Origin of the sequence: Pandoraea sp. NPDC087047 (assembly GCF_044745225.1) — a bacterium.
Classification (GTDB): domain Bacteria; phylum Pseudomonadota; class Gammaproteobacteria; order Burkholderiales; family Burkholderiaceae; genus Pandoraea.
In genome coordinates this window covers 1-56,242 of the sequence record NZ_JBIUZU010000015.1, presented here as the reverse complement: position 1 = coordinate 56,242, position 56,242 = coordinate 1, and the positions used below count along the sequence as shown (strand labels likewise).

Genomic DNA, 56,242 nt, shown 5'->3' with positions numbered 1-56,242 from the left:
GTTCAAGGTCGGCATCCTGTCGTCGTCGGGTAAAGGCGAAGCGCTGGCGGCCGAGTTGGACGGCGTGGGCGTGACCGGCTCGAATCAGTCGAACGACGCACTCACGAAGCTGGTGGAATTGGCAGTGCAGCGCTGGGGGCGCATCGACGTGCTCGTCAACAGCGCAGGTCACGGCCCGCGCGCGCCGATCCTCGACATCAGCGACGAGGACTGGCACCGCGGCATGGACACGTATCTGATGAACGTCATCCGCCCGACGCGACTCGTCACGCCGATCATGCAGCAGCAACGCGCGGGCGTGATCGTCAATATTTCGACGGCGTGGGCCTTCGAGCCGAGCGATATGTTCCCGACATCGGCGGTATTCCGCGCGGGGCTGGCGTCGTTCACGAAGCTGTTCGCCGACAGGTACGCGCAGGACAACGTGCGTATGAACAACATCCTGCCGGGATGGATCGACAGCCTGCCGCAGCAGGAGACACGCCGCAAGAGCGTGCCGATGCAGCGCTACGGCAAAGCGGAGGAAATCGCCGCGACGGTGGCGTTTCTGGCGTCCGAAGGCGGCGGGTACATCACCGGTCAGAACATTCGTGTGGACGGCGGACTGACGCGCTCGGTCTGAGGCCCTCCAGGGACCGGCTGACGCCAAGTCACGTTCATCACATCGCGTCAGCCCGTCCGAAGTTTCAGCGCCCGCCCAGAAGGAAGGGCAGCACGTCGGCCAGCAAACGATCGGGCGCTTCTTCCGCGATGTAGTGACCGCAAGGCATCGGATGTCCGCGAACATCGGACGCCACACGCTGCCACTCGTCGAGCGGCTTGAAGCAACGGTGAACGACGCCCCGCTCGCCCCACAGCGCCAGCACCAAGAAGGTTGCGTACCCCAATTCGCGCATGGCCGCGAGCATGTCCGTCGCCATGACACGCTTGCTGTCGTTGGCGTGATCGGCGTCGCCGGCAGGCTTGGCGGAGTCGCCGTAACCTCGCAAGTCAGCCAGCACCAACGTGAAATGCTGCGCCAGCGCGGGCGCAACTTTGTGCCAGGTCGCGGATGTTTGCGGGTGCCCGTGCAACATCAGCAACGCGGGGCCGCTGCCGCGCAGCAAATGGGCATCACGCCGCCTGCGGTGAGTCGTCGGCTGGCGCAACTGGAGCATCGGCTGGGGGGGCGCCTGCTGCAGGCGTACGACACGACGCATCAGCCTCACGCCGGAAGGCGAGATGTATTTGCAAGACGGCGCACGAATTCTCGGCGAGCTCGAAGCGCTAGAGCACGCGGTGACCGGGGCGCAGACATCGCCTCGCGGCCTGCTCCGACTGGCGGCGACGCTCGGCTTCGGCCGCACCTATATTGCGCCGGCCCTTTCGGCATTCGCGCGGGCGTATCTCGAATCCGGCCAACTGCGCGCCGTCCTGCCTCAGTGGACGCTGCCCGCGGCCGACATCATGACGGGCAAGCCGGGGCTCACCATTGATAACCGATACCGGCCCCGCCGCCCGCATCGCCACGCGTGTTGGCATTTGCGTTGAGCTTGAAAATCAGATGCCCGTCGGCAGACATCCGCGAATACCCGATGGCCACCGCACTCTGTCCCCTGAATGCCCCCACGGCCGCCGACAGCATGTTCGCGCCAGGCGCGCTGGGCTGCGGAAGGTTGGCCGTTGCAAGCGCCCCCGCAATCCCGCCGAACGCGTCGTTTCGAAGGTCCTTCACCTCCCTGCTGAGCCGCGCCAGACCGTTAAACGCGTAGCGTTGGCTGCCTATCATGCTCTGCTTGAGTTGCTCGACGTTCACCGCATCCTTCGGATCCTGTCCCGCCGCCACATTCGAGATACGGGTTCCGTCGGGCGCATTTCCGTTGCCCAACGTCACGCGGCTATCGTCCACGGTGCCATTGGGCGCTTGCTCGTACTGAACCGACGCCCTTTGAGATGCCTTCAACTGCGCGACATTGACCGCATCTGACGCCCCCACCCCAGGCGCAAGGTTCGAGACGGAAACGGGGCCACGCCCTTTGTCCCCCAACGTGACGGTTTTGCCCCCCGATGGACTGGTAGTGGGGTCGTAATGCAAGAAGTCTCCATCGCGGACTGGCACCAGCGTATCGATCTGCTTCCCCAGCGTCTCAAGGGCAAAATTCGTGGCCGCGAGTTGCGAACCGTTGATGGCATCGGTGGAAGACTTGTCCACGCGCCCCGCGGCAACGTTCGTGATGCTTCGCTCATGCCCGGCTGTGCCAACGGAAACCGTGCCGCGTGCCAATGCTCCGGCCAATGCGTAGGTCGTGCTCCTGATGGCCGCCTGCGGTGTACTGACCGATTTCTCCGTCGTAGAGCCACTGCCGATGGCAACGTCCCCCTCATTGACCGCCACGGCATTAGCCCCCAATGCCACGCCGAAGTGGCCGAGGGCCGCCGCTTTCTCTCCCAACGATACCGATGCGACCCCACCCGCTCTTGCCGCATGGCCCATGGCCAGGGAACTCGCGCGCTCGGCTTTCGCTGTGGGGCCAATGGCAATGCTCTCGATACCGGTCGCCGAACCGCTGTCGAGCGACGAATTCACGCTAAGGAATTTGAGGTTGCCACCCGTCCCGAACTGATTGAACTGTGCCGTCAGGCGGGTCATATTCGTGTCGATGGCCCGGAAGGCATCGCCTACGTTGCCAACCACCTTGTTCGCGATCGTGTATTTCGGTCCGGTGAGCGAGCCATCCGAATTGATGCTGGCCCCGCCGCCGAGACTCGACACGACACCGTGGGCCAAGCGGGCCAATTGAGCACCGTTGACGGCATCTGTAGACGTGTTCGAGACATTGCCTGCGGCGAGATTGGTCAGCCTCTGCGCTTTGCCGGGATTCGCAGCACTCGCCCCTTGCGCCACCAGAACCGCCCCGTCCGGATTGCCAGTGCGCTGCACAACGCCCACCGTGCCTAGCGCGAGACCTCGACTCACGTCGCCGAGCTTGGTGTCGAGCGCCGTCATGCCCTTGTCGACTTTGACGTTGGTCTCGACAACCTTCGTGTCCAGTGCCGCCATGCCTTTGTCGACTTTGGTATTGGTCTCGACGACCCTCGTGTCCAATGCCGCCATGCCTTTGTCGACTTTGGCGTTCGTCTCGACGACCTTCGTGTCGAGCGCCGTCATGCCCTTGTCGACGGCACCCAGCGCTGAACCGACGTCCTGAAAGCTCGCTTGCTGGATCTTGTATTCCGGCGCGGCAAGCGTCCCGTCCGGGTTTACTTTGGCCCCACCGCCCAGCCCCTTGGCAACGCTGTCCGACACGCCATACAACTGTGTGCCGTTGACGGCATCCGTCGAAGCATTCGAGACGACGCCTGCGGCAAGATTGCTCAGCTTCTGCGCTTTGCCCGGCTTCGCTGCACTCGCCCCTTTCGCTACCAGGACAGCCTCGTCCGAATTTTCAGTGCGCTGCACAGCGCCCATAGCGCCTTTTGCGATGCCTTGATTCATTTCTCCGAGCTTGGTGTCCAACGCCGCCATACCCTTGTCGACCTTGGCGTTCGTTTCAACGACCTTCGTATCGAGCGCTGCGATGCCTTTGTCGATTTTGGTGTTCGTCTCGACGACCTTCGTATCGAGCGCCGCGATGCCTTTGTCGACCTTGGCGTTCGTTTCAACGACCTTCGTATCGAGCGCCGCGATGCCTTTGTCGACTTTGGTGTTCGTCTCGACGACCTTCGTATCGAGCGCCGCTATGCCTTTGTCGACCTTGGCGTTCGTTTCAACGACCTTCGTATCGAGCGCCGCTATGCCTTTGTCGACCTTGGTGTTCGTTTCAACGACCCTCGTATCGAGCGCCGCTATGCCTTTGTCGACCTTTGTGTTCGTTTCAACGACCTTCTTGTCGAGCGCCGCCATGCTCTTGTCGACTTTGGCGTTCGTTTCGCCGACCCTCGTGTCGAGTGCTGCGATGCCTTTGTCGACTTTGGCGTTCGTCTCGACGACCTTCGTGTCGAGCGCCGTCATGCCTTTGTCGACGGCACCCAGCGCTGAACCGACATCCTGGAAGCTCGCTTGCTGGATCTTGTATTCCGGCGCGTCGAGCGTGCCGTCCGGGTTCACTTTCGCGCCGCCACCCAACCCTTTGGCAACGCTGTCCGACACGCCATATAACTGCGCACCGTTGATGGCATCCGTCGAGGCATTCGAGACGACGCCTGCGGCAAGATTGCTCAGCTTCTGCGCTTTGCCCGGCTTGGTCGAACTGGCCCCTTGCGCCACCAGAACTGTTTCGTCTGAATTGCCATTGCGTTGTACGACGCCTACGGTCCCTTGTGCGACATTGTCATTCGTGTCGACGAGCCTCGTGTGCAGCATCGCCACACGCTTATCGACGGCGCCCAGCGCTGAACCGACATCCCGAAAACTCCCTTGCTGGACTTTGTATTCCGGCGCGTCGAGCGTGCCGTCCGGGTTCACTTTCGCGCCGCCGCCCAGCCCTTTGGCAACGCTGTCAGATACGCCATACAACTGCGAGCCGTTGATGGCATCCGTCGAGGTACTAGCGACACGGCCCACAGCGAGATTGATCAGCTTTTGCGCGTTACCGGGATTCGCAGAACTCCCTTCCCGCGCAACCATGACCATCTCGTCCAGATTCACAGTGCGTTGCACAACGCCTATGGCCCCTCGGGCGACGCCTCGATGCATATCTCCGAGCTTGGTATCGAGCGCCGTCATTTCCTGACCGACTTTGGTGTTCGTCTCGGCGACCTTTTGGTCCAGCGTCGTCACTCCCTTATCGATTGCGCTAAGCGCCGAACCGACATCCTGAAAACTCCCCTGCTGAATCTTGTATTCCGGCGCGGTAAGGGTGCCGTCCGGATTCACTTTGGCATCGCCTCCCAGCCCCTTGGCAACACTGTCCGATGCACCATACAACTGCGCGCCGTTGATAGCATCCGTCGACACGTTTGAGACAGCTCCCGCAGCGAGATTGGTGAGTTTTTGCGCATTACCCGGGTTCGCTGCGCTTGCCTCATGTGCCACCAGGACGGTCTCATGCGGATTATCCGTGCGTTGAACAACGCCGGCGGCCCCCTGTGCGATGTCGGTCTCGATGTCACCGAGCTTGTTGTCTATCCCCTCGACCTTGGTGTCCAGGTCCGCCATCCCTTTATCGACTCCGCCCAACGTAGAACCAATATTTTTGAGCGTGGCGTTAAGCGTTGTCATCCCCCCGTCGACGGCACCCAGCGCTGAGCCGACATCGTTAAAACGCTTGTTCTGGATCTTGTATTCCGGCGCAGTAAGCGTGCCGTTCGGGCTCACTTTGGCGCCGCCGCCCAGCCCCTTGGCAACACTGTCTGAAACACCGTACAACTGCGCGCCGTTGACGGCGTGCGTCGATGCGCTTGAAACGTTGCCCGCGGCGAGATTGATCAACTTTTGCGCGTTGCCGGGCTTCGCTGCACTCCCCCCTTGCGCCACCAGAGCTGTCTCGTCCGGATCGCCAGTGCGCTGCACAATGCCCATAGTGCCTTGCGCGATGCCTTGATTCATCTCGCCGAGCTTGGTGTCCAGCGCCGTGATGCCGTTGTCGACTTTGGCGTTGGTCTCAAGAACCTTCGTATCGAGCGCCGCCATGCCGATGTCGATTTTGGTGTTCGTGTCGACAACCTTCGTGTCCAACGCCGCCATATCTTTCTCGATTTCGGCGTACGTCTCGACAACCTTCGTGTCCAATGCCGCCATATCTTTCTCGACTTTGGCGTGCGTCTCGACAACCTTCGTGTCCAATGCCGCCAAGCCTTTGTCGACGGCATCCAGCGCCGAACCGACATCCTGAAAACTCCCCTGCTGGACCTTATATTCCGGCGCTGCGACTGTGCCGTCCGGGTTCACTGCGCCCCCACCGCCCAGCCCCTTTGCGACACTGTCGGCAACACCGTGCAGTTGCGCACCTGTCGTGGCATCTGTTGACGTCGAATCAACACGACCTCTCGCAACATTGACGATCCTTCGCTCAGCGGAAGTCGCGCCGACGCTCACGACATTGATCGTTTTCCCATCGGCATCGCTCATTGCGGAATCTGGCGTCACGGCACCGCTTCCCAATGCCACATCACCCGACCTGAACGCTTGGGAATTGGCACCAATTGCGACGCTCGACGCCTCCATGGCTTTCGCGGCGGCGCCAAAGGCAGACGCTGAATGTTTTTCAGCCACGGCGCCCTGGCCGACCGCCACCGCGCCTTCGTCTTTTGCGCTCGACGTCACACCCAGCGCAATAGACGCATTTGCACCTGCATTAGCATGATTTCCCAACTGGAGTCGGCCAGATTCCACCGAGAATGTCGACGCGTTATTCGAATCGACGGCGCTATCCCCGATCCGGACATTCGTGAGAAGCGATTGCGTATCTGTTTCGACAGCGAAGTAATTGCGCAGCGCAGCGCCGTCCCCCGCCCCTTGTAACTGGATACGCCGGCCCTTGAGAATGGCACCCTCCGACATGACTGACAATACGGACGAACCCAATGCGGCGCCGCCTGCCGGTCCTCCTCCATACCAAAGCCCGCTACTCAGCGTCCCGGCCCAAACACCTCCCGCGGCATCATACGCCGCCGACATATAGGAATATGAAGAGCCAATGCTGGCAAATCCCTCTCCCCAGGCGCTGCATTCCCTTAATTCGCTGTTTCCCGATGCAGCACTAAAACACCTCATGAATCTGTTGTTGTCGAGGCTGTACCCGATGAAAGGACTGCCGACAGGTTCTGCACCGCATATCTTGCTGACGCTCAACGCGCAGGACGACACTGCCGCGCACAAGATCAACTGCCGAAATCGAACCGTAATTCGGGTGACGCCAACGGGACTTTCAGCAGTGCCGGAATGGCACCCGTTATGAGGAGCGGCTGTCAATTGTCGTCGCGAATAACACCAGACCAGTCGGAAACTTCGCTTCATGGCATCGCTCCAGGAAAGCTGAACAGTCCACTGCGAAGCACAAACGTCTTGCACTGGAACACGGCGATTGTTGTTCCGACGGTTGTTTTTGGTATTGGAGATTCGCGCACGACGACTTGGCGATTCACGCACAACGCCTGGCATCTCTCCTAAAGTGTTGGCCGACCGATGGCTCCGGGCAGCGTCATCGATAAAAATCCCCTCAATCCCGCTTCTCCTCGCCGCTCTCCCGATATGCATTGATTAAAAATGGATAAACCTGACGATGGCGTACTGGTCGACGATCTCCGTTCCGGGAAACGAGCAATTCGCGTTATGGCGCGACATGCTTGCTCAATCGATCAACGTGTATACGGCGGCGACAGAACGCGGCGCCTGGAATGATGCCTTCCCATGTCATAACGAGACGATGGCCGTCGACGACATCTATGTCGCCCAAAACGTCCTGAGCCCACAGCAATTGATTCGTGGAAAGAAGGAGTTCTCGCAAGATAAATGCGAGATGATCATGGTGGTGCTGGGGGCCGATACGCATTACATCGAGTACGACCGGGGAGCGTATGAAGTTCGCAGCGGCGATCTGTTGCTGCTGGACAATCGCAAACCATTCACGATCTCGATCACGCATCCGGAGACAACGACACTCTCGGCACTCATTCCCCGACACCGGTTGCAGCCGCTCTTACGCGATCCGGATCGATGCATGCACGTGAACCTGACATGTGTGAATAATGGGCTCGGCCAGATGGCACGTGTCATGTTTCAGCAACTGTATACGAGCGCGAAGCAGCTCGATCTGGTGGGGCAGCGGCTGGTGGTAGATCACCTCATCGCATTGCTGGGGGCCGCCGCGAGCCGTGCCAGTTATCCGCAGGGAGATCGCGGGGAGTCGATGCATCAAGCACTGTTCGTTGCGATTTCCCAGCATATCGACGTATGCCTGACTGACTCGTCGATGAATGCCACGTCGGTGGCAAAGCGCTTCAACATCTCATCGCGTTATCTTCACAAGCTGTTTGAAGCGCAAGAACAATCCTTCGCTCAAACCGTTATCGACCGACGCCTGAGACGCTTTGCACATCTTCTGGTGCACGGTCAGTCGGAAACGACTATTGCCGAGACGGCATACCAATGCGGCTTCGGCGATCTCTCGCATTTCTGCCGCATATTTCGACGCGCGTTCGGCGTATCTCCCCGCGAGTATCGAAGCACCGCAATGTCCGAAAAGGAACCGTCGGAAAGGTAGCGACACATCGGTAACCCGGACACACGCAACCCTGGCCACGCAAAATCAAAAGGGCAAAAGCCCACGCTTGTCACGCTTGTCGCCTTTTCCGGCCGCCAGCCCCTTCCCTATGTTCTGAGCTTTCCACCGAATAACATGAATGTCTGCGTCTTCAGTCGCTGCCCGCACCGTTCGGCTTATCAAGCCGACTCCCGATTAGCACAGTCTCAAAAGACGTTTATCCCTCATTTAAAGACGTTCGACTTTATCTCCATATTTCCCTTAAAATAAGACACATCAGGGTTCTCGTTTGACTACCTCACCATGCATCGCATCGGATTTTTTGTTTGCCGTGGCCACGACGCGCTTGATCTTGCCGGACCACTTTCGGCTTTTAGTCAGGTCGCCACGGCTGCTGGCCATAGCCCCTACGATCTCCATGTCATCTCGCAGGCGGGAGGATCCCTTCTGGGCAACGCGGGCCTGCCGATCGAGACAAAGCCGATTGGAAGACGCCCATTTGACACGGTCATCTTCGTGGGTGGCGATATCGCCCCGATGCAGGAACCGGAAAACATCGCGGCTGCCAGGAAATTGAGTGCCAGAGCGGCGCGGGTGGCAAGCGTGTGTACCGGGGCATTTTTGCTTGCCGAAGCCGGACTGTTAGACGAAGTGAAAGCCACAACGCATTGGCGATACGCCGCTCAGTTGCAGTCACGCTTCCCTCGCGTCAAAGTCGAGGGCGACAGTATCTATATCGCGGACGGCCGCATCTGGACGTCGGCAGGTATCGCCTCCGGCATTGACCTGGCCCTCGCCATGATTGAAAAAGACATGGGCCCGGAAACGTCGCGCACCGTCTCCCGACTGCTGGTGGTTCCGTATCGCCGACCCGGAGGTCAGTCCCAATTCTCCGCAATGTCGCAGATGGACCCGGAATCGGATCGCATTCGCATCGCGCTGAACTTCGCCAGGGAACATTTGACCGAAGCACTGCCTGTCGAGCGACTCGCAGATGCGGCAAGGTTAAGTCCGCGACAATTCGGGCGAGCATTTCGCCGGGAAACGGGAGAGACACCTGCCAAGGCGGTCGAGCGTTTGCGAGTGGAAGCGGCGCGACTGCGCTTGCAAGACGGCAGCGAACCCATCGAACAGATTGCTCTCGCGGTAGGGTTCACCGATCCGGAGCGAATGCGCAGAGCCTTCGTCAAACTGTATGGACATCCCCCGCAATCGATTCGACGCGAGAGCAGACTCATCGGCAGCCGCTGATCGCACTATGGCAAGTCCGCAATGCGTCGTTACACAGAGTTCAGGCTCGACGCGCGTACTTGCGGGCGGTGGCCATGCGTTGCTCGGTGATTGCCTGCGCTCGCGCACGAACGGCGCTCAGGACATCGGCAGAGGCCTTTGCGGGTGAGCCCGAATCAAACGGCGGTTGCGGGTCGTAAGCCATGTAAAGTTGAAGTTCTCTGGCTACCTGCTCTCCACGAAGCAGCGCGGCCAGAATGAGAGCGCCGTCGATACCCGAGGTAACCCCTCCGGCGCTTACGTAATTGCCGTCGATCACGACACGCTCATCGCAAGGGATGGCGCCATAGAACGGGAGCGCCTCCATGGCTGTCCAGTGAGTCGTTGCCTTCCGGCCATGTAGCAAGCCGGCAGCGCCGCAGACAAGCGCGCCGGTACACACCGAGTACACATATAGGGCGCGCCGGGCTTGCTCACGAATAAACGCAAGAACGTCCTCGTCGGCTGCAACTTCTTCCTGACCATATCCTCCCGGAACGAGCAGAACGTCGAGCTGAGGCGCCTCTTCGAACGAGGTGTCCGGAACCATTTGCAGGCCTCGCATATCCCGCACAATACTTTTGTCTCTCCACAATGTGTGGAAAGTCGAATTGGGAATGCGCGACAGTACTTCAAAGGGACCGGTGAAATCACATTGGTCCATATTCGGGAAGATCAAACCGCCAATCTTCAAGTGCCTATCCCCAGGAATCATCTTCATACTCCTTTGCGCTGGCCAAATAGCATTACGCGGACATCACGCGTGGGCATTCGCGGGTATTCACCGGCGTTATGGAATGTATCGCTGCTGCCTCAGATCCGCCAACATCTCGAGAAACATCTCCTCGCTATCAATACAATCGTGGAATCCGTGCTTGCGTGCCTTGATGGTGCTCGTGATGTTATCGAACGTGGACTTGAAAATCAGGTCGCCGAACTTCCACGACACGATTTCACCGTAGTCGTACGGGCGAAGACCATGCTGCTCAACCAGTTGATTCCATAGTCCGGCCTTGTCCGCCATCATCTGTTGCAAAGACATCGGTAACGGCTCCCCTGCCGGGATATCGAAGAACTCGGCCAGGCGCGGCCAGACCCGGGACCATCGGAAGTAGTCGCCGTTGGTAATGTTGTAGGCCTGCCCCCGGCACTGCGCCGCCTCCCCTGCCCAATCGACGGCTCGGGCGAGAATGCGCGTGTCCGTCACTTGATATAGCGCGTCGTAAGCAGCGCGAGGCCCGGGAAACGACATGGGAACGCCAAGCGCTTTGGCGATCGTCCCATAGATGGCAATCACCATCAGCAGGTTCATCGGATTCCCGAGCGCCAGCCCTGCGACGCCCTCCGGACGAAGCGCGGTCCACGACCACGCCCGTCCGACCGAAAGGTCGCGAAGAAAGTCCTCCTGGTCGTAATAGAAATTCGGCGGCATGTGGCGAGGGTCGCGCTCTTTCGCCGGCGAAAGCGGCATTTCACCGAGATGCACACCGTAAGCCTTGCCACCCTGCATCAGGGTAACGTGCCGGAGATTCACCGCATGCTTCTCCATCACCTCGACAAAGTTCCTGAGCATCAGCAGATTCACGTCGACAAGCGCTGCCGGCGTGGACCGCTCCTGATAGGCTGCGAACACAAGATGCGTCGTGTCGGGGATCTGGGCAAGGAATGCTTCGCAGGAATGTCTGTCGAGAAGATCGACCGGCAAATGCCTTGCGCGAGTGGGAAAGTCCGGCGCGCGCCGGGAAACCGCGACCAGATTCACCTCCTTGTCTTCGTAATACCCAAGCACTCCACGGCCAATAACGCCTACGGCACCTGCAACGACAACTGTCTTCGTCATCAAGATACGCTCCAACCAATACGATGAATTCGCCCCCTCTCGGCTGGCCCCTTTACACGCCATCGACAACTTGTCGGCCTTGTGCGGCAGTAGGCGCAATAGGGGCACAGCCCGAGTCTGGATAGCTAAGACGGTTGATCTCAGGGAGCGGAATCATTCCACATATCGCGATGCAACTTCCAGGCGCCGCCTTGCTTCAGGAAGATGAGAATCTGCTTACCGCGATATTTGAGTTTTCCAGTGGGGTCATGGATCTCCGCATCCGAGACTTCCGTCACAACCTGATCGTTACCGTAAAACTCGTAATTGCTGAACGATACGGTGTCGGGCGCCGATCCCGCAGACGCTTTGGCAAAGTACGCGGTGATCGCACTGGCGCCCGTGATTCTCTCGCCGCCAGGCTGCAAGAGGGTGCCGTCTTTCGTATACAGGCGGCCCACTGCCTCGTAGTCACCTCGCGCATAGGCTTGCGCCCATCGGGCGTTCTCGGCTTTGATAGCCGCTTCGACTTGCGGTTGGGGACGACCGGTCGCCGCCGATGCAGCGAACGCGGAAAAGGAGAGGCAGACGGCCAGGGCAGCGGTACAAAAACGAATCTTTCGCATCTTTTGATTTCCTATTTTTGAATGAACTGAAGAGGGCTGCGCCAACTTGGGCAGGTAACACCGGCGGCGCAGATAACGCAGGCAATGTCGGCGGCGGCATTAACTGACGCGAGCCGAAGCGAGCGGATGGCCGCGCACACACTGTCCACAAGCGTTTCAGCGAACGCCCGGAATTCGCGCGAGTCCCTTGGACGCGCCGGGCAATTCCTTGTCGACCATCGCGATGACTTCTGGCCGTGCGTCTCTGGGGTGACCGGAATGGAACGGCGGAGCGGGGTCGTATTCGATCGCGAGTTGGGTGAATTCGGCGGCCTGCTGACCCCGCATCTTCGCGGCAACACGAAGCGCGAAGTCGATGCCCGCGGTCACGCCGCCGCCGCTCATGAACCGGCCGTTGTCGTCTTCTACGAAACGATCCGGAACACCGATCGCGCCATATTCGGACAGTTTGTTGACGAAGGCCCAATGGCAGGCACTTCGCTTGCCTTTGAGCACCCCCGTTGCGGCGAGCACGAGCGATCCGTTGCAAACCGACGTAACGTGTTTGGCGCCGTCAGCCAGACGTCGAATCTGCGCCAGATATTCCGGACGCATCGGCGCCGACAAATCGGTGCCGCCGGGCACCAGAATCAAGTCAGTCTTCTCGATATCGGCCAGTCGTTCCGTGTTGCCATAAACAACCCCGAATTCGAGCGTCACGTTGCCGCCATTGAGACTCGCATAGCGGACGTTCGTATTCGGCAGCCGGTGAAAAATCTCGCTGGGGCCGGCGAAATCAAGAAGCGTCCCCCCGTCGTAATTCACGATCAAGATGTTAAGGGGTTCATTCGGAGCAAGCTCTGCCTTACTGCCAGCCTGCGCAAAAGCAGGCTTGGCGCTGCCAAGCAAAGCGCCGCCCCCGATCACGGCGCCGAGCGCGGCAACGCTTCCGAACTTGAGCGCATCGCGACGGGAATGCCCTGCTCTGCCGAGTTGCTCGCGGGAGGCTTTATTTTTGCTGGGGTCGGTCAAGATAATTTCTCCTGGTCATTCGGCCGCCCCTCTGCGAGCGCAGCCAGGGAGGGCCGAACTGAAGAACCACGGTGACGAAACGCGTGGCGGAAATATGATCAAAACGTGGGGAAGCGGGAACTGAAGCCTTAGAGTTGCGAGGCGCCGCCATCGACGACCAGTTCCGTGCCGACGACGTAGGACGATTCGTCGCTGGCGAGATAGAGCGCCGCGTAGGCGATGTCTTCGGCCTTGCCCATGTGGCCCACCGGAATGGTCTTCGCGAGTTCTTCCTTGATGTTGCGAAGCACCTCGTTGGACAGGCCCCACTTGCTAAGCAGCGGCGTGTCCGTGGCGCCGGGAGCGATGGCGTTGAAGCGGATTTTGCGGTCGAGGAACTCGTAGGACCAGCTACGGGCAAGTGATCGCACGGCGGCCTTCGCTGCTGCAGTCAGCGAGATGCCATGCTGGCCGGTCTGCGCAACGAACGATGTGTTCAGGATGAAGGAGGCGCCCTCCCGCAAATACGGCAAGACCGCCTGAAGCGTGAACACTACGCCCTTGACGTTGATGTCCATGATCTCGTCGTAAAGCTCTGCGGTGATGTCGTTCACGGCTGAGGGGAAAGCTCGTCCCGCGTTTGCAAACACCACATCGAGACCGCCGAACTTCTCCTTCACCTCGGCGGCGATTGCCCGCATGTCGTCAATCGAACGGACATCGCCCTTAAGCACGATCGCGTTCTCGCCCAGCTCGGCCTTCACGCGCTCGAACACGGCCTCATCTCGACCGGTAACCGCGACTCGGGCGCCTTCTGCAATGAAAAGTTTTGCGGTGGCGAGACCGATGCCACTCGTACCGCCAGTAATCAAAGCTGTCTTGTTCTTGAGCCTCATCTCTGTGTTCCTTTCTCTGCTTCACAATTGATCAAGCCAAGGGGTCAAAGCACGACCGCGCTTGCCTCGACTTGATTTCCGAACAAATTATGAAAGGCACAGTAAATGACGCAAAGGACTTATAACCCTTAAAAAAAGTCACCCCCGTAGCGCACAGAAAAAGCGAGGGATGGGGATTCCAATCGGCGTCAATCGCAGCACACTCGCCACAACTTTCGTCAGCGACCGCGGCGCTGTCGGATCGAGCAATGCGTGAGCCGATGCGGAAAATGAAGAGATAACTCGCAGCGGCAAGCCGACAATAAAAAAGCCCGCATTACGCGGGCTCGGAAGTGTTGATTTGCTTTGGTGCCGGGCTATGCCGGATGAGGGATCACTCCCACTCGATAATTAATTGCGCCCGAAAGCCCGCGTATTTATTTGGTTTCTTGAAGTCTGAGCATCGACGTACCATCGGAGATGCCATCATGTCGCGCCCCCTTCTCTAACCTCCTTTGTCGAGTGGACGGCAAGCACATTGCACACGAACCGCGTGCCGCTGTGACGCGCACTAATAGCGCACACCACGTATTGCACGGCGAACAGCCCGCCAGCGATCCATCGGTTTGCCGGCGGTACCCCGGTGTACCAAAGCGCGGCAGGCACCAGCGGGATCAACAGGAACGACATGGCCGCCATATCCCGATACATCAGGTAGAGCTTGTGAGCGTGCGACACTGCTGGATCGTCACCCACCAGGCGATAGAGCTTGTACCACCTAGCGTTTTGCTCGCCTGGGTCGGTCGGCAATGCACCGACGTTCTTTGCCAGTGCCTTCATGTCGATACGAGCGTCTGCCGGTCCGTACTTCGTGAAAGCTTGGCTACCTGGCAGCGGGTTCGCAATCCGCCAATAGACAAGCCTAGCCTTGGCTTCATGCGACAAGAGCCCTGTAAGCAACAAAATCACCACGGGCATCAGCGGGGCTACGCTGGCGCGCAGTCTCGCCATCATACTTGCGTCCACCACCTCGGGCGCGATGAAAAGAAGCACCGCGGCTATATCCATGATGGCCAGCATAACCAGCCACTTGATGTTCGCGTCCTTCAGGACGTTTGAGCGGGCTTTCATCCTTTGCACTCGGTATCTATGTAACAAACGCCGTTGTCATCTACCTCGAACTGAATCCAGCCGTCTCGCCTAGTGGTCAAAACATGGCGTCGCTTGCCGGTCGTTCTCACCATCACACCGCTGTCGCGCACGACGGCACGATAGTCCGGCACCGTGCGCTGCGTGTCATGGATAATTGGCTTGTCAGAAATGACAACAGCATGCGGCCAGCAGTAATCGAACACTTCCCGGCAAAAACCATTCTCACGTCCGTGATGCGATGCCATTAGGACACCTACATCGCCTAAGCGGGCACGAAAATCTTGCCGTTGCAATAGCGCAAGCCATCCCTCACGCTCCAAGTCGCCCGGAAATAGAAAGGTCACCCCGGCATAGCGGATGAACACCACCAAGCTTAGATTGTTGGTATCCGTGAATCTCGGAAAGGGATTGCTGAATACCTCGCAGGTGATCCCGTTCATGCACTGATTGACGGGGCCTGGGTGGGCACATTGTAGCTATCGCACGCCCCCACGTACCATTCAGCGTCCCTAGTCAATGGGCCGCCGCCTAGTTTGATCGCGCGCATTGCGGCGCCAGTGTAGGACGTGTTGCGAATTAGCGTATCTACAGTCACGCCAGCACTTTCGAGGCCGCGTAGGTCGCTCATGTGGTCCTGGTCCGCGTTCGTAATGAACAGATAATCGAGCATCGACCTGCCTAGGACATCCCGAATGTATGTGCTAGGCGACCATATACAGGAATCCCCTGAATCGATCATTGCCAGCCTGCCGCCGACATCACCGGTCGGTGTCGACATCACATGCTGAATCATGGCGCAAGCGCCGTGCTCCACGTCCCAAACGCGAAGCCGCATAACTCCAGGCATCGTAGCCCCCCAAGTCCCAAGACAGGAGCTAATGTAATGCCTCGGGCCTGCATCCGCTAGTTTAGGCGGATTAACCCGTCAACTCGCCAACAGCAAGGCCGCCATTGACGATGATCTGAAAAATAGCCCGCGCTTTGGCGGGCCTTGTGGAGCGGTCAGGCGACCGCCGGAATCGCGTCCAACGCGTGCATCACATTCACTAGAGGTGGTACGTTATCGCGCAACGCTTGATACATGGCGGCGGCAAGCTTAGCGCGCAAATCAGTCCCGATGGGCAGTCCGGCGCCTGGTTCCAGTGTGTCGGCTGCCATGTCGGCAAGCTCGGCGGCGACTCCTTGAAGGAGATGGTTTCGGGCGTGGTCAGTCTGAGTCAGAAATTCCATGTTTCTACGGCTCGTTGTTGCTGGGTTGAGAAACTCGTTTAGGCGACGATACGCAGTTTGGCCTGGGCGGCGATGTCGTCAGCACCAGCAGCACGCAGTGCAGCGGCTGCCAGTTGTAGGGCATTCCGGTGGCGCACTTCGCAGTCAGCCTGCGCAATAACAGGTCCAAGGATTGACGAAACGCATGCATCCCACATTTCAGCATCCGGCATCGGCGGGGCATTGGCGGCGCGGTAGGCTTGGCCCTTGTTCATCGCGCGACCAGTTGCAGTGCGCGGCCAACGGCCAGCAGGGCAGCGTCGCGCGTCAATCCGTTGCGTTCGAACAGCTTGCCGAACGCCTCTAGGTCGTCATTGCTTGGCTTGTCGTTCATGCCAGCTATCCAGCCCAGGGCCACCAGCGTGTCGCGGTCTGGCTTGTTGCGCACATTGGTGGTGCGCTCTTGGCCCTTGCGCAGGTACAGCAGCCAGGCAAAGTCAAAACGGCCACGCTCTAAGGTCGGCAGTAATCGGTCATCGCGATACTGTGTAACCCGACGTGCCGTCAGTCCGAAGATTTCAGCCAATTCGGGCGCGGTCATTGCGAAGGTGTTCATCGGCCACCCCGCATCTGGCGAGCTTGCTCCAGCAGCGGGCCATTGGGGTCGATCTTGCGTGCGCCGTTGGGCATGGGTCGGCGCGGCTTCCCCTTGCCATACTTGCGCTTGCCCGTGGGCTTGCGTGGACTCGGCGCAGGTGCCTGTACGCTCGCGGTTTCTGGCGCGCCCGCAGATTCGGAGCAACGAAACAGTTTCAACAGCAGGGCTTTCATGCTGCCACCTCTCGTTTCGCACTAGCAAGCGCAATGGCAGCGCACTCCAAGCTGCTTGCAGTGCGGCGAATTTCGATGATTGCGCGTTCAACTACTGGCGCTTCTAAGTTGGCTGCAACGGAAAGCATCGCGCGATAACGGGCCAGCAGTGCGCAGGCTTCGCCACAGGCATTCGCGGCTTCAATAAGGGTGGTCTTTTGGCTCATGCTGTATGTTGTGTGTTAGGTGCGGAGGTATTGCCGGCCCCATCCGCAGGCGATTTAAACGGCCCCGTTCCCGGAACGGTGGGGCCAGGCCGCCCCCGCATTGCCCATGACCAGGTTGCGGGGCCACCTGGGTAGATCAGTGTGGTGCTAAGGACTGACTCTCAAGCGCACGCCGCAGCAAAGCGGTGGCGGTTTGATTGAATGACAGTTCTGCGCCGACGCGTTGCGACATGGCGCGTTGTTCGGCTTCGATTTGCTCGCGCACGTCGCGCGGAATCGTCAGGCTGATACGTTGCTGTTCCATGTTCAAAGCTCCAAAGGTCTCCAGTCGGCCCAGCGGCCGCCGCGACCGGTTTCGGCGAGCGTTTGCATTCGCTGATACTCCGCGAAGCGCGCGCGCAGCATCTGCATCGCGCGCGCCATCTGCGCGTCATTTAGGCCGAATTGTTCGCGCAGCCATGCGCTGGCCGTGTCGCTTGCGTAACGGAAAGCACCCCGTGCGGTAGTGACGATCATGCGGGGAGCGCCCTCGTCGTCTGCGCCGCGTTCCACGAACGACGCACCCGCTATGAGCGTCGCGCATTCGGCCGGTAACACGTCGGTTGCATCGAAGCTCGCGACGCGCCCGCGCCCAGCGCTAACCAAGGATGCGAAGCGCGCGAACATCAGGCGGCCACCGCAAAGAAGTCCAGCGCAGCGGTAGGCAGGACAGCGCGGGCATTTGCAAAAACGCTGATATCCAAGTTCCCGTTTGCGTCCATGCGCTTAGCGTGGATGTTCACAGTCGGCCACACCGCTACGAAAGCGCGGGAGAAAACGCCTGCGAACGACTTGGCATGACCAGCCGTCAGGCGCGCGGGAATGCCTTCCTTCGAACGAAGCATACCGTCCTGCCAGACCGTTGCGCCCTGACCGCTGGTTCCGATGACGGCGGTGATATCGCCGAAGCCGACGTTACGGGCCGCCATCTTGCCGAAATCGAACGTCTCCGGGGTCGCTGCGTCGATGGCGTCGAACACTAGCTTGTCCACCAGCAAGCCCAAGCCACGAAGGACTGCGCCCTGCAACTGGTCGCCAAGCTCAGCGCCACCCAGAGTGCGCTGTTCAGATCGCGACAGCGTGAAGCGAATGGCGTAAGAATCCATGTCGGCATAGCCGAAACTCAGGTCATGAACCGGTTTCGCCGACACAATCGCGCTCGTGCCGTCAGTCACAGGTAAAAACTGCGCGGGATCGACAACGCGGGCAAGCGCCGTTGCGCTGTACGCGGCAGTAGCGGCGTTATATCCAGGCGAGCGACCGTCGGGCGGCAAGAACACGAACGCGCCAGCGCGTGCAGCCTGCGAGTTTTCGCGGACGGTTGCCAGCGGGTCAATCACAGTGGTAGCACCAGCCGGTTGATCTATGGCGGACGACAGCGGGACATTCCCCTTCGGATCGCCGTCAGGCGCGATGCTTTCGATACCCAGCAATTGAGCAATGTTCGCTCCGTTCGCCCCCAGGTCGATGGCGCGAGCCAGGTCAATTGCGGTGGCGGCGACCGCTGGCTGCGCAACGCGGCGCGGTTCATCGGCGAACCCGATATCACGGAAGCCAAGCGCGCGGCTCCCCTGTTCGATAGCAATCGTGACTTGGTTCGGCTGCGGCTGGTTGGCGCGATTGTTGTTGATGTCGGGCATGTGGTGGCAACTCGTTTCGATGAAGTTCGGTTAAAAGCCGCCTCGTAGCGGCGTCGTTTCTCGTAGTTTCGGCAATTGAGTGATGGATTTCCTCTTGGGGGATTTCCGCTGAAACTCTCGCCCATCCCACATTATGAGAAACGGAAATGCCTCTCAAAACGCCACGCAGATATGGAAGCCTGCGGAGCGTTTGCCCCCGCCTGGGGAGGGGCCTGGGAAGGACCCAAACGCCATAGACTTCGCCTATTGCCCCCCTTGTGCGTCACACCGTGCCGCCAGCCTTGGTAGCCCGCCTGCGCCCTTCACGCGTGAGGAAGTCGCACCGTCGCTCGTCGCGCTCCACCAAGCCAGCGCGTCATGCTCGCCAGCCCGCGCAGCACAGTCCCGCGTGGCATGCCCACATATGCAGCCAGCTTGTATGCGGTCGTGGGCCTGCCCTCTAGGTCTCTGATAGCCACAGCTACCACCAGCAGTACGTCACCAGCATGAGACACGAACCGATGTTGCTTCAGCAGCGCAATGGATAGCTTGCGCATGTCACCAAGGATAAGATTCAGGGGTGTGCGGCGGAGCATTAGGGACGGTGGGGATGGTGGGGATCGCGCCAAATTATCCCCACCATCCCGAGAGACTTACCCAGCAAGGCTTTCCCGTGAATTTGGTGTGGATGGTGGGGATGATTTCCTATGTACGGCAACGACCTATGCTCTTGTTTGTAGTTGTGCTGCTTTTTATCGGTCGCTTCCTTTTTCCTACAAGATCATCCCCACCATCCTCACCAGAATCGGTCAAACCTTTGTCCATCAAGGGTTTCGGCCTGGTGTGGATGACAAATACCATCCCCACCATCCTCACCATATCCCCACCAAAAAAGCCCGCACGTTGGCGGGCTTGCTGGCTCACTGCGGCGTGTCAGAATGGCCGACCGCAATCTTCGTCTAGCGTTCGCCTTCCGTCTCGAATCGCGTGAGGCATCGCGAAAACGGCTCGCCCGAGGTACATCTTTGGGTCGCCAAACATTACGCGCAACGCCTTTGATGCTGCGCGCGCCTGCGCCGTGGTCGGCTTGTCGAAGCCGATTTCTCGCAGCACGTCAGACGCGGCCAGTTTCCTGACGCGCGGGTCGTCGCGGTCATAGGCACCCAAAATCATTTCTTCGATGGGGTCGATGTTGCGATGCCGGTCGTTACCGGATTCCAGGCGTGCTTCTTCGTCGCGGTCCAGCCACCAGCGTTCACCTTGCTTGAACCACTCATACACTTCCGCCCAAAGCTGTTTCACATCGATGCCGTGCTGATAGTTCACGGCAGCCACGGGCACCGTCCACCAGCGCACATTGCCTGTGTCATCGGCAAGGAACTGTTCCGGGTTCACGCTCGCAAAGAACACCGTGCGGCGGCCATACTTGCCTTCGGTGCGGGCATAGGGCCTACGGAATTGGTCCACGTCCTGACTGATGAAGCCTTTCAGGCGCGCAATGTCGGCTTTCCGCAGGGTGCCGTCCAGTTCACCAATCTCGCAAATCCAATGCGACACGGCGCTGATGATGGTGTCTTTGTTCGCGGGATCGATAGTCGCATCGATTTTCATAAGGTCGCGCTGGTCATCGGGTAGCAGCGAACGAATCCACGCCGTTTTGCCAAGCGATTGCTCGCCCTGGAATACCAGCACGCCCTTCGACCAAAAGCCGTTGGGCTTGGCTGCTGCCGCGACGGCAGAAATCAGCCAGCGGCGCAGTAGTAGCGCAAACAGGTTGCGATCGTATCCATCGCGTGTCTGCACCGTGCCAAGCAAGTCATAGAATCGGCTGCGACCGTCCCACGGATTCGACGTGATGAAGTCCATCACGGGGTTCACGAGGTTTTCGTCGCCAATGTTCAACAGGAACGACGGCGCGTCAGCCTTCGGAAGGCGGTTCAGTGCGCACAAACTCACCACTGTATTCACGGCAGTTTCGCGCGTGTTGTCCTGCGTGCCGCTCTGCCCTGGGTAGCGGATAACCAGGTCTTTGCGAATCACGTCATAGCGAACCGTGAAACCGTAGTGCGAAAGCATGTGCCGTAGGTTCGGAATGGTGTTCAACGGCTGCAATTTGTCGGACATGTGCGGGAAATCGTACGGCCCGACCATCTGCATGCTGTGAACGTCTACGGACAGGTTATCGTCTGTCACCACAGGCACAATTGCGCGCTCGACTATGGCCCGCAGTTCGTCGGCACCGTGGCCCGCTTCCAGCCAGTCCGAAACATCGCCCTTTTCCGGTAGGTTTGGCAGCGTCACCACGCGAACCGACGCAGCGACACCACGCAGCTTGTTCGTCACCAGATGCGCATGCGCGTGGCCTGCGTCGTCGTTATCCGGCAGGATCACCACGTGGCGGCCTTTGAAATGCGGCGTCAGTTCGTCGCGCCATTTGTTCGCGCCGCCAGCGTTGCACGTTGCCAACAGCCCGCGCTCCGCCATGTTGTCGGCGTCTTTCTCGCCTTCCACGACGAAGATGATTTCTTCAGAACTCGCCAGCAATTCGGGAAGGCGGTAAGGCACCTGCTCAATGCCCTTGACGGACCAGGACCAGCCTTTGCCATCGGGCCGACGCTGGCGGAAATCCTTCGGCTCCATGCGGCACACCTGAAACAGCAGCGCGCCGTCAGCGTCCACGTAGTCGTACGTTGCCGCGACGTGCTTGCGCGGCGCAGGAACTGGCGCGGGCGTGTTGTCGTTCACGGCCACGATGCCTTGTTGTTCCATCCATTCAACGGCAGCGCGGCCAGCCTTCCCAGTCTCGCGCTCGATCAGGTCCAGTACGCCACCACCCTTGTTATCTTCGTGGCTGAACCACGTACCGTCATCCAGCTTGACGGACAGGCTGCCTCGCGAGCCGAAGCGCAGTTCGTTCGCCTTGCGTTCAGTCGGCTCGCCGTACAGCGCCTGTGCAACGGTCGGCATCAGCGATGCGTAGTCAATAGCCGCGGCGATGGTTGCGCGCGCGTTCACGCTGCACCTCGCATCGCCAGTTCGTTGACGACAGGCGCAACACACTCGCGAAAGCCGTGGACGCTCGCCAGTTGCGACAGGTCATGCGCCACGGCCTGGGGGGACTGGCCCCGGCGCAGCAGGCGCGGCACAAGGTCGGCCAGCGCAACGTGAATCTGCGCGTAGTTGCGCGCAAGAGACACTCGCTCGAAATAGCGCAAATAGCTGCGTGGCGATTCGGTGGTGCGCTTACAATTTTGACTGAACACTGAGTTTTTTTGCGGGGGTTTCGTCATTTGGCGCGATCCCCTTTTTATTGCGAATTCGTGGCTTGCATCTGTACGCGCTGCCACTCCTGGATATCCGACAGACGCCAGGCCGTGACGCCATGAATCTTGATCGGCTTCGGAAATGTGCCGTCCTGCACGCGTCGCCAGAGAGTCGGCTTACTGAACGGGACAAAGCGTTCGTTGATAAGCTGCGTGATGCGAAGGTACGTTTCCAGGCCGAGTGTTTGCGGGTTACGCATTTGGCTTGACTCCAAGTGAGATTGCATGGAGCCAGTTTCAGCTTCATTGCGCGCCGATTCCTCTTGGGCGATTTCCGCTGTGCAGCGCCCTCAATCACGGCGCTTAACGCTGAATAACGCGCGCAATAAAAAACCCGGCCGAAACCGGGTTCTGGTACGACAACGCGAAAATTAGAGGTCGTCGTCTAAATCATCTTCGTGGATTTCTGCGGCGCGTCGCTTGGCGTCTGCTATCAGGTCACGGGCAGACTCACCTCGCATCCAAGCGTCGATCATGTCAGCCCAGCATTGCAGCATGATTTTCCGCTCGGACAGGTAACGGTTCACGTTGTAGACGGCAGCAATCCGGTTCCGCGGCGCGTGCGCCAGTGACATTTCAATCCACCGCTCGTCAAATTTCGCGCGGTTCAGTCCGGTGGAGAAGGTGCGCCGCAGGTCGTGCACACCGAACGTCTGGAATTCCGGTTCGTCCTTTCGAATACGCTCCACGGCAGCGTCTATGACGCGATTTAGCGTGGCGTTACTGATGGGTTGGTCGTGGTCGTACCGGCCTGGATGCAGATAATCGCTAGACCCGAAGCAGGACCTAAGCGCCGTGAGAATGTCCAATGCTTGGTCGCTCAACGGAATGACATGCGGTTTGCCTGCCTTCATGCGCGACGCGGCGATGGTCCAGCGCTCGGAATCAAAATCGACTTCGCCCCATCTCGCCCCAATGAATTCGCCTTTGCGTACGCCGGTCAGCAGGACGAATTTCAGCGCTAGACGAAGCGTGGGCGTGGTGGCAACCTGCTCGAGTGCGGTAAGGAACGTGCGAATTTCGGCCGGTGACAATGCGCGGTCGCGCGCCTCAAACGTGGCGATGGTGGAAGCGCGGATAGCTTCGGCAGGATTACTCACCGCCTGCCCACTGCCCTGGGCGTGCCGGAACACCGCCTGCACGACTTCGCGGACGTGGATTGCCACGGCAGGTCCGCGCTTCTCTTTCGCGTCGTCGCAAAGCCGCTTCAATCGCTGCGGCGTCACTTCCTCCAAGCGCAACTTGCCCAGTTCGGGTTCGATAACGCGGCGATAGGTGGAACGGCGGAACGCCAGGGTGCTGTCCGCCAGTTGTTCAGCACCGCTATTAGGGTCCGCCTTGTGGTCGAAGTAGCTTTCGGCCCAGCCGCCGAACGTCAGCGCCTCTGCGGCTGCTGTGCGTTTGTCAGCCTTCCCGCGCGATGGCGACACGCCGCGCTCAACATCGCGCCTAGCGCGGTCTAGCAACGCCCGCGCCTCAACCAGCGACACGTCCATGCCGTATTCAAGCGCCCCCGGCTCGCGCGCCGGATTGCGCGCCATCTTGGCATCGTACCGGCCGATTGTGAGCGTCTCGCCCCTTCCGTTTATCCGGTAGTTGTATCGGAAGCTGATGGTGCCGCTCGGCAGCACGGCGGCATACAGGCCATCACGGTCACCTTTCTTGTATAGCTTCTCGGCGGGTTTGAGCTTTTGCAGCCCCGTATCTGTCAGCAAGGTATCCTCCGTTCGGCTCATCATCAGATACCATCATGGTACACCAATGGTATAGAACCGGACGGAGTAGATACCCCCTAAACGTGCCATCGGCCATGCCAGCAAATCTGGCGAGATTAGGCGGTACTAGATGAGACCAGATGTCCGCCTAAGCCCTTGCATTACATGAGTTTCCGGCGATTTTCGAGACTAATCGAGACAGCTTGGCGCACCAAAAAATCACTCCCACTCGATCGTCGCAGGCGGCTTGCCCGAGATGTCATAAACAACGCGGTTCAGGCCACGCACTTCGTTGATGATGCGGTTCGAGACCTTGCCGAGCAAGTCGTGCGGGAGGTGAGCCCAGTGGGCCGTCATGAAGTCTTGCGTCTGTACGGCGCGCAGTGCCACTACCCACTCGTACGTGCGGCCATCGCCCATCACGCCCACGCTCTTGACCGGCAGGAACACCGCGAACGCCTGGCTCGTCAGTTCGTACCACGTCTTGCCGCTGTTCGGCTCAACCGTGTTACGCAACTCTTCGATGAAAATCGCATCGGCGCGACGCAGCAGATCCGCGTAGTCCTGCTTCACTTCACCCAGGATACGCACACCCAGACCCGGTCCCGGGAACGGGTGACGGTAGACCATGTCGTGCGGCAGGCCCAGCGCCACGCCCAGCTCGCGCACTTCGTCCTTGAACAGATCGCGCAGCGGCTCCAGCAGCTTCAGACCCAGCGTCTCCGGCAGGCCGCCCACGTTGTGGTGGCTCTTGATCGTCGTCGCCTTCTTCGTCTTCGCACCACCCGACTCGATCACGTCGGGATAGATCGTGCCCTGCGCCAGCCACTTCGCATTCTTCAGCTTCTTCGCCTCCGCCTGGAACACTTCGACGAACTCGCGGCCGATGATCTTGCGCTTCTGCTCCGGATCGGTCACGCCCTTCAGGTGACCCATGAATTGCTCCGTGGCGTCCACGTGCACGACCTTCGCGTGCAGACGGCCCTGGAACATCTCCATCACCATCTTGCCTTCGTTCAGACGCAGCAGACCGTGGTCGACAAACACGCACGTCAGTTGATCGCCAATCGCGCGATGAATCAGCGCCGCCGCCACGCTCGAATCGACACCGCCCGACAGACCCAGAATCACTTCTTCGTCGCCCACCTGCTCGCGGATCGCCTGGACGGCTTCCTCGATGTGGTCGCGCATGACCCAGTCCGGCTTCGCTCCGGCAATCTCCAGCACGAAACGCTCGAGCAACTCACGGCCCTTCACGGTATGCGTGACTTCCGGGTGGAACTGCACCGCGTAGTAATGACGCGCCACGTCGGCCATCCCCGCGATCGGGCAGCTCGGCGTCGACGCCATCAGCGCAAAGCCCGGCGGCAATTGCGTCACCTTGTCGCCATGGCTCATCCACACCTTGAGCATGCCGTGGCCCTCGGCCGTACGGAAATCCTCAATGCCATCGAGCAACGGCGTATGACCATGCGCACGCACTTCGGCATAACCGAATTCACGGTGATTGCTGGCCTCGACCTGACCGCCCAGTTGGACCGTCATCGCGAACATGCCGTAGCAAATGCCCAGCACCGGCACGCCCAGATCCCAGACCGCCTGCGGTGCACGCAGATCCTGATCCTCGTACGTGCTCGCGTGGCTGCCCGACAGAATGACCGCCTTCGGATTGAATTCGCGAATGAATTCGTCCGAAACGTCATTCGGATGGATTTCGCAGTAGACGTGCGCTTCGCGAACGCGGCGCCCGATGAGCTGGGTGACTTGCGAGCCGAAGTCAAGAATGAGGATTTTGTCGTGCATCGTGAGGTACGGATGAAGTGGATTCGTTGGACGTCGGCGCCGTGTCGGAAGGCACGGGCGTGACAATGCCGGTGGTGCCCGCAGGCGCGACCGGCGTGGGATTGACGGGTGCGGAGCCGCCGCGAGGCGTCTCCATGCGCGGCTCAGCGCGCGTGCCACGGGACTCGTCGAGGCCCCGGGCATCCGGATAATTCTGCGGTGCGTCGCGCCGCGTGTCGCTCACGACACCGCCACGCACTCGCTCACCAACCCGCTGCGCCGCCTGCACGCGTTCTTTCGTGCGCACACTCGACGCGAGCTTGACGAGAATACCGCCCACCACCAGGAGGACAGCGCCGAGCGCAGCCAGCAACCACTTGCCGCCGCTCGACACCACCAACTGGCCGGAGATCAGCCAGCCCAGCACGAACGCACCGGTCACCCAGTTGATATGCCCCGTCACTTTCGCGACGGTCGACGTCAACTGGCCATTCACGGTGGCGTGCCATTGCAGCCAGGCCACGCCGATGAACGCCACGCCGAGCGCCTGCGCATAAAGCACGGGCGACGGCACAGGCACTTCAATGGCCGCATACAGCGATGACCAGAACGACGCAATCAACAGCACTCCGAGTGCCAGATTCAACGCCGCATCGAGGAACAGTACCGTACGCAACATGGCCTTCATGGGCAATTACTCCACGTGGTAGTTGGGGGCTTCCTTCATGATCTGGACGTCGTGCACGTGCGATTCGCGCATGCCGGCGGCCGTGATTTCGACAAACTCTGCCTTCTCGTGCAGATCCGTGATCGACGGGCAACCCAGATAGCCCATCGACGAACGAATACCGCCAGTCAGTTGATGCAGGATCGCATTCACGCTGCCCTTGTACGCCACACGACCTTCGATGCCTTCCGGCACAAGCTTGTCGGCGTTGTTGGCCGGATCCTGGAAGTAACGGTCGGCAGCACCATCCTTCATCGCGCCAACGGAACCCATGCCGCGGTAGCTCTTGTACGAACGACCCTGATACAGGAACACCTCACCCGGCGCTTCTTCCGTGCCGGAGAACATGCTGCCCATCATCACGGTGTGCGCGCCGGCAGCCAGTGCCTTGGCAACGTCGCCCGAGTAGCGAATGCCACCGTCGGCAATCAGCGGAACGCCCGTTTCCTTGAGCGCTTCAGCCACATTGGCAATGGCCGTGATCTGCGGCACGCCAACACCGGCTACGATACGCGTCGTACAAATCGAACCCGGGCCGATGCCGACCTTGACCGCGTCGGCACCGTGCTCGACCAGCGCCAGCGCGGCGCCCGCCGTGGCGATGTTGCCGCCAACGACTTCGATCTGCGGGAAATGCTTCTTGACCCACTGCACGCGATCCAGCACGCCCTGGCTGTGGCCGTGAGCCGTGTCGACCACGATCACGTCGACGCCTGCTGCGACCAGCAGTTCGACGCGTTCTTCATTGTCCGGACCTACGCCGACAGCGGCGCCAACGCGCAGCTTGCCATGTTCGTCCTTGCTCGCGAGCGGATACTCGGTCGCCTTCATGATGTCCTTGACGGTCATCAGGCCGCGCAGTTCGAAAGCGTCGTTGACGACCAGCACACGCTCCAGGCGGTGGTCGTGCATCAGCCGCTCGGCGTCGGCCGGCGAAGCACCTTCACGCACCGTGATGAGCTTGTCCTTCGGCGTCATGATCACGCGTACGGGCTCGTCCAGACGGCTTTCGAAACGCAGGTCGCGGTTGGTGACGATACCGATGAGCTGCGCACCTTCGACGACCGGGAAACCGGAAATACCATGCTGACGCGACAGGGCGATCACATCGCGCACCTTCATGTGCGGCGGAATCGTGATCGGGTCGCGCAGAACGCCCGACTCAAATCGCTTGACCTTCGAGACTTCCCGCGCCTGCTCGGCCGGCTTCAGATTCTTGTGAATAATGCCGATGCCGCCCTGTTGTGCCATGGCAATGGCCAGACGTGCTTCGGTCACCGTATCCATGGCGGCCGACAGCAAAGGCATGTTCAGGGTAATGTTGCGCGTGAGCTTGGTTTTCAGGCTGGTGTCGCGCGGGAGAACGGCAGAGTAGGCCGGGACGAGGAGCACGTCATCGAATGTGAGTGCTTTTTGGATCAGACGCATGGCAAATCCTATAGGCGCAAAACCGAATTATACAGAAATCGCGGAATGCATGGAACGTCTGTCACACATGTCAAGGGGCTTTTTCCCCGAGAGAAGGGGCGACCGTCAGCCGGACACCCCACGGCCGGACACCCGGCGCCTTTCCGACACATTCCCGACACATCCCCGGCCCAATCCCCGCCGCGTTCCTGATACCTCCCCTGCGTACTCCGGGGCCGGCCAAGTGCCGGATTTCACAATAGGCGTGCGCACCCCGCATGCTACTGTTGCGCACTTCCTGCCCTTCCCGCCCGTCCCGCGTTAGATGGCCCTCATACAACCAGCGGCCTACCGGACAGGCCTTCTGGCAAGGATTACCAGCATCTGCGCATCACGAACTTCGAGCACGAATCTCATGGGGAAAGGCATTTCTTACGGACTGGCGGCTGGCGCATTGTGGGGGCTGGTGTTCCTGGCCCCTCGCCTGCTGCCCGGGTTCTCGCCACTGGAACTGTCGGCTGCCCGCTATGTTCTGTACGGACTGGTGTCCGCCGTGCTGCTCGCCCCGCTCTGGGTCCGCCTGCGTCACAACGTCACCGGTAACGACTGGCGGGCGTTGTTCCGCCTGAGCCTCGTCGGCAATCTGATCTATTACCTGTTTCTCGCGGGCGCGGTCCAGATGGCGGGCATCGCGCCGGCGTCGCTGATCGTGGGGGTGCTCCCCGTCACCGTGACGCTGGTCGGCAGCCGAGACCACGGCGCCCTTCCGCTGTCGAAACTCGCAGGCCCGTTGGCGCTGGTCGCGCTCGGCATCGTCTGCATCAATGTGGACGTTTTCGCCCACGCCTCGGCCAGCGGCGGCGACTGGCGGCTAACGCTCGCCGGCATCGCCTGCGCGGTGGGGGCACTGGTGAGCTGGACGTGGTATGCCGTTGCCAACGCCCGCTATCTCGCGAAATTCGGGCATTTCACGAGTCAGGAATGGTCGCTGCTGACAGGTGTCGCAACGGGCGTACTGGCCCTTGCCCTGGCGGTGCCGGCGGTACTGCTGCCGCACCCGGTCGCCGCAGACACGCCGCGCGATTGGCACATGTTCCTGATCGTGAATATTGCGGTGGCGGTCGGCGCGTCAACCGTCGGCAATGCGTTCTGGAATGCGGCGAGCCGGCGGCTGCCCCTGACCCTGTCGGGGCAGATGATCGTGTTTGAAACGCTGTTTGCGCTGGTCTACGGCTTCATCTACGAACAGCGGCTGCCGCGCCTGCTGGAACTCGCTGCCGTGATATTGCTGCTCGCCGGGGTGAGTGCATCGGTGCGACTGCACTCGAGGGGCTCGACGCACTAGTTCGCGGCGGGGTCCGCACAATCCGCAGCGAAATTACGGCGGCGACAGTGGAGCGACAGCGCCGCCACGTGGCTCACGTCCCGCGGCGGCTCCCCAGCCACTTCTGCCCTTCGCGGCTCCCTTCGTTGCGCACTTTCTCGACGCGCCGCTGGCGCGCGAGCTTCGGGTCGGCCTTGAGCGTGCGGTAAATCTCGACACGATCCCCAGCCTCGACGGCAGCGTCCAACGCGCGCACCTTGCCGAATACTCCCGCCTTCATGCGCGCGAGATCTAGTTCCGGAAAGCGTTGGAGCAAGCCGCTACGCTCGATCGCATCGCGCATCGTGGCACCCTGCGGCAGCGTCAGGGGGACAATCGCTTGCTCGTTGGGTAGCGCATAGCAGACGTCGACATTCAGCTCATTTGACATACACGGCCTCCGCGCGCTTCACGAAAGCGTCAACGAACGTGTTGGCGATGTGACTGAACACCGGGCCGATGACCTTTTCAAGCAGGAAATTCGCAAATTCGTAATGCAGGCCGAACTCGATCTTGCAGGCATTCTCGCGCAGCGGCGTAAATTTCCACGTGCCGTGAAAACGCTTGAAAGGCCCTTCGACGAACGTCATCTGAATGGAGTGCGGACGCTCCTGGATATTGCGCGTCGCGAAGGAATGCTTCAGGCCTTTGAAGTCGATGATCAGCGACGCTTCCATACTGTGCTCGTCCTGATGCCGAATATCGACACCGCCGCACCACGGCAGGAACTTGGGGTAATCGGCGACATTGGTCACCAGATCGTACATTTGCTCGTCGCTGAAATGCACGAGAACGGTTTTACTGACTTCGGCCATCGTCTGTCGGGCGAGGTGAGCGCGTCACGCGTGCCCGATCGACGCCATATCGATCCGCGCGTGCCGTTAGCCGCCTCTTGCCGAGACTCTTTGTTAAAATCGCTATTTTACCCGAGCCCGACTCACCGGGTCCGACCAAGTTACCCGCCAAGGATCCATGAGCATCATTGACAACAAGAAAGCCTTCTTCGACTACTTCATCGAGGAGCGATACGAAGCCGGGATCGTGCTCGAAGGGTGGGAAGTCAAGGCCATTCGCGCCGGGCGGGCGCAGATCAAGGAAGGTTATGTCGTCATCAAGCATGGCGAAATCTTTCTGATCGGCGCGCACATCAGCCCGCTGCAAACGGCATCGACGCACATCAAGCCCGACCCCGTGCGTACCCGCAAGCTGCTGCTCAATGCCGACGAAATCAAGAAGCTCATCGGTAAAGTTGAGCAGCGCGGCTACACGCTCGTCCCGCTCAACCTGCACTACAGCAACGGTCGTGTGAAATGCGAGATCGGATTGGCGAAAGGCAAGAAGCTGCACGACAAGCGCGAGACGGAAAAGAAACGCGACTGGGATCGCGAGAAGGCGCGCCTCATGCGCACCCCCACGTGAACCGTCGCTCGGCGTGGCGTGAATGCCTTGACGCGATCAGTGCCTGTCTCGAAAAGAAAAAACGGCCCATTCGGGCCGTTTTTCATTGCGTTATTCGGTGAACAGGACGCTTATCGACGCGTACCCGAATTGCCGAACCCACCGGCGCTGCCTTCCGGGGGGGCCTTCGAACCGCCTTCGGTGCCACGCACGATCTTGAGCGCAGATGCGATCATGCCGCTCATGTCCGACAAGTTGCCCGGCACGATCAGCGTGTTGTTCGTCTTGGCGATCTTGCTGAAGGCATCGACGTATTGCTCGGCGACCTTCAGGTTGACGGCTTCCATGCCACCTTGCGTCTGAATGGCCGTCGCAATCTTGTTAATCGCCTGGGCATTCGCTTCCGCCACGGCCAGAATGGCGGAGGCCTCACCTTGCGCCTGGTTGATTGCCGCCTGACGCTCCCCTTCCGACTTCTGAATCGCCGCCTCTCGCGCGCCAGATGCCAGGTTGATCTGCTCCTGTTTCTTCCCTTCCGACGCCGCGATCAGTGCGCGCTTCTCACGCTCGGCAGTGATCTGCGCTTGCATGGCGTGCAGAATTTCCTTCGGCGGCGTGAGATCCTTGATTTCGTAGCGCAAGACCTTCACACCCCAGTTCGACGCCGCTTCGTCAAGCGCATTCACCACGCTGTGATTGATGAATTCGCGTTCCTCGAACGTCTTGTCGAGTTCGAGCTTGCCGACCACGCTACGCAACGTCGTTTGTGCCAGTTGCGTGATGGCGACTATGAAGTTGCTCGATCCGTAGGACGCCTTCATCGGATCCGTCACCTGAAAGTACAGAATCCCGTCGACCTGCAACTGGGTGTTGTCCTTCGTGATACAGACCTGGCTCGGAACATCGAGCGGAATTTCCTTGAGTATGTGCTTGTAAGCCACCCGATCCACGAACGGCACGACGATCGACATACCCGGCGTGAGTGTCGCGTGATATTTCCCAAGACGCTCCACCACCCAGGCGTGCTGCTGCGGCACGATCTTGATTGAGCGCGCCGCAATGATCACCGCAATGATGAAAAGAATAAATGCGACGTTAGAAATCATGTTTCCCCCTGAAGCGCCTGCCGTAACGGCTGGCTAGTTCCCTGTCACCCGCGGCTGCGGGTCTTGCTATCTGACAGCGTCGACACAAGAGTGTTCGCGGCACATCACCCAATCCACCTAAGCCGTCTGAGTTGCCACGTGTGCGACGTACAACCGGCTGCCGCGCACCTCTCGGATCACGAACCATCCGGCAGCGGGCGCCTCCCCCGGCAGAAGCTCGACGTCCCACTCGGCGCCGCGATACATCGCGCGCGCCTGACCATCGGGGCGCCACGCCTCCACATGCAGTCGCTGACCGATATCGAGATTGGTATTGGGGTCTGCCGATGCGTCGACCTTGATGCGCCGCTGACCGAACCGGCTGCGCCGCAGTAGCCAGACGGCGACACCGGCGACAACAGCGGCAACCACCCACTGCAACGGCCAGTCCGCGCGCAGCATCGCAGCAATACCGCCGGCCGCCATACCGAGCGCGACCATCAGCAAGTAAAACGTTCCGCTGGCCAGCTCCAGCACTACAGTCAATCCGGCAACGCCGAACCAAAGCCAAGCCTGCTCCATCGCAACTCCCAGACACAAAAAAACCCCGGTGTGATACCGGGGTTTATAGCACGAAACGAACCGATCAGCGCACGCATCCCAAGGGATTGCCCGGCCTTTCGGGTGCGTCCGAGATGCCGCTCGGACGCGTCCTATTTCAGGCGTGTCTCGTGACGCTTACTTCGCCAGCTTGGCGAGCTGTTGCCACGTTTCGATCACCGTATCCGGGTTGAGCGACATGGATGCGATGCCTTCCTTCGCCAGCCACTCGGCCAGATCCGGATGGTCCGACGGACCCTGACCGCAGATACCGACGTACTTGCCCTTGGCCAGACAAGCCTTGATCGCGCGGCTCAGCATGAAGCGCACCGCCGGATCGCGTTCGTCGAAGTCCTTCGCCAGCAATTCCATGCCCGAGTCACGGTCCAGACCCAGCGTGAGCTGCGTCAGATCGTTCGAGCCGATCGAGAAGCCGTCGAAGAACTCGAGGAATTCGTCGGCCAGAATCGCGTTCGACGGCACTTCGCACATCATGATCAGCTTCAGGCCGTTCTCGCCACGCTTCAGACCGTAGTCGCCCAGCATGTTGACCACACGCTCCGCCTGACCCAACGTACGCACGAACGGCACCATGATCTCGACGTTCGTCAGACCCATTTCGTCGCGAACGCGCTTGAGCGCACGGCACTCCATCTCGAACGCTTCGGCGAAGTCTTCCGAGATGTAGCGCGACGCGCCACGGAAGCCCAGCATCGGGTTCTCTTCGTCCGGCTCGTAACGCGAACCGCCGATGAGCTTCTTGTACTCGTTGGACTTGAAGTCCGACAAACGTACGATCACGCTCTTCGGATAGAAGGCCGCAGCAATCGTTGCGATACCTTCGGCCAGCTTGTCGACGTAGAACGCACGCGGCGACGCATGACCGCGAGCCACCGACTCGACCGCCTTCTTCAGGTCAGCGTCGATGTTCGGGTACTCGAGAATCGCGCGCGGGTGCACGCCGATGTTGTTGTTGATGATGAACTCCAGGCGCGCCAGACCCACACCTTCGTTCGGCAGTTGCGCAAAGTCGAAGGCGAGTTGCGGGTTGCCCACGTTCATCATGATCTTCACCGGGATCTTCGGCATTTCGCCGCGCTGGATCTCGGTCACTTCGGTCTCGAGCAGACCATCGTAAATCTTGCCTTCGTCTCCTTCCGCGCACGAAACGGTCACGAGCGCGCCTTCCTTGAGCACCTCGGTCGCGTCGCCGCAGCCGACGACGGCCGGCACGCCCAGCTCACGCGCAATGATCGCCGCGTGGCACGTACGGCCGCCACGGTTCGTCACGATGGCGGAGGCACGCTTCATCACCGGCTCCCAGTTCGGGTCGGTCATATCGGCCACCAGCACGTCGCCCGGCTGCACACGTTCCATCTCGCTCGGGTCCATGATCACGCGCACGGGACCGGCGCCGATCTTCTGACCGATGGCGCGGCCCGTGGCCAGCACCGGTGCGTCGCCCTTGAGCTTGAAGCGCTGCTCGGCCTTGCCGGCCGACTGGCTCTTCACCGTTTCCGGGCGTGCCTGCAAGATGTAGATCTTGCCGTCCTTGCCGTCCTTGCCCCACTCGATGTCCATCGGACGACCGTAGTGCTTCTCGATGATCAACGCGAACTTGGCCAGCTCGACGCAATCGTCGTCGGTGATCGAGTAGCGGTTGCGCAGCTCCATCGGCACATCGATGGTCTTCACACGGCCCGGTTCGCCCGGCTGCGTGAATTCCATCTTGAGCAGCTTCGAGCCCAGCGTGCGGCGAATGATCGGGTACTTGCCGGCGTTGAGCGTCGGCTTGAAGACGTAGAACTCGTCCGGGTTCACGGCACCCTGCACGACCGTCTCACCCAGGCCGTAGCTGGCCGTGATGAAAACGACGTCCTGGAAGCCCGACTCGGTGTCGATGGTAAACATCACGCCCGAGGCGCCGCAGTCGGAGCGCACCATGCGCTGCACACCGGCGGACAACGCCACTTCGGCGTGCGTGAAACCCTTGTGAACGCGATACGAGATGGCGCGGTCGTTATACAGCGACGCGAACACGTGCTTCATGCGATCGAGCACGTCTTCGATGCCAACGACGTTCAGATAGCTTTCCTGCTGACCAGCGAACGAAGCGTCCGGCAGATCTTCGGCGGTGGCCGACGAACGCACGGCGAACGACGCATCCGGCTGATCCGCCGTGATGCGTGCGAACTGCTCGCGGATGTCCTTCTCGAGCTGCGGCTGAAGCGGCGCGTCGACAATCCATTGACGGATTTCGGCACCGGCTTCTGCGAGCGCCTTGACGTTATCCACGTCAAGACCCTCGAGACGCTGGGCAACGCGCTCGGTCAGGTTATTGTGCTGGAGGAACTCGCGGAATGCGAAAGACGTCGTGGCGAAACCGCCCGGCACGCGCACGCCGGCGCTGGCCAGTTGGCTGATCATTTCGCCAAGCGATGCATTCTTGCCGCCGACCGACTCGACATCGGTCATGCGCAGATGCTCAAACGGCACCACGTAGGCGCCGTCGTGTGCTGCGTTAGTCATAAAAGCCCCTAAGGTAAGAAAAAAAATTCTCGGCGGACCGGCTGGGACTGACATGGGCCGATCGACCTGTTGGATAAGAAATCGCGCATTGGCGGCGTCGAGTACCAGGGGCTAGCGCCCGACGACCTGCCCGAACCCTCGTCATTTCTCGCAACACCCCGTCAGACGGGGCTGACGCGGAACCGCGCGCGATGGTCGCGCAATTGCTTATCCAACAAGTTGCCGCTATTCTACCGTGCAATGCACCATTTTGCGATTCTGCGCATGAGCGACGCCTCTACTCCCGGAAATTCCCCGACACCCGCCCCTGGCACCCCCGCCGCACCGGTCAAACCGGTCGCTGCACGGCCCGTCTTCATCGTGTCCGACGGCACAGGGATCACGGCCGAAACCTTCGCGCATTCGATCCTTGCGCAATTCGAGATGCGTTTCCGTCAGATTCGCGTCCCGTTTGTGGATTCCGTCGATAAAGCCTATGAGACGGCCCAACGGATCAATGAAATGTATCGGAGCGAGAACGTCCGTCCGATCATTTTCAGCACCCTCGTCGACGCACGGGCCAACGAGATCCTGCGCAACTGTCAGGGCGTGACTCTCGACATGTTCCAGACGTTCATCGAACCGCTGGAACACGAGCTTGGCCTCAAGTCGATGCACGCCATCGGGCGCGTGCACCAGAACGCCGACAGCGAAGCCTACAAGAACCGGATCGAAGCGGTGAACTTCTCGCTGGCGCACGACGACGGCCAGTCGAACAAGAATCTGCAAAGTGCGGACGTCATCCTCGTGGGCGTGTCGCGTAGCGGCAAGACGCCGACGACGCTTTATCTCGCCATGCAGTACGGCGTGAAGGCCGCCAATTACCCGCTGATTCCGGACGATTTCGAACGCGAGAAACTGCCCTCCACGCTCGATCAGTACAAGGACAAGATTTTCGGCCTTTCGATCGATCCGCAGCGGCTGTCGGAGATCCGCAACGAGCGCCGTCCAGGCAGCAAATATGCATCGCTGGAGAATTGTCGCTACGAAGTCAACGAGGCCGAAGCGATGATGCGACGCGAGGGCATCAAGTGGCTGTCGTCGACGCACAAGTCCATCGAGGAAATTGCGACGACCATCCTGCAGGAAATCAAGCTGGAGCGTGACGTCTATTGACGACGTCGGTTAGCGACGTCGGTTATTGACATCCGCTTGACGGATTTCGCTTCGCCAACCATGCAAAAGGGACGCTATTAGCGTCCCTTTTGTTCATCTGCCCGCCGGTATTTCAAGACAGGCGCTGACGCACCGCCTCGAACAGACAGATGGCGGCGCAGGCCGCAACGTTGAGCGACTCCATGCCACCCGGCTGCGGGATACGAATCGGCGTCTGCACGCGCTCAAGCCAGTGCGGCGATACGCCCGCCCCTTCGTTACCGAAAACCCACGCAACCGGCGTACGTAAGTTCTGCGCATAGAGCGACGTACTCGTTTGCAGGCTGGTCGCGAGCAACGGCACCGACAGACGCGGCGCCAGCGAATCCGGCGTGCAGTGTTCCACGATATTCAGCGAGAAGTGCGCGCCCATCCCCGCACGCAGCACCTTGCTCGACCACGCGAGCGCCGTACCCGACATGCAGTACACATCGCGTACCCCGGCCGCGGCCGCACTCCGCAGGATGGATCCCACGTTACCTGCGTCCTGCACGGCATCGAGAATCACACAGTCCGTTGTCTGCGTGGCTGGCAGATGACCCGACGGCATCTCAATGACGAACAGCAGCGACACTCCGTTGACGAGCGTCGACAACGGCTCGAACAGCACGTCGGGCAGGCAGACACGACGATCGGCGTCGACTTTTGCCCAAATCTGCGCAACTTCGTCGTTGTCCAGCGCCGATTCCGCCGCCACGCAAACGAGCGGCTGCCCCAGCGCACCGAGATAAGCGTGCGCCAGATGCACGCCTTCGAGCAGCGTCTGACCGAGCTTGCGCCGCTGTTGACTCGACTGCGCCAACTGCTTCAGGCGCTTGTAGAACGGATTGTCTTTGGAACTGATGAGTTTCATGACGAGCGGACCAGGCGCGACACCGTGAGCGTGCCGAAAATTTCAAACGCTTCACGCACCGGCGCAAACGATTGTCGATGATGCGGACTCGGCCCGTGCGTACGCAACGCTTCCAGATGCTTGGGCGTGCCGTAACCGACATGCTCATCGAAGCCGTACTGCGGAAACGCCTCATGCAACGCCGTCAGTTGACGGTCGCGCGTGACCTTCGCCAAAATCGACGCCGCCGAAATCGCGGGCACCTTGTCGTCGCCCTTGATGACGGCTTCCGCCCGCATCGGCAAGACCGGGCAACGATTGCCGTCAATGAGCGCCAGCGTCGGCACGCGCGAAAGACCGTTCACGGCGCGCTGCATGGCGAGCATCGTTGCGTGGAGAATATTCAGGGAATCGATCTCCGCGACACTCGCCTCGGCGATACAAAACGCGAGCGAACGTTCGACGATTTCCTCATAAAGCGCCTCGCGACGCCGCGCCGTGAGCTTCTTCGAATCCGCCAACCCCTTGATCGGGCGCGATGGATCGAGAATCACGGCCGCCGTAACGACAGGCCCTGCGAGCGGCCCGCGCCCCACTTCGTCCACGCCACAGGTCATTTCGGCCGCGACGTCCGCGAACAAATCGAACGCCATTTGCGGAGGCGCCGCCTTGGCGGCAGCACGGGTACGCGACTGGGGGGCAGCAGAGGCAGTAGGCGCGGCCTTACGCGTCACGCGCCGCACTTTGACGTCTTCGCTCATATGCGCCCCTTCTCCCGCAGCACACGCTCGATCACTTCAGCCGAGCGCGCCGCCGTGTTCTGGCGCAGTTGCTCATGAATCTTCGTGAAGCGTGCTTGCAGAGACTCGCGCAGCGCCGGATCGGTCAGTTGCTGCCAGACGGCGTCGGCAAGCGCTTGCGGTGTAGCGAAGTGCTGCAGCAACTCCGGCACGACGAATTCGCCGCACAGAATGTTCGGCAGCCCTACGTAGGGCAAGTACCCCTGACGCTTCATGATCTGCGCCGTCAGCCAGGGCACCTTGTACGAGATCACCATCGGCTTCTTGTACAAGGCCGCTTCCAGCGTGGCCGTCCCGCTCGCAAGCAGCACGCTATCTGCGGCCTCCAGTGCCAGCGGTGCACGTCCGTCGATCACGGTCAGATTGAGATCGCTGTGTGCGTCGAAGATCGGCTGCATCAGCGTGCGCAGGCGCGGCGTTGCCGCGGGCAGTACGAAGCGTATCGACGGGTCGCGTTTGGCGAGCAGGCGCATCGCTGCAAAAAACACTGGCGTAAGGCGCTGCACCTCCGACGTGCGGCTACCCGGCAAGATGGCAACGACCGGACCACTGCCTTGAAGGCTCAGCTTGGCTCGTGCACCCGCGATATCGGGGACCATCGGAATCTTGTCGGCCATCGGATGCCCGACGAACGTCGCGTCGATGCCCGCGCGGTGATAAATCTCCGGCTCGAACGGGAACAGGCACAACATGTGGTCGACGGCACGCTTGATCTTCTTGATGCGTCCACCACGCCACGCCCAGATCGACGGGCTCACGAAGTGAATCGTGGGAATCCCCGCTTCGCGCAGTTTGATTTCGAGATCGAAGTTGAAGTCGGGCGCGTCGAAGCCGACGAACGCCATCGGCTTTTCCGCAAGCCAACGCTCACGCAGTTGCTTTCGAATCGAGAGAATCTCGCGCAGATGTTTGATGACTTCGACGTAGCCCATGACGGAGAGCTTGTCGATTGGCCAATAGGCGTCGAAGCCCTCTTCCGCCATATGCGGGCCGCCAACACCCGCGTACGCGATGTCGGCCGGAAGACTCTGCTTGAGACCGGCAAGGACATTGCCGGCAATGAGATCGCCAGACAGCTCCCCGGCTACCATCGCCAGGGTTCGCTGGCCGGCGCCGGGAAGGGTCGGCGACATAGGTCAGCGCACGATACCGCGCGTGCTAGCGTTGAGGAAGTCGAGTAGTGCGCGCACGGCCTTAGAGACATCCGGCGCACCGGCGTCGGCAAAGGCTTCGATCTGCACCTTGGCTTCGTCGAGCGTCAATCCGCTCTTGTAGAGCAGCTTGTACGCATGACGCAGCGCCGTAATCGCGTCGGCGGTGTAGCCACGACGACGCAGACCTTCGACGTTGATACCGTACGGCACGGCCCGGTCACCCGACGCAATGACGAACGGCGGCACGTCCTGAACAAGCACCGAAGCACCGCCCACCATCGAGTGCGCACCGATACGCACGAACTGGTGCACACCGGTCATGCCGCCAATGATTGCCCAGTCGTCAACGTGCACATGGCCCGCCAACTGCGCATTGCTCGAGAACACCGTGTGATCGCCAACGTGGCAATCATGCGCGATGTGCACGTAAGCCATGATCCAGTTGTCGTTGCCGACACCCGTCAGGCCACCGTCCTGCATCGTACCGGTATGGATGGTCGTGAATTCGCGAATCGTATTGCGGTCGCCAATGACAAGCCGCGTCGGCTCGCCCGCGTACTTCATATCCTGCGGGCTGCCGCCGATCGACGCGAACGGACCAATCTTGTTGCCCTCGCCCAGCGTCGTGTGACCATCGACAACCGTGTGCGCAAGGATCCGCGTACCGGCGCCGATCGTCACGTTCGGCCCGACGATTGCGTAGGGACCGACAGCGACGTCGTCAGCCAGTTGCGCCTTCGAATCGACAACTGCAGTGGGATGAATATTCGTCATGGACGTTCCGGTTCCGGTTCTACGCCGTTCTTCTTGACCATGCACGTAAACTCGGCTTGCGCCGCCACATTGCCGTCGACAAGCGCCTGCCCCTTGAACCAGAAGAACATGGAGCTTTTTGACTTCACGTGCTCGACATCAAGCACAAGCTGATCACCCGGCTCGACCACACGACGGAAGCGAACCTTCTCGATACCCACGAAATAGTAGAGCGTGTTCTCATCGTGTGCGGCTTCTTCCGAGAACGCGAGCAGCGCGGCCGCCTGGGCCAGCGCTTCGACGATCAGCACCCCCGGCATTACCGGGCGCTGCGGATAGTGCCCCGTGAAGTACGGCTCGTTGATCGTGACGTTCTTGATAACCTTGATGCTCTTACGCGTCTCAAGGGCGATCACGCGGTCCACCAACAGCATTGGATACCGATGGGGCAACAACTTCATGATCTTATGGATGTCAAGATTGCTGACGTCGATATTGGTATTGGTCTCGCTCATTTGTCTTGCAGGTCCTTGACCTTCGCTTCAAGTTGACGCACGCGGTCGCGCATCTTGTCCAGATTGCGCATGATGGCCGCGTTTTTGTTCCATTCGGCGTTCGGAATCGCCGGAAACGCGCTGGTATAAGTGCCCGGGCCGGGAATCGACTTCGAGACACCCGACTTGGCTGTCACGATGACCTTGTCGCCAATCGTCACATGCCCGGCCACGCCCACGGCGCCGCCCAGCATGCAGAACTTTCCGATGGTACTGCTACCGGCGATGCCCGTGCATGCCGCGATCACCGTAAATGCACCGACGCGCACGTTGTGCGCGATCTGCACCTGATTGTCGATCTTGCAACCGCGCTCGATGACCGTATCGGCCATCGCACCGCGGTCGATCGACGTCGACGCACCGATTTCGACGTCGTCCTCGATCACCGCACGGCCCACTTGCGGAATCTTCACCCACTCGCCGCCTGTCGCGGAAAAATCAGGTGCGAAACCGAAGCCGTCCGAGCCGATCACGGCCCCTGCGTGAATCACGCAACGCGCGCCGATCACGCTCGTGTGGTACAGCGTGGCATTCGGATAGACGAGCACGTCGTCGCCGAGCGTGGTGCCCCGGCCGACGAATACATTCGCCACCAGGCGAACGCGCTCACCCAGCCGTACCCCGGCTTCGATCACGACGTTCGGACCGATCACGCACGATGCCGGCACGATTGCCGTCGGATCGACGAACGCGCTCGGATGAATGCCTGCGGGTGGCACCGGCGCCGCCGCTTGCGCGAACATTTGCGCGACGCGTGCAAAATAAGCGTACGGATTCGGCGCAATGATCCAGGCGCGGCCGTCATGCGAAGGCAGCTTGTCGAAATCGGCTTTCGAGAGAATCACGGCCGCAGCGCCCGAATTGGGCACTTCGGCGAGATATAACGGGTTGGACAGAAAGGCGAGTTGGTTCGCGAGCGCGCGGTCGAGCGGCGCCAGCCCCTCGACGGCAACGTTACCGTCACCCACGAGATCGCCGCCGAAGCGTGCGACCAATTGGGCAAGCGTAACGGATGGCGCGGACGGTACGGACGACGACCCCGACATGGAGCGCTCGCCCGTCACTTGCCGGGGGTGCCGCTACCCGAACTTGCGTTCAGGGTCTTGAGCACCTTGTCCGTGATATCGATACGCGGGCTCACGTAGACCGCTTCCTGCACGATCAGGTCGTACTTGTCCGTTTCCGCAATCTGCTTGATGACGCGGTTGGCACGGTCGAGCACGGCTGCGAGCTCTTCGTTGCGACGTTGATTCAGGTCTTCGCGGAACTCGCGCTGCTTGCGCTGGAATTCGGTGTCGGCGGCGGCCAGATCACGCTGACGCTTGGCGCGCTCAGCGTCGCTCAACGTCGGATTGTCCTTGTCGAGCTTGTCCGACATCGCCTTGAGACGTTGCGCCATTGCCTGCAGATCCCCGTCCCGCTTGGAGAACTCGGCTTCGAGCTTGGCTTGTGCGGCCTTGGCCGGTGCCGAATCGCGCAGAATGCGATCCGAATTGACAGCCGCGATGCGCGCATCCTGAGCCATGGCAGCAAACGCCGCGCCAGCCAGCAACGCCGCGGCGACGCCGCGAAGGCAATGCTTACGGATACCGTTCAATGTATTACCCCTTACAACGATGTAACGTTCGGAACCGATCGATCTGTCGTCCTTAGAACGACGTACCGACCTGGAACTGGAACTTCTGATACTGGTCGCCCGGCTTCTTGACGAGCGGGAAGCCCATCGAGAGCTTGAGCGGGCCAATCGGTGAAATCCACGACAGACCGAAACCGTAAGAATAACGCAGGTTATTGAAGGTAATCGCCTGGCCGTTATCGAACACGTTACCGCCGTCCATGAATGTGAAGATACGGAGCGTGCGGTCATACCCCGTGCCCGGCAGCGGGAACGTCAGTTCGACGTTACCGATCAGCTTCGATGCACCACCCAACGGTTCGCCATTGGTGTCCTTCGGACCCAGCGAGCTCGGCTCATAACCACGCACCGAACCGATACCACCGGCGAAGTAGTTCTTGAAGATCGGGAACGGCTGACCGCCCAGACCGTGGCCGTAGCCGACTTCGCCGTTAAGCGCCAGCGTGAAACCGCGGCTCACCGGGTAGTAGTACTGGTGCTGATAGTAGGCACGGAAGTACTTGGTCGTTCCGATTGGCGTACCGACTTCGATGTTGGCCTGCTGATAGTGACCACGGTTCGGGATCAGCGCGCTGTCACGCGAATCGCGCGACCAACCGACCGTGAGCGGATAGTTGTTGCTGACGTAACCGAACTGGTTCGCGTAGTCGATGTAGCGTTGCGGCGTCGTGCCGTCGCTCGTCAGGTGCAGACGCGTCTGTTCGAAGCCCAGACCGAAGAACACCGTATCGACTTCCGAGAACGGCACACCGAACTTCAGATTGCCGCCGAGCGTGTTGATACGGAAATCCGAATCGCTCGTCAGCAGCAGCGGCTGATACGTACGGTAGTAGATGTCGGTAATACGGCTCACACCGTCGACCGTGAAGTACGGATCGACCTGCGTGACGGCCAGGGTACGGTAAGTCTTACCGGTGTTCACGTTCACCGACAGCGACGTCCCCGAACCGAACACGTTGTCCTGGCTGATACCGGCTTGCAGCACCACCTTGTCGGTCGACGAGAAGCCGGCACCCACGTTGATCGTACCCGTCGGCTTTTCTTCCACCTTCACCTGAAGGTCGACCTGGTCGTTCGACCCTGGCACCGGCTCGGTCGTCACATTCACGTCGGTGAAGTAGCCCAGACGGTTGATACGATCCTGCGACAGCTTGAGGCGGTCCGCGTCGTACCACGAGCTTTCGAGCTGACGCAGCTCGCGGCGAATCACTTCGTCACGCGTACGCGAGTTGCCCACGATGTTGATCTTGCGAACGTACACACGGCGACCCGGATCGATCGTCAGGTTCAGCGCGACCGTGTGGTTGTTGCGATCGATCGTCGGCTGGGCGTTCACGTTCGCGAAAGCGAAGCCGTAGTTACCCAACAGATCGGAAATGGCCTTCGTGCTCGCCTGCAGCTTGGCCGCCGAAAACGTATCGCCGGCCTTCAGTTGCACGAGCTTCTGAATGTCGTCCTGCTTCCCGAGCATTTCGCCGGAGAGCTTGACGTCCGACACCTTGTACGGCTCGCCTTCATGCAGGTTGATAGTCAGGAACATCTCATCCTTGTCCGGCGTAATCGAAACGTCGGTGGAGTCGATGTTGAATTCCAGATAACCGCGGTTCAGGTAGAACGAACGCAGTTTTTCCAGATCGCCCGTGAGCTTGTCTTTCGAGTACAGGTCGTTCTTCGAATACCACGACAGCCAGTTCGGCGTGCCGAGTTCCATCTCGGCCGTCAGGTCAGACGACGAGAACGCCTTGTTGCCGACGAAGTTGATCTGCTGGATGGTTGCCTTGGGGCCTTCCGTCACGGCGAACTGGATGCCCACGCGATTACGCTCGAGCGGCGTGATCGTGGTCTTGACCTCCGCTGCGTAGTAACCGCGCGTAAGGTATTGACGCTTGAGCTCTTGCTCCGACTTGTCGAGCAAGTTGCGGTCGAAGGTGCGACCTTCGGTCAGGCCGACCGAGCGCAGCGCCTTCTTCAGACCGTCCTTGTCGAATTCCTTGATGCCGAGGAAGTCAATGGAAGCGATTGCGGGACGCTCGTTGACGTGCACCACCAGCACGCTGCCTTGCGCTTCGACGCTCACGTCCGAAAACAGGCCCGTTGCATAAAGGGCACGAATTGCTTCGGTGCCCTTATCGTCGTTGAACTTGTCGCCCGGCTTGACTGGCAGGTACGAGAAGACGGTACCGGGTTCGATGCGCTGCAAGCCCTCCACTCGGATATCCTTGACCACAAACGGCTCGACGGCGCGTGCCAGGAAACTGTGTGCCGCCAGAACCGCAATCACCAGGGTCTTCGGAACAAGGTGGTATTTATTCGACAACTTGCTTCCCCAAGAAACAATTGAATCGTAAAAACTCGGATTTGCCTGCGACCGGCAGGCACGTGACGCTGTCTTAGTGCAACAACTTCGACAGGTCATTGAAAAGTGCTACGGCAGAGAGCGCAAGGATGCAAACGATGCCCACTCGTTGCAGCGCGCCCTGCCACCGCTCGGAAACTGCCCGACCGGTAATCGCTTCGACCGCATAATATAACAGATAGCCACCGTCCAAAACTGGAATCGGCAACAGATTCAATACGCCCAAGCTGATGCTGACAAGCGCCAGAAAGGCGATGTAATAATCCAGCCCGAGACGCGCCGAGCGTCCTGCATAGTCGGCAATCGTCACCGGCCCGCTCAAATTCCTGAGCGATGCCTGCCCGGTGATCATCTTCCCGAACATACGAACGCTGAACGCCGTGACGTCCCACGTACGCTGCGCCCCTCGGCCAATCGCCTCCACAAGCCCGTACCGGACCGTCACCGAGTCGACCTGACTTGCCAAGGCCGCCCCGATCTTGCCCACGCGTGCCCCACTGGCCGCCGTCGCTGCCGAGTCGGTATCCACTTCCGCGCTTGGCGTGAGCGTCACATTACGCAAAGTCCCATCGCGTCGCACCGTGAGCGTCATCGGCTTGCCCGGATGAGCGCGCACCGTGTCCACAAACGCCTTGGCCGACGCGACGGGACTTCCGTCCACCGCCGCGATCTCATCACCGACACGCAGCCCGGCAATCCCTGCCGCCCCGCCCGCCATGATCTGCCCCACCGTGACCCGTGCCGACGGCACCAGCCCAAGACGTTGCATGAAGTCCTGCTCGCCATCGGCGTCGAAATGCTGTCCGGCAGCGTCGAGCGTATATTCGGCGCGACCGTCGCGCGTGCGCGCCACCAGCGTGACACGCTGCCCTTCGATCATCGGATCGACGAGACGCCAGCGCAGATCTTCCCAGGAGCGCACGGCCGTCTCTTCACCGACCGCCTCGTCCGCGTTTCTGCCATTTTCGCGAACGCCCGTGATCAGCTCCCCACCCGACATACCCGCCCGAGCGGCCAACGTCCCTGCTGCCGGCGGTGCAATGCGTGCGACCGGTTCGGTCACGCCAGCCAGATTCAGACCCGCATAAAGCGCAATGGCAAGAAGGAAGTTGGCAATCGGACCGGCCGCCACGATGGCGAACCTTTTGTAGACGGACTTCTGATTGAAAGCACGCGCCCGATCTTCCGGCGCAACGATCTGCGTCTCGTCACGCTCATCGAGCATTCGGACGTAACCGCCCAGCGGCAGCGCGCAAATCGTCCATTCCGTGCGGTCTCGCCCCATTGTCCACTTGAGCAGCGGCATGCCGAATCCCACGGAGAACCGCAGAACCTTCACGCCGCACAGCCGCGCAACCGTGTAGTGGCCCAGCTCATGGAACACCACCAGGACGCCAATGGCGATGGCGAACGCAAGCAACGTGGTCAGCAGATTCATGAGCAGACGGGACCGGAGACGTTACGACATGGGCAGCGGCGTCAGGAACGCGCTGGTGCAGGCAGTTTGGCAACGATTGTCGTCGCCAGTTCGCGGGCACGACGATCGGCTTCGAGCACGACGTCGAGCGAGGTGGCTTCACCGACCGCCACAGCGTCGAGCACCTGCTCCACCACCTGAGCGATCGCAGTGAAGCGAATCCGCCCGTCAAGGAAGGCGGCGACGGCAACCTCGTTGGCTGCGTTAAGCAACGCACCCGCCGTACCGCCGCGATGCAGCGTATCGAATGCCAGACGCAGGCACGGGAAACGGCGCAGATCGGGCGCTTCGAACGTCAGCTTGCCGATGTCTGCGAGATTCAGGCCGGCCACTCCAGACGTCACACGATCCGGGAATGCCAGGGCGTGAGCAATCGGCGTACGCATATCGGGGTTGCCGAGCTGCGCGAGCGTCGAGCCATCGGTGTACGTGACCATCGAGTGAATCACGCTTTGCGGATGGATCAGCACCTCGATTTTCGCGGGCGGCATGTTGAACAGCCAATGCGCCTCGATGACCTCGAGCCCCTTGTTCATCATGCTGGCCGAGTCCACCGAGATCTTGCGGCCCATCACCCAGTTCGGATGCGCGCACGCCTCGTCCGGCGTCACATTGTCGAGCGATGCCAGTTCTCGCTCGCGAAACGGGCCGCCCGAAGCCGTCAGCACCAGCTTCTCGACGCCGCGCGTGGAAATGCGGTTCTCGCCCGCCACTTGCGGCAGGCACTGGAAGATGGCGTTGTGCTCGCTGTCGAGCGGCAGCAACGTTGCGCCCGCCCGCTCGGCGGTGGCCATGAACAACGCACCGGAAAGCACCAGCGACTCTTTGTTCGCGAGCAGAATGCGCTTGCCTGCGCGCGCGGCGGCGAGCGTCGACTGAAGCCCGGCGGCGCCCACAATGGCGGCAACGACCATCGTGGCTTCCGCGGCCTCCGCAATCTCGACCAGCGCTTGCGGGCCGTAGGTCACGTCGACCTTCAGACCGGCATCAACCAGGCGCGCCGACAACGAGTGCGCCCCTTCGGCGTCGGCCACAACAGCCACTTGCGGACGATGGGCGACGCACTGCTCGAAAAGGCGATCGAGGTTCCGGTGCGCCGACAGCGCATAGACGGAGAAGCGGTCGGGATGACGCCCCACGACATCGAGCGTGCTAACGCCGATGGAGCCAGTGGAGCCGAGAATGGAGAGACGTTGCGACATGATCAGACGAAGAGCAGAGCCAGCGGGAGCACGGGGAGCAGCGCGTCGATTCTGTCGAGCACACCGCCATGGCCGGGCAGCAGCGCGCTAGAATCTTTCACGCCGGCTTGCCGCTTGAGTTGAGATTCGAACAGGTCGCCCACAACCGAGAACGCGACCAGCACCGTCAGCGCCAATGCGCCAAGTGCCACACCCAGCGTGTTGGCAAAATGAGAAACGATCGTCGGCGCCTGCAAGCCGCTCACGAGGACCGCCGCGGCCGCCACGAGCACCAGCAACCATCCGCCGATAGCGCCCTCCCAGGACTTCCCGGGGCTGATGGACGGTGCGAGCTTGCGCTTGCCGAATGCACGTCCCGCGAAGTACGCCCCCGTGTCGGCAAGCCAGACAATCACAAGGACGGAAAGCAGGAATGCCACGCCGCGATCACGCACCAGGCAGAGCGCCTGCCACGCCGCGATCAGCACCACCGGCCCGGCAACGAGCAGTAGACCGCGCCATGCACCTTGGGTCGCCGGCTTGCGCGCGAGCGCATAAGGCCCGGCGAGCACCCAAAAAATGGCGGCAGGTTTGAGCCATATCGGCGACAGCGCCCATCCGCCCGCCCAGGTCAGGCCGACGCCCAGAAGCGCAAGCGCGCCGTAGAAAACGGCGCCCGTATTATTCAGACCGACCAGACGGCCCCACTCCCATCCCGCGGCCGCCACGATCACGGCAGCAAGCAACGCAAACTGCGCCGGCGTACCGACGAAGATCACAGGCAAAAGAATGGCGAGAAGTACGACAGCGGTAATGACGCGTGTCTTGAGCATCAGGCGGATTGTCCGGGGGGGTTCTGGACTTGTGCGCTGGTACGACCGAAACGACGTTCGCGCTGCTGAAACTCGGCAACGGCCCGTTTGAGCGTATCCGCGTTGAAGTCCGGCCAGAATTCTTCGGTGAAATAGAGTTCAGTGTACGCCAGTTGCCAAAGCAGAAAATTACTGACGCGCTGATCGCCGCCGGTGCGGATAAAGAGATCCGGCTCCGGCGCATAGGCCATGCTCAGGTGCGGCGCGAGATCGTCTTCCGTGAACGATGCATCGAGCGCCGCGGCACCGTCCTGCGCAACGCGCTCGGCGGCGAGCTTCTGAGCTGCCTGGAGAATATCCCACCGCCCACCGTAATTGGCGGCAATGGTCAACGTAAGCCCTTTGTTGTCTTGCGTACGCTCTTCTGCACGCTTGACGAGTTCCTGAATGCGCGGCTCGAATGCCTCGAGCGCACCGATCACACGAAGACGGATACCGTTACTGTGCAACTTCCCCACCTCACGCTCGAGCGCGAGGATGAAAAGTTGCATCAGCGTCGAGACCTCGTCTTGCGGCCGACGCCAGTTCTCGGAACTGAACGCGAACAGCGTCAGATACTCGACACCTAGCTCGGCACATGCCGTCACCGCTTCACGCACGGCATCAACGCCACGCTTGTGCCCCGCGACGCGCGGCAATTTACGTCTGGTAGCCCAACGCCCGTTGCCATCCATGACGATGGCAACGTGGCGTGGAATGCTCACTGTCTCGGGAGCAGAAAGCGTGGAGGTGAGAAAACCCATTGAGATACGGCGCGGGAGTCGAGCGCGAAAGTCGGCGGAGATCGTGCGATAAGTGCCAGAGGCACTCAGACCGTCATGATCTCGGCGCCCTTCTGCTTCACCAGTTCGTCGATTTCGGTGACAAACTTGTCGGTGAACTTCTGGACATCGTCGCCGCCACGGCGCTCGTCGTCTTCCGAAATTTCCTTGTCCTTGACCAGCTTCTTGAGTTGCTCGTTGGCATCGCGGCGCAGGTTACGCACGGCAACCTTGGCGTTTTCGCCTTCCGACTTGACCAGCTTGGTCAATTCACGGCGACGCTCTTCGGTCAGCATGGGCATCGGCACGCGAATCACATCGCCTTGCGTTGCCGGGTTCAGACCCAGGTCCGATTCGCGGATGGCCTTCTCGACCTTGGCGACCATGCTCTTTTCCCACGGTTGCACACCGATCGTACTGGCATCGATGAGGCTCACGTTGGCGACCTGAGACAGGGCCGTCATCAAGCCGTAGTAATCCACCTGAATATGATCGAGCAGGCCAGTATGTGCGCGGCCGGTACGAATCTTCGCCAGGTTGTTCTTGAACGAATCGATCGAGCTCTTCATCTTCTGCTCGACATGCTTCTTGACGTCAGCAACGCTCATGGCAACCTCCAAACCTTGAATTGATACGCAAACATAAATGATACGGCGTCGGCACGCCACTGCGCGCCGACGCCGCAGTTCGAACTCAAACGTGGACGAGCGTTCCCTCGTCTTCGCCGAGAATGACGTGCTTGAGCGCGCCCGGCTTCACGATCGAGAAAACGCGCACCGGCATCTTCTGATCGCGGCACAGCGCGAAAGCCGTCGCGTCCATGACCTGCAGGTTCTTCGAGATCGCCTCGTCGAAGCTGATGGTCGAATACTTTACCGCGTTGGGGTCCTTCTTGGGGTCGGCCGAGTACACGCCGTCGACCTTGGTCGCCTTGAGCACCACTTCGGCGCCGACTTCCGAGCCGCGCAGCGCTGCCGCCGTGTCGGTCGTGAAGAACGGGTTACCCGTGCCTGCGGCGAAGATGACGACTTTGCCCTCTTCGAGCTGACGGATCGCGCGCGGGCGAATGTACGGCTCGACCACCTGGTCCATGCGCAGCGCGGACTGCACACGCGCTTCGATACCGGCGTGACGCATCGCGTCCTGCAACGCCAGGGCGTTCATCATCGTGGCCAGCATGCCCATGTAGTCGGCCGTTGCACGGTCCATACCGGCAGCGCCGCCAGCCACACCCCGGAAAATATTGCCACCGCCGATCACGACGGCCAATTGCGTGCCCAGGCGAACGACTTCGGCAATATCGCCAACCATGCGCTCGATGGTTGCGCGGTTGATGCCGAACGAATCGTCACCCATGAGGGCTTCACCAGAGAGCTTGAGAAGTACGCGTTTGTAAGGAGTAGACATGGCGGTCCTTAAGAAGTCTGGTCGGGCACTGTGGGGGTATTCTGGATGAAACAACGGGGACGGCACCGCCGCCCCCGGATACTACGGTACTGCGCGAATTACGACTGCTTGGCAGCGGCCACTTGCGCAGCCACTTCAGCAGCGAAGTCGTCTTGCTTCTTCTCGATGCCTTCGCCGACCACGAACATGGTGAAGCCCTTGACCGTGGTGTTGTTGGCCTTGAGCATCTGCTCGACGCTTGCCTTGTCGTCCTTCACGAACGTCTGGTTCAGCAGCGAGACTTCCTTCAGGTACTTCTGCACGCTGCCTTCCACCATCTTGGCGACGATCTCGGCCGGCTTGCCCGATTCGGCGGCCTTCTCGGCGGCAACCTTGCGTTCCTTCTCGATCAGTTCCGGCGCAACTTGCTCGCCCGACAGCGCCACCGGCTTCATGGCGGCGATGTGCATGGCGACGTTCCTGCCGACGTCGGCGTCAGCGCCTTCGTACTCGACGACCACGCCGATACGCGTGCCGTGCAGGTATGCAGCCAGCTTGCCCGACGTCTCGTAACGCTGGAAGCGACGGATCGTCATGTTTTCACCGATCTTGCCGATCAGGTCGGCACGGATTTGCTCAACGGTCTTGCCGTCGAGCGGCAGTGCCGACAGAGCGGCCACGTCAGCCGGGTTGTTCTCGGCGACCAGCTTGGCCAGGTCGTTGGCAAACTTCAGGAAGTCGTCGTTCTTCGAGACGAAGTCGGTTTCGCAGTTGATTTCAACCACGGCACCCTTGCCGCCTTCGATGTATGCCGAGATCACGCCTTCGGCGGTGATACGGCTGGCGGCCTTGCTGGCCTTGCTACCCAGCTTGACACGCAGGATTTCTTCAGCACGAGCCATGTCGCCATCGGCTTCGGTCAGCGCCTTCTTGCATTCCATCATCGGCGCATCGGTCTTGGCGCGCAGTTCGCCCACCATTGCTGCAGTAATTGCCGGCATATCGTTACTCCTGTATATCGAATCAGTCGGGAGAGGACATCGCACGGACGGCCTCACTGCCCGCCCCTGGCGCCCCGCACACCCGACACGGGGAAATCGGACTAAAAAAAAGGGGCGCCACAAGCAGCCCCTTTTGTTACGCAGCGGTGGCCGCTTACGCCTCTTCGTTCACTTCGACGAAATCGTCGCCTTCGCCGCGAACGGCTTCGACAACTTCCTTGACGGCGTTTTCACGGCCTTCGAGGATCGCGTCGGCAACGCCTTGCACGTACAGCTCGACAGCCTTGCTCGAGTCGTCGTTACCCGGGATCACGTAATCCACACCTTCCGGCGAGTGGTTCGTATCGACCACGGCGATCACCGGAATGCCCAGCTTGTTGGCTTCGGTGATGGCGATCTTGTGGTAGCCGACGTCGACGACGAAGATGGCGTCGGGCATGCCGCCCATTTCCTTCACACCGCCGATCGACTTCTGCAGCTTGGCCATTTCGCGATCGAACAACAGCGCTTCCTTCTTGCTCATGCGCTCTTGCTCGCCGGCTTCCAGAGCCTGCTCCATGTCCTTGAGCTTCTTGATCGACGACTTCAGCGTCTTGAAGTTCGTCAGCATGCCGCCCAGCCAACGGTTGTTGACGTAAGGCATACCGGCACGTGCTGCGGCTTCCGCCACGATGTCGCGCGCCTGACGCTTCGTGCCCACGAACAGGATCGTGCCGCGGTTTGCTGCCAGTTGACGCACGTACTTCAGTGCGTCCTGGTACATCGGCAACGTCTTTTCGAGGTTGATGATGTGAATCTTGTTGCGATGGCCGAAGATATAGGGGGCCATCTTGGGGTTCCAGAAACGGGTTTGGTGACCAAAGTGGACGCCCGCTTCCAGCATCTGACGCATCGTGACAGACATGTGATTCTCCGTGAGGGTTAGGTCTTAGACCGGCTGCCGTACCCGTTTCGTCAGACTGCCATACAGCTTTGCATGACCCGCCTGCGAAGATCGGGCACCCTGGGTGCGCCGGCCCGCGATTTCAAATTTCCAAGCCGATGACACGAGTGATCCCGGCACCTCACCGGAAGCAGTGCTTTTTAGCACCATATTGGGGCCAAACACCCCAAAAACCCGGAGAAGATCACCAAAAACCAAGGGGAAACCCTTGACCTTATTGACAACTCGTCCTCGACTTAGCCCGAGATTATAGCATTGCAGCGTGCCAGCGCTCAAGGGGCGCGTGAACTTGTTATGACAAGCCGGAAATCCCCGGTTTGCGCGGCATGCCAGCCAGTTCGGCGCCCTCTCCCGTGCGCCGATCGGAACAACGGAAGTTCATCGTCGGAACACTCCGAAATCCACGCCAGACAAGGCCAAAACCCGGCCAAAACCTCCCATTGGTGCGATAATGCGGCACTGTTTACGCAATTTTCCCGATTCCGCAATGGCCATCACCCTCAAGAATGCCCACGACATTGAAATGATGCGCGTCGCTTGCCGCCTGGCCAGCGAAGTGCTCGATTTCATTACGCCGCACGTGCGTGCCGGCATCACCACCGGAGAGCTGGACCGCCTCTGCCACGAGTTCATGGTCAATCAACAGGGGACCGTGCCGGCACCGCTGAATTACCAGCCGCCCGGCTACCCCCCCTACCCCAAGGCCACCTGCATTTCCGTCAATGACGTGATCTGCCACGGCATTCCCGGCGACAAAGCGCTCAAGAACGGCGACGCCCTCAACATTGACGTCACGGTCATCAAAGACGGTTACTTTGGCGACACAAGCCGCATGTTCATCGTCGGCAACGGCACGATTCTTGCGAAGCGTCTGGCGCAAGTAACGTACGAGTGCATGTGGCTCGGTATCAATCAGGTTCGCCCGGGCGCCCGTCTGGGCGACATCGGCCAGGCGATCCAGACGCATGCCGAAGCCCAGGGATATAGCGTGGTGCGCGAGTACTGCGGTCACGGTATCGGCCAAGTATTCCACGAAGATCCGCAGATTCTGCATTACGGCCGTCAGGGCACCGGACTCGAATTGGAAGCCGGCATGATCTTTACCATCGAGCCGATGATCAACGCTGGCAAGCGCGAAATTCGGACGATGCCCGATCAGTGGACAGTCAAGACGCGCGACCGCAGCCTGTCCGCACAATGGGAACATACCGTGCTGGTCACGCCGACGGGCCATGAGGTGCTGACACATTCTGCGTTGACCCCGCCGCCGCCGCCGGGGTCGTCCTATGTGACGTCCTTCGCAGCCGCCGCCTGAGTAACCATCGTCCGGCCGCCAGCAACTTCGGTGGCCGCCCGGCCCGGCACGATCCCGGCCTGACTCGTCAACTCATACCCTGGAAGCCGCCATGCACGCACGTGCACACGCCCCTTCTCCGCTACGTCAGGCCCTCAAGGACCGCAAGGCCGAACTTGTCGAACGCTTTTCCGCGCACGGCAAGATCGACGTGCTGCTGCACGGTTTATGCCAGGCGGTCGACCAGTCCATGCGAGAGGCATGGGCCGAATGCCAGATGCCGGACGACTTCGCCCTCGTGGCGGTTGGCGGCTATGGGCGCGGCGAGCTTTATCCATACTCGGACGTCGACATTCTCCTGCTGCACCGCAGCCCCGACGGCGCGGCGCTGACTTCTCACGTCGAGCCGTTCATCGGTTTCCTGTGGGATATCGGCGTCGAAATCGGTTCGTCGGTGCGAACCGTCGACGAGTGCATTTCCGAGGCGCACGCCGACATCACGGTACAAACGAGCCTGCTCGAAGCGCGACTCCTGAAAGGTAACCAGGCGCTCTTCGACGAGTTCCAGCAGCGCTTCTCCGCCGATCTCGATCCGCTCGCATTTTTCCGCAGCAAGCAACTGGAGATCCGGCAGCGGCACGCGAAGTATCAGGACACGCCGTACAGTCTCGAGCCGAACTGCAAGGAAAGCCCCGGTGGGCTTCGCGACTTGCAGGTCATCTTGTGGATGACGAAGGCTGCCGGTCTGGGCAATAGCTGGTCCGAGCTGTTCGCGCGAGATCTGCTAACGGACCGCGAACTCAAGGAACTGCGTCGCAACGAGCAATTCCTGAAGGGTTTGCGAGCGCGTCTGCATCTGCTCGCACGCCGGCGTCAGGATGTGCTGGTGTTCGATCTTCAGACCGCGCTCGCGCAGAGCCTGGGCTTCGACGCCACGACCACGAAGCGTGCCAGCGAGCAGCTCATGCGACGCTACTACTGGGCAGCAAAGGCCGTCTCACAGCTCAACACCGTGCTACTGCTCAACGTAGAGGCGCGGCTGTTCCCGCAAACCAGCGGCGTCACCCGCGTGATCAACGAACGCTTCGTCGAGAAGCAGGGAATGATTGAAATCGTGGACGACGAGCTGTACGAGCGTCACCCGAACGCGATCCTCGAGACGTTCCTGCTGTATGAACAAGTCGTCGGCGTGAAAGGGTTGTCCGCGAGAACACTGCGCGCGCTGTACAACGCCCGCGAACTGATGAATGCGCAATGGCGTGCCGCGCCTGAAAACCGCCGCACGTTTCTGGAAATTCTTCAGCAACCGCAGGGCATCACCCACGCATTGCGGCTGATGAATCAGACGAGTGTGCTCGGCCGTTATCTGATCAACTTCCGTCGCGTGGTCGGTCAGATGCAACACGATCTGTATCACGTATACACGGTCGATCAGCACATTCTGATGGTAGTGCGTAACATTCGCCGCTTCGCCGTGGCCGAGCATACGCACGAATACCCGTTTTGCAGCCAGTTGATCGCGAACTTCGACCGGCCGTGGATACTGACCGTCGCTGCCCTCTTTCACGACATCGCGAAGGGACGCGGCGGCGATCACTCGACGCTCGGCATGGTCGATGCACGACGCTTTTGTACCCGTCATGGCATCGACAAGGAAGACACGGAACTGATCGTCTGGCTGGTGGGCGAGCATCTGACGATGAGTACCGTCGCACAGAAGCAGGACACCACCGATCCGGAAGTCATCCGCCGCTTCGCGGAGAAAGTGGAAAACGAGCGGCGCCTGACAGCTCTGTATCTTCTGACCGTGGCCGATATTCGCGGCACCAGCCCGAAGGTATGGAACGCCTGGAAGGGCAAGCTGCTCGAAGACTTGTATCGTGTGACGTTGCAGGTGTTGGGCGGCGCCAACCCCGATCCGCATTCGCAACTCAAGACGCGCAAGGAAGAAGCGCTCGGATTGCTGCGTCTGTACACGGTGCCCGAGCGCGCGCAGGAAGCGCTCTGGAACACGCTGGACGTCGCGTATTTCCTGCGCAACGATCCGGCAGATGTCGCATGGCAAACGCGACATCTGTGGCGGCATGTCGATAGCGCCTCGCCCATCGTCAAAGCGCGCCCCTCGCCCATCGGTGAAGGATTGCAGGTGATGGTCTACGTGCGCGATCAGGTGGATCTGTTCGCGCGCATTTGCGGCTACTTCGAGCGCAAGGGCCTGTCGATTCTCGACGCCAAGGTGCATACGACGAGTCAGGGCTTCGCGCTGGACAGTTTTCTGCTGACCGACCCGGGCCTTGATACCAGCTATCGCGACATCATCAATCTGGTGGAAAGCGAGTTGGTGTCGCTGTTGACACGAGAAGAGCCGCTGGCGGAGCCGAGCAAGGGCCGCCTGCCGCGACGCTCGCGCAGCTTCCCTGTCACGCCGCGCGTCGATTTGCGGCCCGACGAGCGCGGCCAGTACTACCTGCTATCGGTGTCGGCCAACGACCGCACTGGTTTGCTATACGCGGTCGCTCGCGTGCTTGCGCGTCACGGCGTGAGCGTGCGTACCGCCCGCATCAATACCCTCGGCGAGCGTGTCGAAGACACGTTCCTGCTCGACGGCAGCCGTTTGCAGGACAATCGCCTGCAAATTGCCGTTGAGACCGAACTACTAGAAGCATTGGAACCATGAGCGATACCCCGCGCGCCAAACTGAGCGCCAAACACCCCCGTACCCTCGACAAGACTCGCGCGCCCGTGCGCTCGTCTGGCGCTTTGCGCCGCCCGACCAAGGCGGTGCCCGCGTCGATGCTCGACGGTAGCGGTGTGAAAAAGAAGCCGGCTGGGAAGCCGGCACGCCCGCGCCCGGCTGACGATGCCGCCACGCCGGGCGGTGCACGCCGCCCCGCAGGTAGCGGAGCCGCACCGCGCAAGCCTGCCGGTGGGGCAACACCGTATGAGAAGCGTCCGACGGGGGAGCGCCCGCCCGCACGCGGCCAGCGCGAGCGCGTTGCCGGGGCACGTCCTGCCCGTTTCGACGAGGAATCGCGTCCGCGCCGTTTTGACGAAGACCGCCCCCGTCGCAATACCGAAGGTGGCGCACGTGGCGATTTCGCCCGTCAGGTCAAGCGTGACTTCGACAACCGCGCACCACGTCGCGCTGACGAAGACCGTCCGCGTCGCAATACCGAAGGTGGCGCACGTGGCGATTTCGCACGCCCGGTCAAGCGTGACTTCGACAACCGCGCACCACGTCGCGCTGACGAAGACCGTCCGCGTCGCAATACCGAAGGTGGCGCACGTGGCGATTTCGCAC

Annotated in this window: 53 protein-coding genes and 3 pseudogenes (1 of these 56 cut by a window edge); 11 read left to right on the top strand and 45 right to left on the bottom strand. The window is 60.6% G+C overall.

Features of this window, described 5'->3' with window-relative positions:
* A protein-coding gene (locus ACIPHM_RS22985; RefSeq protein WP_400333532.1) for an SDR family oxidoreductase crosses the window boundary here: on the top strand, positions 1-622 show its 3' portion. 83 nt of this gene lie to the left of the window's left edge; only the last 622 of its 705 coding nucleotides appear in the window; its start codon lies off the left edge, out of view; its stop codon occupies positions 620-622.
* Between the two features lie 64 nt (positions 623-686).
* Here ACIPHM_RS22985 and ACIPHM_RS22980 read toward each other — a convergent pair whose 3' ends face one another.
* A complete protein-coding gene (locus ACIPHM_RS22980) occupies positions 687-1,157 on the bottom strand; it encodes an alpha/beta fold hydrolase (protein WP_400333530.1) in 471 nt (156 codons plus the stop codon).
* Between ACIPHM_RS22980 and ACIPHM_RS22975 the strand changes: the two are divergent.
* A pseudogene (locus ACIPHM_RS22975) lies at positions 1,038-1,392 on the top strand (LysR family transcriptional regulator); the annotation flags it as partial. The gene ACIPHM_RS22980 and the pseudogene ACIPHM_RS22975 sit on opposite strands and share 120 nt — an antisense overlap.
* Before the next feature lie 73 nt (positions 1,393-1,465).
* Here ACIPHM_RS22975 and ACIPHM_RS22970 read toward each other — a convergent pair.
* Complete coding sequence (locus tag ACIPHM_RS22970; protein ID WP_400333528.1) at positions 1,466-6,598, bottom strand: YadA-like family protein; 5,133 nt, start codon at positions 6,596-6,598, stop codon at positions 1,466-1,468.
* A gap of 19 nt (positions 6,599-6,617) precedes the next feature.
* Here ACIPHM_RS22970 and ACIPHM_RS22965 point away from each other — a divergent pair, with 19 nt between their 5' ends.
* The 3 genes from ACIPHM_RS22965 (at position 6,618) to ACIPHM_RS22955 (ending at position 9,434) form a co-directional block, all read left to right on the top strand.
* Positions 6,618-6,878, top strand: a complete 261-nt coding sequence (locus ACIPHM_RS22965; protein ID WP_400333526.1) for a hypothetical protein — start codon at positions 6,618-6,620, stop codon at positions 6,876-6,878.
* A 324-nt stretch (positions 6,879-7,202) separates the two neighbouring features.
* Entirely contained in the window at positions 7,203-8,183 is a 981-nt protein-coding gene (locus ACIPHM_RS22960) for a helix-turn-helix domain-containing protein (RefSeq protein WP_400333524.1), read from the top strand.
* A gap of 303 nt (positions 8,184-8,486) precedes the next feature.
* Positions 8,487-9,434, top strand: a complete 948-nt coding sequence (locus tag ACIPHM_RS22955; protein WP_400333522.1) for a GlxA family transcriptional regulator — start codon at positions 8,487-8,489, stop codon at positions 9,432-9,434.
* Positions 9,435-9,474: 40 nt separating this feature from the next.
* Here the strand turns inward: ACIPHM_RS22955 and ACIPHM_RS22950 are convergent, their stop codons facing one another.
* The 22 genes from ACIPHM_RS22950 to guaB form a co-directional block, all read right to left on the bottom strand.
* Complete coding sequence (locus ACIPHM_RS22950; RefSeq protein ID WP_400333520.1) at positions 9,475-10,173, bottom strand: DJ-1/PfpI family protein; 699 nt, start codon at positions 10,171-10,173, stop codon at positions 9,475-9,477.
* A 69-nt stretch (positions 10,174-10,242) separates the two neighbouring features.
* Positions 10,243-11,292: an SDR family oxidoreductase gene (locus ACIPHM_RS22945; RefSeq protein WP_400333518.1), complete on the bottom strand. Its 1,050-nt coding sequence runs from the start codon at positions 11,290-11,292 to the stop codon at positions 10,243-10,245.
* Positions 11,293-11,432: 140 nt separating this feature from the next.
* A complete protein-coding gene (locus tag ACIPHM_RS22940; protein ID WP_400333516.1) occupies positions 11,433-11,897 on the bottom strand; it encodes a YybH family protein in 465 nt (154 codons plus the stop codon).
* A 156-nt stretch (positions 11,898-12,053) separates the two neighbouring features.
* Positions 12,054-12,908 carry a DJ-1/PfpI family protein gene (locus ACIPHM_RS22935; RefSeq protein ID WP_400333514.1) on the bottom strand — a complete coding sequence of 285 codons (855 nt, stop codon included), beginning with the start codon at positions 12,906-12,908 and terminating at the stop codon, positions 12,054-12,056.
* 128 nt (positions 12,909-13,036) lie between these two features.
* Positions 13,037-13,783, bottom strand: coding sequence for an SDR family oxidoreductase (locus ACIPHM_RS22930; RefSeq protein WP_400333512.1), 747 nt, complete (start codon positions 13,781-13,783; stop codon positions 13,037-13,039).
* 465 nt (positions 13,784-14,248) lie between these two features.
* Positions 14,249-14,893, bottom strand: coding sequence for a hypothetical protein (locus tag ACIPHM_RS22925; RefSeq protein WP_400333509.1), 645 nt, complete (start codon positions 14,891-14,893; stop codon positions 14,249-14,251).
* A complete protein-coding gene (locus tag ACIPHM_RS22920; RefSeq protein WP_400333508.1) occupies positions 14,890-15,354 on the bottom strand; it encodes a hypothetical protein in 465 nt (154 codons plus the stop codon). The genes ACIPHM_RS22925 and ACIPHM_RS22920 overlap by 4 nt, the downstream gene beginning before the upstream one ends.
* Positions 15,355-15,916: 562 nt before the next feature.
* On the bottom strand, positions 15,917-16,144 hold the full coding sequence (locus ACIPHM_RS22915) for a hypothetical protein (protein ID WP_400333507.1): 228 nt from the start codon (positions 16,142-16,144) through the stop codon (positions 15,917-15,919).
* A gap of 38 nt (positions 16,145-16,182) precedes the next feature.
* Entirely contained in the window at positions 16,183-16,398 is a 216-nt protein-coding gene (locus ACIPHM_RS22910) for a hypothetical protein (RefSeq protein WP_400333505.1), read from the bottom strand.
* Positions 16,395-16,739 carry a hypothetical protein gene (locus ACIPHM_RS22905; RefSeq protein ID WP_400333502.1) on the bottom strand — a complete coding sequence of 115 codons (345 nt, stop codon included), beginning with the start codon at positions 16,737-16,739 and terminating at the stop codon, positions 16,395-16,397. Before ACIPHM_RS22905 ends, ACIPHM_RS22910 begins: the two co-directional genes overlap by 4 nt.
* A complete protein-coding gene (locus tag ACIPHM_RS22900; RefSeq protein ID WP_400333500.1) occupies positions 16,736-16,954 on the bottom strand; it encodes a hypothetical protein in 219 nt (72 codons plus the stop codon). The genes ACIPHM_RS22905 and ACIPHM_RS22900 overlap by 4 nt, the downstream gene beginning before the upstream one ends.
* Complete coding sequence (locus tag ACIPHM_RS22895) at positions 16,951-17,160, bottom strand: hypothetical protein (RefSeq protein WP_400333497.1); 210 nt, start codon at positions 17,158-17,160, stop codon at positions 16,951-16,953. The genes ACIPHM_RS22900 and ACIPHM_RS22895 overlap by 4 nt, the downstream gene beginning before the upstream one ends.
* Positions 17,161-17,296: 136 nt before the next feature.
* Entirely contained in the window at positions 17,297-17,464 is a 168-nt protein-coding gene (locus ACIPHM_RS22890; RefSeq protein WP_400333495.1) for a hypothetical protein, read from the bottom strand.
* A gap of 2 nt (positions 17,465-17,466) precedes the next feature.
* Positions 17,467-17,826: a hypothetical protein gene (locus ACIPHM_RS22885; protein WP_400333492.1), complete on the bottom strand. Its 360-nt coding sequence runs from the start codon at positions 17,824-17,826 to the stop codon at positions 17,467-17,469.
* Complete coding sequence (locus ACIPHM_RS22880) at positions 17,826-18,839, bottom strand: hypothetical protein (RefSeq protein WP_400333489.1); 1,014 nt, start codon at positions 18,837-18,839, stop codon at positions 17,826-17,828. The genes ACIPHM_RS22885 and ACIPHM_RS22880 overlap by 1 nt, the downstream gene beginning before the upstream one ends.
* A 912-nt stretch (positions 18,840-19,751) precedes the next feature.
* Positions 19,752-21,833 (bottom strand): VapE domain-containing protein, encoded by a 2,082-nt coding sequence (locus ACIPHM_RS22875; RefSeq protein WP_400333486.1) that lies wholly within the window; start codon positions 21,831-21,833, stop codon positions 19,752-19,754.
* Entirely contained in the window at positions 21,830-22,081 is a 252-nt protein-coding gene (locus tag ACIPHM_RS22870; protein ID WP_400333483.1) for a hypothetical protein, read from the bottom strand. The genes ACIPHM_RS22875 and ACIPHM_RS22870 overlap by 4 nt, the downstream gene beginning before the upstream one ends.
* Positions 22,082-22,125: 44 nt before the next feature.
* Positions 22,126-22,341 (bottom strand): helix-turn-helix transcriptional regulator, encoded by a 216-nt coding sequence (locus ACIPHM_RS22865; RefSeq protein WP_400333480.1) that lies wholly within the window; start codon positions 22,339-22,341, stop codon positions 22,126-22,128.
* A gap of 171 nt (positions 22,342-22,512) precedes the next feature.
* Positions 22,513-23,856 (bottom strand): tyrosine-type recombinase/integrase, encoded by a 1,344-nt coding sequence (locus ACIPHM_RS22860; protein ID WP_400333477.1) that lies wholly within the window; start codon positions 23,854-23,856, stop codon positions 22,513-22,515.
* Between the two features lie 219 nt (positions 23,857-24,075).
* Positions 24,076-25,659 carry a glutamine-hydrolyzing GMP synthase gene (gene guaA, locus ACIPHM_RS22855; RefSeq protein ID WP_400333474.1) on the bottom strand — a complete coding sequence of 528 codons (1,584 nt, stop codon included), beginning with the start codon at positions 25,657-25,659 and terminating at the stop codon, positions 24,076-24,078.
* Positions 25,634-26,326, bottom strand: coding sequence for a hypothetical protein (locus ACIPHM_RS22850; RefSeq protein WP_400333471.1), 693 nt, complete (start codon positions 26,324-26,326; stop codon positions 25,634-25,636). The genes guaA and ACIPHM_RS22850 overlap by 26 nt, the downstream gene beginning before the upstream one ends.
* Before the next feature lie 6 nt (positions 26,327-26,332).
* Positions 26,333-27,793 carry an IMP dehydrogenase gene (gene guaB / locus ACIPHM_RS22845; RefSeq protein ID WP_400333469.1) on the bottom strand — a complete coding sequence of 487 codons (1,461 nt, stop codon included), beginning with the start codon at positions 27,791-27,793 and terminating at the stop codon, positions 26,333-26,335.
* A 394-nt stretch (positions 27,794-28,187) separates the two neighbouring features.
* Here guaB and ACIPHM_RS22840 point away from each other — a divergent pair, with 394 nt between their 5' ends.
* Positions 28,188-29,117, top strand: a complete 930-nt coding sequence (locus ACIPHM_RS22840) for a DMT family transporter (protein WP_400333466.1) — start codon at positions 28,188-28,190, stop codon at positions 29,115-29,117.
* 73 nt (positions 29,118-29,190) lie between these two features.
* Here ACIPHM_RS22840 and ACIPHM_RS22835 read toward each other — a convergent pair whose 3' ends face one another.
* Positions 29,191-29,526 (bottom strand): RnfH family protein, encoded by a 336-nt coding sequence (locus ACIPHM_RS22835; RefSeq protein ID WP_400333463.1) that lies wholly within the window; start codon positions 29,524-29,526, stop codon positions 29,191-29,193.
* Complete coding sequence (locus tag ACIPHM_RS22830; RefSeq protein WP_400333461.1) at positions 29,516-29,950, bottom strand: type II toxin-antitoxin system RatA family toxin; 435 nt, start codon at positions 29,948-29,950, stop codon at positions 29,516-29,518. Before ACIPHM_RS22830 ends, ACIPHM_RS22835 begins: the two co-directional genes overlap by 11 nt.
* A gap of 154 nt (positions 29,951-30,104) precedes the next feature.
* Here ACIPHM_RS22830 and smpB point away from each other — a divergent pair.
* Positions 30,105-30,554 (top strand): annotated as a pseudogene (smpB, locus tag ACIPHM_RS22825) (SsrA-binding protein SmpB); the annotation flags it as partial.
* A 110-nt stretch (positions 30,555-30,664) separates the two neighbouring features.
* On the opposite strand, the gene ACIPHM_RS22820 reads toward smpB, so the two are convergent.
* The 3 genes from ACIPHM_RS22820 to ppsA form a co-directional block, all read right to left on the bottom strand.
* Positions 30,665-31,639: an SPFH domain-containing protein gene (locus ACIPHM_RS22820; protein ID WP_400333458.1), complete on the bottom strand. Its 975-nt coding sequence runs from the start codon at positions 31,637-31,639 to the stop codon at positions 30,665-30,667.
* Positions 31,640-31,756: 117 nt separating this feature from the next.
* Entirely contained in the window at positions 31,757-32,200 is a 444-nt protein-coding gene (locus tag ACIPHM_RS22815; protein WP_400333455.1) for an NfeD family protein, read from the bottom strand.
* Positions 32,201-32,356: 156 nt separating this feature from the next.
* Positions 32,357-34,747, bottom strand: a complete 2,391-nt coding sequence (ppsA, locus tag ACIPHM_RS22810) for a phosphoenolpyruvate synthase (protein ID WP_400333452.1) — start codon at positions 34,745-34,747, stop codon at positions 32,357-32,359.
* Between the two features lie 264 nt (positions 34,748-35,011).
* Between ppsA and ACIPHM_RS22805 the strand changes: the two genes are divergently transcribed.
* Positions 35,012-35,902, top strand: coding sequence for a pyruvate, water dikinase regulatory protein (locus ACIPHM_RS22805; protein WP_400333449.1), 891 nt, complete (start codon positions 35,012-35,014; stop codon positions 35,900-35,902).
* Between the two features lie 112 nt (positions 35,903-36,014).
* Here the strand turns inward: ACIPHM_RS22805 and ACIPHM_RS22800 are convergent, their stop codons facing one another.
* The 16 genes from ACIPHM_RS22800 to rpsB all read right to left on the bottom strand — a co-directional run bounded on the left by ACIPHM_RS22800 (position 36,015) and on the right by rpsB (position 51,608).
* Complete coding sequence (locus ACIPHM_RS22800) at positions 36,015-36,794, bottom strand: TrmH family RNA methyltransferase (protein WP_400333446.1); 780 nt, start codon at positions 36,792-36,794, stop codon at positions 36,015-36,017.
* Positions 36,791-37,426 (bottom strand): ribonuclease HII, encoded by a 636-nt coding sequence (gene rnhB, locus ACIPHM_RS22795; RefSeq protein ID WP_400333575.1) that lies wholly within the window; start codon positions 37,424-37,426, stop codon positions 36,791-36,793. The genes ACIPHM_RS22800 and rnhB overlap by 4 nt, the downstream gene beginning before the upstream one ends.
* A 104-nt stretch (positions 37,427-37,530) precedes the next feature.
* Positions 37,531-38,706, bottom strand: coding sequence for a lipid-A-disaccharide synthase (gene lpxB / locus ACIPHM_RS22790; protein ID WP_400333443.1), 1,176 nt, complete (start codon positions 38,704-38,706; stop codon positions 37,531-37,533).
* Between the two features lie 3 nt (positions 38,707-38,709).
* Positions 38,710-39,501: an acyl-ACP--UDP-N-acetylglucosamine O-acyltransferase gene (gene lpxA, locus ACIPHM_RS22785; RefSeq protein WP_400333440.1), complete on the bottom strand. Its 792-nt coding sequence runs from the start codon at positions 39,499-39,501 to the stop codon at positions 38,710-38,712.
* Positions 39,498-39,995 carry a 3-hydroxyacyl-ACP dehydratase FabZ gene (gene fabZ, locus ACIPHM_RS22780; protein WP_400333438.1) on the bottom strand — a complete coding sequence of 166 codons (498 nt, stop codon included), beginning with the start codon at positions 39,993-39,995 and terminating at the stop codon, positions 39,498-39,500. The genes lpxA and fabZ overlap by 4 nt, the downstream gene beginning before the upstream one ends.
* Positions 39,992-41,080 carry a UDP-3-O-(3-hydroxymyristoyl)glucosamine N-acyltransferase gene (gene lpxD, locus ACIPHM_RS22775; protein WP_400333435.1) on the bottom strand — a complete coding sequence of 363 codons (1,089 nt, stop codon included), beginning with the start codon at positions 41,078-41,080 and terminating at the stop codon, positions 39,992-39,994. The genes fabZ and lpxD overlap by 4 nt, the downstream gene beginning before the upstream one ends.
* Positions 41,081-41,094: 14 nt before the next feature.
* Positions 41,095-41,559: an OmpH family outer membrane protein gene (locus ACIPHM_RS22770; protein ID WP_400333572.1), complete on the bottom strand. Its 465-nt coding sequence runs from the start codon at positions 41,557-41,559 to the stop codon at positions 41,095-41,097.
* Positions 41,560-41,683: 124 nt separating this feature from the next.
* Positions 41,684-43,987 carry an outer membrane protein assembly factor BamA gene (gene bamA / locus ACIPHM_RS22765; protein ID WP_400333433.1) on the bottom strand — a complete coding sequence of 768 codons (2,304 nt, stop codon included), beginning with the start codon at positions 43,985-43,987 and terminating at the stop codon, positions 41,684-41,686.
* Between the two features lie 73 nt (positions 43,988-44,060).
* Positions 44,061-45,464, bottom strand: coding sequence for an RIP metalloprotease RseP (gene rseP, locus ACIPHM_RS22760; RefSeq protein WP_400333430.1), 1,404 nt, complete (start codon positions 45,462-45,464; stop codon positions 44,061-44,063).
* Positions 45,465-45,505: 41 nt separating this feature from the next.
* The gene (gene ispC / locus ACIPHM_RS22755; RefSeq protein ID WP_400333428.1) at positions 45,506-46,705 is read right to left on the bottom strand and encodes a 1-deoxy-D-xylulose-5-phosphate reductoisomerase; all 1,200 of its coding nucleotides are present in this window, start codon (positions 46,703-46,705) and stop codon (positions 45,506-45,508) included.
* A gap of 2 nt (positions 46,706-46,707) precedes the next feature.
* Positions 46,708-47,517 carry a phosphatidate cytidylyltransferase gene (locus ACIPHM_RS22750; RefSeq protein WP_400333426.1) on the bottom strand — a complete coding sequence of 270 codons (810 nt, stop codon included), beginning with the start codon at positions 47,515-47,517 and terminating at the stop codon, positions 46,708-46,710.
* The gene (gene uppS, locus ACIPHM_RS22745; protein ID WP_400333423.1) at positions 47,517-48,299 is read right to left on the bottom strand and encodes a polyprenyl diphosphate synthase; all 783 of its coding nucleotides are present in this window, start codon (positions 48,297-48,299) and stop codon (positions 47,517-47,519) included. The genes ACIPHM_RS22750 and uppS overlap by 1 nt, the downstream gene beginning before the upstream one ends.
* 65 nt (positions 48,300-48,364) lie before the next feature.
* Positions 48,365-48,925, bottom strand: a complete 561-nt coding sequence (frr, locus tag ACIPHM_RS22740; RefSeq protein ID WP_400333420.1) for a ribosome recycling factor — start codon at positions 48,923-48,925, stop codon at positions 48,365-48,367.
* An 85-nt stretch (positions 48,926-49,010) separates the two neighbouring features.
* Positions 49,011-49,724: a UMP kinase gene (gene pyrH, locus ACIPHM_RS22735; RefSeq protein ID WP_044455586.1), complete on the bottom strand. Its 714-nt coding sequence runs from the start codon at positions 49,722-49,724 to the stop codon at positions 49,011-49,013.
* Between the two features lie 98 nt (positions 49,725-49,822).
* On the bottom strand, positions 49,823-50,704 hold the full coding sequence (gene tsf, locus ACIPHM_RS22730) for a translation elongation factor Ts (protein WP_400333417.1): 882 nt from the start codon (positions 50,702-50,704) through the stop codon (positions 49,823-49,825).
* A gap of 154 nt (positions 50,705-50,858) precedes the next feature.
* Entirely contained in the window at positions 50,859-51,608 is a 750-nt protein-coding gene (gene rpsB, locus ACIPHM_RS22725; protein ID WP_400333414.1) for a 30S ribosomal protein S2, read from the bottom strand.
* A gap of 526 nt (positions 51,609-52,134) precedes the next feature.
* Here rpsB and map point away from each other — a divergent pair.
* From map to ACIPHM_RS22710, 3 genes and pseudogenes are all read left to right on the top strand, one after another.
* Positions 52,135-52,962: a type I methionyl aminopeptidase gene (map, locus tag ACIPHM_RS22720; RefSeq protein ID WP_400333412.1), complete on the top strand. Its 828-nt coding sequence runs from the start codon at positions 52,135-52,137 to the stop codon at positions 52,960-52,962.
* Between the two features lie 91 nt (positions 52,963-53,053).
* Positions 53,054-55,618, top strand: coding sequence for a [protein-PII] uridylyltransferase (locus tag ACIPHM_RS22715; protein ID WP_400333409.1), 2,565 nt, complete (start codon positions 53,054-53,056; stop codon positions 55,616-55,618).
* Positions 55,615-56,242 (top strand): annotated as a pseudogene (locus ACIPHM_RS22710) (hypothetical protein); the annotation flags it as partial. The gene ACIPHM_RS22715 and the pseudogene ACIPHM_RS22710, both read left to right, overlap by 4 nt.

Excerpts from the sequence above, each read along its gene's own strand:
- ACIPHM_RS22980 (WP_400333530.1), bottom strand. The coding sequence starts at position 1,157 with ATGCTCCAGTTGCGCCAGCCGACGACTCACCGCAGGCGGCGTGATGCC.
- ACIPHM_RS22970 (WP_400333528.1), bottom strand. The coding sequence starts at position 6,598 with ATGTCGGCGGCGTATGATGCCGCGGGAGGTGTTTGGGCCGGGACGCTG.
- ACIPHM_RS22965 (WP_400333526.1), top strand. The coding sequence starts at position 6,618 with ATGCTGGCAAATCCCTCTCCCCAGGCGCTGCATTCCCTTAATTCGCTG.
- ACIPHM_RS22960 (WP_400333524.1), top strand. The coding sequence starts at position 7,203 with ATGGCGTACTGGTCGACGATCTCCGTTCCGGGAAACGAGCAATTCGCG.
- ACIPHM_RS22955 (WP_400333522.1), top strand. The coding sequence starts at position 8,487 with ATGCATCGCATCGGATTTTTTGTTTGCCGTGGCCACGACGCGCTTGAT.
- ACIPHM_RS22950 (WP_400333520.1), bottom strand. The coding sequence starts at position 10,173 with ATGAAGATGATTCCTGGGGATAGGCACTTGAAGATTGGCGGTTTGATC.
- ACIPHM_RS22945 (WP_400333518.1), bottom strand. The coding sequence starts at position 11,292 with ATGACGAAGACAGTTGTCGTTGCAGGTGCCGTAGGCGTTATTGGCCGT.
- ACIPHM_RS22940 (WP_400333516.1), bottom strand. The coding sequence starts at position 11,897 with ATGCGAAAGATTCGTTTTTGTACCGCTGCCCTGGCCGTCTGCCTCTCC.
- ACIPHM_RS22930 (WP_400333512.1), bottom strand. The coding sequence starts at position 13,783 with ATGAGGCTCAAGAACAAGACAGCTTTGATTACTGGCGGTACGAGTGGC.
- ACIPHM_RS22925 (WP_400333509.1), bottom strand. The coding sequence starts at position 14,893 with ATGAAAGCCCGCTCAAACGTCCTGAAGGACGCGAACATCAAGTGGCTG.
- ACIPHM_RS22920 (WP_400333508.1), bottom strand. The coding sequence starts at position 15,354 with ATGAACGGGATCACCTGCGAGGTATTCAGCAATCCCTTTCCGAGATTC.
- ACIPHM_RS22915 (WP_400333507.1), bottom strand. The coding sequence starts at position 16,144 with ATGGAATTTCTGACTCAGACTGACCACGCCCGAAACCATCTCCTTCAA.
- ACIPHM_RS22910 (WP_400333505.1), bottom strand. The coding sequence starts at position 16,398 with ATGAACAAGGGCCAAGCCTACCGCGCCGCCAATGCCCCGCCGATGCCG.
- ACIPHM_RS22905 (WP_400333502.1), bottom strand. The coding sequence starts at position 16,739 with ATGAACACCTTCGCAATGACCGCGCCCGAATTGGCTGAAATCTTCGGA.
- ACIPHM_RS22900 (WP_400333500.1), bottom strand. The coding sequence starts at position 16,954 with ATGAAAGCCCTGCTGTTGAAACTGTTTCGTTGCTCCGAATCTGCGGGC.
- ACIPHM_RS22895 (WP_400333497.1), bottom strand. The coding sequence starts at position 17,160 with ATGAGCCAAAAGACCACCCTTATTGAAGCCGCGAATGCCTGTGGCGAA.
- ACIPHM_RS22890 (WP_400333495.1), bottom strand. The coding sequence starts at position 17,464 with ATGGAACAGCAACGTATCAGCCTGACGATTCCGCGCGACGTGCGCGAG.
- ACIPHM_RS22885 (WP_400333492.1), bottom strand. The coding sequence starts at position 17,826 with ATGTTCGCGCGCTTCGCATCCTTGGTTAGCGCTGGGCGCGGGCGCGTC.
- ACIPHM_RS22880 (WP_400333489.1), bottom strand. The coding sequence starts at position 18,839 with ATGCCCGACATCAACAACAATCGCGCCAACCAGCCGCAGCCGAACCAA.
- ACIPHM_RS22865 (WP_400333480.1), bottom strand. The coding sequence starts at position 22,341 with ATGCGTAACCCGCAAACACTCGGCCTGGAAACGTACCTTCGCATCACG.
- guaA (WP_400333474.1), bottom strand. The coding sequence starts at position 25,659 with ATGCACGACAAAATCCTCATTCTTGACTTCGGCTCGCAAGTCACCCAG.
- ACIPHM_RS22850 (WP_400333471.1), bottom strand. The coding sequence starts at position 26,326 with ATGAAGGCCATGTTGCGTACGGTACTGTTCCTCGATGCGGCGTTGAAT.
- guaB (WP_400333469.1), bottom strand. The coding sequence starts at position 27,793 with ATGCGTCTGATCCAAAAAGCACTCACATTCGATGACGTGCTCCTCGTC.
- ACIPHM_RS22840 (WP_400333466.1), top strand. The coding sequence starts at position 28,188 with ATGGGGAAAGGCATTTCTTACGGACTGGCGGCTGGCGCATTGTGGGGG.
- ACIPHM_RS22835 (WP_400333463.1), bottom strand. The coding sequence starts at position 29,526 with ATGTCAAATGAGCTGAATGTCGACGTCTGCTATGCGCTACCCAACGAG.
- ACIPHM_RS22830 (WP_400333461.1), bottom strand. The coding sequence starts at position 29,950 with ATGGCCGAAGTCAGTAAAACCGTTCTCGTGCATTTCAGCGACGAGCAA.
- ACIPHM_RS22820 (WP_400333458.1), bottom strand. The coding sequence starts at position 31,639 with ATGATTTCTAACGTCGCATTTATTCTTTTCATCATTGCGGTGATCATT.
- ACIPHM_RS22815 (WP_400333455.1), bottom strand. The coding sequence starts at position 32,200 with ATGGAGCAGGCTTGGCTTTGGTTCGGCGTTGCCGGATTGACTGTAGTG.
- ppsA (WP_400333452.1), bottom strand. The coding sequence starts at position 34,747 with ATGACTAACGCAGCACACGACGGCGCCTACGTGGTGCCGTTTGAGCAT.
- ACIPHM_RS22805 (WP_400333449.1), top strand. The coding sequence starts at position 35,012 with ATGAGCGACGCCTCTACTCCCGGAAATTCCCCGACACCCGCCCCTGGC.
- ACIPHM_RS22800 (WP_400333446.1), bottom strand. The coding sequence starts at position 36,794 with ATGAAACTCATCAGTTCCAAAGACAATCCGTTCTACAAGCGCCTGAAG.
- rnhB (WP_400333575.1), bottom strand. The coding sequence starts at position 37,426 with ATGGCGTTCGATTTGTTCGCGGACGTCGCGGCCGAAATGACCTGTGGC.
- lpxB (WP_400333443.1), bottom strand. The coding sequence starts at position 38,706 with ATGTCGCCGACCCTTCCCGGCGCCGGCCAGCGAACCCTGGCGATGGTA.
- lpxA (WP_400333440.1), bottom strand. The coding sequence starts at position 39,501 with ATGACGAATATTCATCCCACTGCAGTTGTCGATTCGAAGGCGCAACTG.
- fabZ (WP_400333438.1), bottom strand. The coding sequence starts at position 39,995 with ATGAGCGAGACCAATACCAATATCGACGTCAGCAATCTTGACATCCAT.
- lpxD (WP_400333435.1), bottom strand. The coding sequence starts at position 41,080 with ATGTCGGGGTCGTCGTCCGTACCGTCCGCGCCATCCGTTACGCTTGCC.
- ACIPHM_RS22770 (WP_400333572.1), bottom strand. The coding sequence starts at position 41,559 with ATGGCTCAGGATGCGCGCATCGCGGCTGTCAATTCGGATCGCATTCTG.
- rseP (WP_400333430.1), bottom strand. The coding sequence starts at position 45,464 with ATGAATCTGCTGACCACGTTGCTTGCGTTCGCCATCGCCATTGGCGTC.
- ispC (WP_400333428.1), bottom strand. The coding sequence starts at position 46,705 with ATGTCGCAACGTCTCTCCATTCTCGGCTCCACTGGCTCCATCGGCGTT.
- ACIPHM_RS22750 (WP_400333426.1), bottom strand. The coding sequence starts at position 47,517 with ATGCTCAAGACACGCGTCATTACCGCTGTCGTACTTCTCGCCATTCTT.
- uppS (WP_400333423.1), bottom strand. The coding sequence starts at position 48,299 with ATGGGTTTTCTCACCTCCACGCTTTCTGCTCCCGAGACAGTGAGCATT.
- frr (WP_400333420.1), bottom strand. The coding sequence starts at position 48,925 with ATGAGCGTTGCTGACGTCAAGAAGCATGTCGAGCAGAAGATGAAGAGC.
- pyrH (WP_044455586.1), bottom strand. The coding sequence starts at position 49,724 with ATGTCTACTCCTTACAAACGCGTACTTCTCAAGCTCTCTGGTGAAGCC.
- tsf (WP_400333417.1), bottom strand. The coding sequence starts at position 50,704 with ATGCCGGCAATTACTGCAGCAATGGTGGGCGAACTGCGCGCCAAGACC.
- rpsB (WP_400333414.1), bottom strand. The coding sequence starts at position 51,608 with ATGTCTGTCACGATGCGTCAGATGCTGGAAGCGGGCGTCCACTTTGGT.
- map (WP_400333412.1), top strand. The coding sequence starts at position 52,135 with ATGGCCATCACCCTCAAGAATGCCCACGACATTGAAATGATGCGCGTC.
- ACIPHM_RS22715 (WP_400333409.1), top strand. The coding sequence starts at position 53,054 with ATGCACGCACGTGCACACGCCCCTTCTCCGCTACGTCAGGCCCTCAAG.